The 54,641-nt window shown below is 34.8% G+C and carries 78 protein-coding genes, 1 tRNA gene, 1 pseudogene and 1 other annotated feature (2 of these 81 only partly in view); of the genes and pseudogenes, 21 read left to right on the forward strand and 59 right to left on the reverse strand.

Translation table 11 applies throughout. The annotated features are described in order from the left end of the window. From P3T75_RS10670 to P3T75_RS10685, 4 genes are all read left to right on the forward strand, one after another. The gene (locus P3T75_RS10670) for an IS3 family transposase (protein WP_113624675.1) occupies window positions 1-851 on the forward strand; it begins 276 nt to the left of the window's first position. Within the gene, window positions 1-851 belong to an annotated coding region that runs on past the window's edge; the region does not span the whole gene. A 129-nt stretch (window positions 852-980) separates the two neighbouring features. Further along, a complete protein-coding gene (locus P3T75_RS10675) occupies window positions 981-2,021 on the forward strand; it encodes a PHP domain-containing protein (protein ID WP_282461565.1) in 1,041 nt (346 codons plus the stop codon). Between the two features lie 98 nt (window positions 2,022-2,119). Then, the gene (locus tag P3T75_RS10680) at window positions 2,120-3,136 is read left to right on the forward strand and encodes a hypothetical protein (RefSeq protein WP_282461566.1); all 1,017 of its coding nucleotides are present in this window, start codon (window positions 2,120-2,122) and stop codon (window positions 3,134-3,136) included. After that, window positions 3,124-3,441 (forward strand): hypothetical protein, encoded by a 318-nt coding sequence (locus tag P3T75_RS10685; RefSeq protein WP_282461567.1) that lies wholly within the window; start codon window positions 3,124-3,126, stop codon window positions 3,439-3,441. The genes P3T75_RS10680 and P3T75_RS10685 overlap by 13 nt, the downstream gene beginning before the upstream one ends. A gap of 547 nt (window positions 3,442-3,988) precedes the next feature. Here P3T75_RS10685 and tnpA read toward each other — a convergent pair. The 11 genes from tnpA to P3T75_RS10740 form a co-directional block, all read right to left on the reverse strand. Continuing rightward, entirely contained in the window at window positions 3,989-4,306 is a 318-nt protein-coding gene (gene tnpA / locus P3T75_RS10690; protein ID WP_282462602.1) for an IS200/IS605 family transposase, read from the reverse strand. Window positions 4,307-5,583: 1,277 nt separating this feature from the next. Further along, window positions 5,584-6,297 carry an ATP-binding cassette domain-containing protein gene (locus P3T75_RS10695; protein WP_071860831.1) on the reverse strand — a complete coding sequence of 238 codons (714 nt, stop codon included), beginning with the start codon at window positions 6,295-6,297 and terminating at the stop codon, window positions 5,584-5,586. Continuing rightward, entirely contained in the window at window positions 6,290-6,439 is a 150-nt protein-coding gene (locus tag P3T75_RS10700; RefSeq protein ID WP_071860830.1) for a YrhK family protein, read from the reverse strand. Before P3T75_RS10700 ends, P3T75_RS10695 begins: the two co-directional genes overlap by 8 nt. Beyond that, the gene (locus P3T75_RS10705; protein ID WP_282461568.1) at window positions 6,432-6,752 is read right to left on the reverse strand and encodes a hypothetical protein; all 321 of its coding nucleotides are present in this window, start codon (window positions 6,750-6,752) and stop codon (window positions 6,432-6,434) included. Before P3T75_RS10705 ends, P3T75_RS10700 begins: the two co-directional genes overlap by 8 nt. A 352-nt stretch (window positions 6,753-7,104) precedes the next feature. Continuing rightward, on the reverse strand, window positions 7,105-7,962 hold the full coding sequence (locus P3T75_RS10710; protein ID WP_071860828.1) for a peptidase M16 family protein: 858 nt from the start codon (window positions 7,960-7,962) through the stop codon (window positions 7,105-7,107). After that, a complete protein-coding gene (locus P3T75_RS10715; RefSeq protein ID WP_282461569.1) occupies window positions 7,955-8,599 on the reverse strand; it encodes a hypothetical protein in 645 nt (214 codons plus the stop codon). The genes P3T75_RS10710 and P3T75_RS10715 overlap by 8 nt, the downstream gene beginning before the upstream one ends. 28 nt (window positions 8,600-8,627) lie before the next feature. Beyond that, on the reverse strand, window positions 8,628-8,822 hold the full coding sequence (locus tag P3T75_RS10720) for a hypothetical protein (protein WP_282461570.1): 195 nt from the start codon (window positions 8,820-8,822) through the stop codon (window positions 8,628-8,630). A 66-nt stretch (window positions 8,823-8,888) separates the two neighbouring features. Continuing rightward, window positions 8,889-10,001, reverse strand: a complete 1,113-nt coding sequence (locus P3T75_RS10725) for a radical SAM/SPASM domain-containing protein (protein ID WP_282461571.1) — start codon at window positions 9,999-10,001, stop codon at window positions 8,889-8,891. Then, the gene (locus P3T75_RS10730) at window positions 10,001-10,243 is read right to left on the reverse strand and encodes a hypothetical protein (protein ID WP_282461572.1); all 243 of its coding nucleotides are present in this window, start codon (window positions 10,241-10,243) and stop codon (window positions 10,001-10,003) included. The genes P3T75_RS10725 and P3T75_RS10730 overlap by 1 nt, the downstream gene beginning before the upstream one ends. A gap of 135 nt (window positions 10,244-10,378) precedes the next feature. Beyond that, window positions 10,379-10,510 carry a subtilosin A family bacteriocin gene (locus P3T75_RS10735; protein ID WP_002336257.1) on the reverse strand — a complete coding sequence of 44 codons (132 nt, stop codon included), beginning with the start codon at window positions 10,508-10,510 and terminating at the stop codon, window positions 10,379-10,381. 34 nt (window positions 10,511-10,544) lie between these two features. Next, on the reverse strand, window positions 10,545-10,676 hold the full coding sequence (locus tag P3T75_RS10740; protein WP_002336256.1) for a subtilosin A family bacteriocin: 132 nt from the start codon (window positions 10,674-10,676) through the stop codon (window positions 10,545-10,547). 452 nt (window positions 10,677-11,128) lie between these two features. Here P3T75_RS10740 and P3T75_RS10745 point away from each other — a divergent pair, with 452 nt between their 5' ends. The 9 genes from P3T75_RS10745 (at window position 11,129) to P3T75_RS10780 (ending at window position 17,640) form a co-directional block, all read left to right on the forward strand. Then, window positions 11,129-11,860 (forward strand): LytR/AlgR family response regulator transcription factor, encoded by a 732-nt coding sequence (locus P3T75_RS10745; protein WP_282461573.1) that lies wholly within the window; start codon window positions 11,129-11,131, stop codon window positions 11,858-11,860. 61 nt (window positions 11,861-11,921) lie between these two features. Beyond that, window positions 11,922-12,329, forward strand: a complete 408-nt coding sequence (locus P3T75_RS10750) for a hypothetical protein (protein WP_282461574.1) — start codon at window positions 11,922-11,924, stop codon at window positions 12,327-12,329. A 157-nt stretch (window positions 12,330-12,486) separates the two neighbouring features. Further along, window positions 12,487-13,110, forward strand: coding sequence for a GHKL domain-containing protein (locus P3T75_RS10755; RefSeq protein WP_282461575.1), 624 nt, complete (start codon window positions 12,487-12,489; stop codon window positions 13,108-13,110). A 264-nt stretch (window positions 13,111-13,374) separates the two neighbouring features. Continuing rightward, the gene (locus tag P3T75_RS13570) at window positions 13,375-13,959 is read left to right on the forward strand and encodes an accessory gene regulator ArgB-like protein (RefSeq protein ID WP_071869086.1); all 585 of its coding nucleotides are present in this window, start codon (window positions 13,375-13,377) and stop codon (window positions 13,957-13,959) included. Between the two features lie 456 nt (window positions 13,960-14,415). After that, the gene (locus tag P3T75_RS10760; protein WP_071869087.1) at window positions 14,416-14,874 is read left to right on the forward strand and encodes a hypothetical protein; all 459 of its coding nucleotides are present in this window, start codon (window positions 14,416-14,418) and stop codon (window positions 14,872-14,874) included. 18 nt (window positions 14,875-14,892) lie between these two features. Continuing rightward, window positions 14,893-15,264 carry a hypothetical protein gene (locus tag P3T75_RS10765; RefSeq protein ID WP_282461576.1) on the forward strand — a complete coding sequence of 124 codons (372 nt, stop codon included), beginning with the start codon at window positions 14,893-14,895 and terminating at the stop codon, window positions 15,262-15,264. Between the two features lie 99 nt (window positions 15,265-15,363). Further along, entirely contained in the window at window positions 15,364-15,552 is a 189-nt protein-coding gene (locus tag P3T75_RS10770; protein WP_071869089.1) for a helix-turn-helix domain-containing protein, read from the forward strand. Between the two features lie 677 nt (window positions 15,553-16,229). Further along, window positions 16,230-16,376, forward strand: a complete 147-nt coding sequence (locus tag P3T75_RS10775) for a hypothetical protein (RefSeq protein ID WP_428839264.1) — start codon at window positions 16,230-16,232, stop codon at window positions 16,374-16,376. Between the two features lie 73 nt (window positions 16,377-16,449). After that, window positions 16,450-17,640, forward strand: coding sequence for a site-specific integrase (locus P3T75_RS10780; RefSeq protein ID WP_071869091.1), 1,191 nt, complete (start codon window positions 16,450-16,452; stop codon window positions 17,638-17,640). Between the two features lie 97 nt (window positions 17,641-17,737). Here the strand turns inward: P3T75_RS10780 and sufB are convergent, their stop codons facing one another. From sufB to P3T75_RS10850, 14 genes are all read right to left on the reverse strand, one after another. Further along, window positions 17,738-19,129 (reverse strand): Fe-S cluster assembly protein SufB, encoded by a 1,392-nt coding sequence (sufB, locus tag P3T75_RS10785; protein WP_206902413.1) that lies wholly within the window; start codon window positions 19,127-19,129, stop codon window positions 17,738-17,740. 62 nt (window positions 19,130-19,191) lie between these two features. Further along, window positions 19,192-19,689, reverse strand: a complete 498-nt coding sequence (gene sufU, locus P3T75_RS10790) for a Fe-S cluster assembly sulfur transfer protein SufU (protein ID WP_282461577.1) — start codon at window positions 19,687-19,689, stop codon at window positions 19,192-19,194. Beyond that, window positions 19,676-20,911, reverse strand: coding sequence for a cysteine desulfurase (locus P3T75_RS10795; protein WP_206902328.1), 1,236 nt, complete (start codon window positions 20,909-20,911; stop codon window positions 19,676-19,678). The genes sufU and P3T75_RS10795 overlap by 14 nt, the downstream gene beginning before the upstream one ends. Beyond that, window positions 20,908-22,188 carry a Fe-S cluster assembly protein SufD gene (sufD, locus tag P3T75_RS10800; protein WP_206902327.1) on the reverse strand — a complete coding sequence of 427 codons (1,281 nt, stop codon included), beginning with the start codon at window positions 22,186-22,188 and terminating at the stop codon, window positions 20,908-20,910. The genes P3T75_RS10795 and sufD overlap by 4 nt, the downstream gene beginning before the upstream one ends. Window positions 22,189-22,204: 16 nt before the next feature. Further along, on the reverse strand, window positions 22,205-22,975 hold the full coding sequence (gene sufC / locus P3T75_RS10805) for a Fe-S cluster assembly ATPase SufC (RefSeq protein ID WP_230710486.1): 771 nt from the start codon (window positions 22,973-22,975) through the stop codon (window positions 22,205-22,207). 186 nt (window positions 22,976-23,161) lie between these two features. Next, the gene (gene hemC / locus P3T75_RS10810; protein WP_282461578.1) at window positions 23,162-24,067 is read right to left on the reverse strand and encodes a hydroxymethylbilane synthase; all 906 of its coding nucleotides are present in this window, start codon (window positions 24,065-24,067) and stop codon (window positions 23,162-23,164) included. Further along, on the reverse strand, window positions 24,057-25,055 hold the full coding sequence (gene cobA / locus P3T75_RS10815) for a uroporphyrinogen-III C-methyltransferase (protein WP_282461579.1): 999 nt from the start codon (window positions 25,053-25,055) through the stop codon (window positions 24,057-24,059). The genes hemC and cobA overlap by 11 nt, the downstream gene beginning before the upstream one ends. Window positions 25,056-25,175: 120 nt before the next feature. Beyond that, window positions 25,176-26,024, reverse strand: coding sequence for a MetQ/NlpA family ABC transporter substrate-binding protein (locus P3T75_RS10820; protein WP_206902324.1), 849 nt, complete (start codon window positions 26,022-26,024; stop codon window positions 25,176-25,178). 51 nt (window positions 26,025-26,075) lie between these two features. Then, a complete protein-coding gene (locus P3T75_RS10825) occupies window positions 26,076-26,762 on the reverse strand; it encodes a methionine ABC transporter permease (protein ID WP_206902323.1) in 687 nt (228 codons plus the stop codon). Beyond that, entirely contained in the window at window positions 26,755-27,789 is a 1,035-nt protein-coding gene (locus P3T75_RS10830; protein WP_282461580.1) for a methionine ABC transporter ATP-binding protein, read from the reverse strand. The genes P3T75_RS10825 and P3T75_RS10830 overlap by 8 nt, the downstream gene beginning before the upstream one ends. A gap of 76 nt (window positions 27,790-27,865) precedes the next feature. Then, window positions 27,866-28,121 (reverse strand) — a binding site (T-box leader). Window positions 28,122-28,179: 58 nt separating this feature from the next. After that, a complete protein-coding gene (locus tag P3T75_RS10835) occupies window positions 28,180-28,518 on the reverse strand; it encodes a glycine cleavage system protein H (RefSeq protein WP_282461581.1) in 339 nt (112 codons plus the stop codon). A 1-nt stretch (window position 28,519) separates the two neighbouring features. Continuing rightward, complete coding sequence (locus P3T75_RS10840; protein WP_206902320.1) at window positions 28,520-28,876, reverse strand: arsenate reductase family protein; 357 nt, start codon at window positions 28,874-28,876, stop codon at window positions 28,520-28,522. A gap of 44 nt (window positions 28,877-28,920) precedes the next feature. Next, window positions 28,921-30,114, reverse strand: coding sequence for an FtsW/RodA/SpoVE family cell cycle protein (locus tag P3T75_RS10845; protein ID WP_282461582.1), 1,194 nt, complete (start codon window positions 30,112-30,114; stop codon window positions 28,921-28,923). A 415-nt stretch (window positions 30,115-30,529) separates the two neighbouring features. Continuing rightward, a complete protein-coding gene (locus P3T75_RS10850) occupies window positions 30,530-30,769 on the reverse strand; it encodes a hypothetical protein (protein ID WP_173102292.1) in 240 nt (79 codons plus the stop codon). Between the two features lie 125 nt (window positions 30,770-30,894). On the opposite strand from P3T75_RS10850, the gene P3T75_RS10855 reads away from it, so the two are divergent. Both P3T75_RS10855 and P3T75_RS10860 read left to right on the forward strand, forming a co-directional pair. Next, window positions 30,895-30,967 (forward strand) — tRNA-Thr (locus P3T75_RS10855). Between the two features lie 464 nt (window positions 30,968-31,431). Further along, window positions 31,432-32,646 (forward strand): LysM peptidoglycan-binding domain-containing protein, encoded by a 1,215-nt coding sequence (locus tag P3T75_RS10860; RefSeq protein ID WP_282461583.1) that lies wholly within the window; start codon window positions 31,432-31,434, stop codon window positions 32,644-32,646. A 42-nt stretch (window positions 32,647-32,688) separates the two neighbouring features. Here the strand turns inward: P3T75_RS10860 and P3T75_RS10865 are convergent, their stop codons facing one another. From P3T75_RS10865 to P3T75_RS11000, 28 genes and pseudogenes are all read right to left on the reverse strand, one after another. Further along, entirely contained in the window at window positions 32,689-33,432 is a 744-nt protein-coding gene (locus P3T75_RS10865; protein ID WP_282461584.1) for a peptidoglycan recognition protein family protein, read from the reverse strand. After that, window positions 33,433-33,741 carry a hypothetical protein gene (locus tag P3T75_RS10870; protein WP_282461585.1) on the reverse strand — a complete coding sequence of 103 codons (309 nt, stop codon included), beginning with the start codon at window positions 33,739-33,741 and terminating at the stop codon, window positions 33,433-33,435. Beyond that, window positions 33,734-34,138, reverse strand: a complete 405-nt coding sequence (locus P3T75_RS10875; RefSeq protein WP_282462603.1) for a phage holin family protein — start codon at window positions 34,136-34,138, stop codon at window positions 33,734-33,736. Before P3T75_RS10875 ends, P3T75_RS10870 begins: the two co-directional genes overlap by 8 nt. A 43-nt stretch (window positions 34,139-34,181) precedes the next feature. After that, window positions 34,182-34,325 (reverse strand): XkdX family protein, encoded by a 144-nt coding sequence (locus tag P3T75_RS10880; RefSeq protein WP_282461586.1) that lies wholly within the window; start codon window positions 34,323-34,325, stop codon window positions 34,182-34,184. 1 nt (window position 34,326) lies between these two features. Then, window positions 34,327-34,674 carry a hypothetical protein gene (locus tag P3T75_RS10885; protein ID WP_282461587.1) on the reverse strand — a complete coding sequence of 116 codons (348 nt, stop codon included), beginning with the start codon at window positions 34,672-34,674 and terminating at the stop codon, window positions 34,327-34,329. After that, window positions 34,668-35,123 (reverse strand): hypothetical protein, encoded by a 456-nt coding sequence (locus P3T75_RS10890; protein ID WP_282461588.1) that lies wholly within the window; start codon window positions 35,121-35,123, stop codon window positions 34,668-34,670. Before P3T75_RS10890 ends, P3T75_RS10885 begins: the two co-directional genes overlap by 7 nt. Before the next feature lies 1 nt (window position 35,124). Continuing rightward, window positions 35,125-35,410 (reverse strand): annotated as a pseudogene (locus tag P3T75_RS10895) (hypothetical protein). Continuing rightward, window positions 35,407-36,132 (reverse strand): hypothetical protein, encoded by a 726-nt coding sequence (locus P3T75_RS10900; protein WP_282461589.1) that lies wholly within the window; start codon window positions 36,130-36,132, stop codon window positions 35,407-35,409. Before P3T75_RS10900 ends, P3T75_RS10895 begins: the two are co-directional and overlap by 4 nt. Next, window positions 36,125-36,952, reverse strand: a complete 828-nt coding sequence (locus P3T75_RS10905) for a phage baseplate upper protein (RefSeq protein ID WP_282461590.1) — start codon at window positions 36,950-36,952, stop codon at window positions 36,125-36,127. The genes P3T75_RS10900 and P3T75_RS10905 overlap by 8 nt, the downstream gene beginning before the upstream one ends. After that, complete coding sequence (locus P3T75_RS10910) at window positions 36,945-37,430, reverse strand: CHAP domain-containing protein (protein ID WP_282461591.1); 486 nt, start codon at window positions 37,428-37,430, stop codon at window positions 36,945-36,947. The genes P3T75_RS10905 and P3T75_RS10910 overlap by 8 nt, the downstream gene beginning before the upstream one ends. A 12-nt stretch (window positions 37,431-37,442) precedes the next feature. After that, complete coding sequence (locus P3T75_RS10915) at window positions 37,443-40,223, reverse strand: phage tail spike protein (protein WP_282461592.1); 2,781 nt, start codon at window positions 40,221-40,223, stop codon at window positions 37,443-37,445. Then, complete coding sequence (locus P3T75_RS10920) at window positions 40,220-40,960, reverse strand: phage tail protein (RefSeq protein ID WP_282461593.1); 741 nt, start codon at window positions 40,958-40,960, stop codon at window positions 40,220-40,222. The genes P3T75_RS10915 and P3T75_RS10920 overlap by 4 nt, the downstream gene beginning before the upstream one ends. Continuing rightward, window positions 40,960-43,527, reverse strand: coding sequence for a tape measure protein (locus P3T75_RS10925; RefSeq protein WP_282461594.1), 2,568 nt, complete (start codon window positions 43,525-43,527; stop codon window positions 40,960-40,962). The genes P3T75_RS10920 and P3T75_RS10925 overlap by 1 nt, the downstream gene beginning before the upstream one ends. Before the next feature lie 405 nt (window positions 43,528-43,932). Then, window positions 43,933-44,340 (reverse strand): transcriptional regulator, encoded by a 408-nt coding sequence (locus P3T75_RS10930; RefSeq protein ID WP_282461595.1) that lies wholly within the window; start codon window positions 44,338-44,340, stop codon window positions 43,933-43,935. Further along, a complete protein-coding gene (locus P3T75_RS10935) occupies window positions 44,341-44,508 on the reverse strand; it encodes a hypothetical protein (protein WP_282461596.1) in 168 nt (55 codons plus the stop codon). It abuts the gene before it with no gap. Then, entirely contained in the window at window positions 44,505-44,630 is a 126-nt protein-coding gene (locus P3T75_RS10940) for a hypothetical protein (protein ID WP_282461597.1), read from the reverse strand. The genes P3T75_RS10935 and P3T75_RS10940 overlap by 4 nt, the downstream gene beginning before the upstream one ends. Next, window positions 44,627-44,809, reverse strand: a complete 183-nt coding sequence (locus P3T75_RS10945; RefSeq protein WP_282461598.1) for a hypothetical protein — start codon at window positions 44,807-44,809, stop codon at window positions 44,627-44,629. Before P3T75_RS10945 ends, P3T75_RS10940 begins: the two co-directional genes overlap by 4 nt. Before the next feature lie 199 nt (window positions 44,810-45,008). After that, window positions 45,009-45,218, reverse strand: a complete 210-nt coding sequence (locus tag P3T75_RS10950) for a hypothetical protein (protein WP_282461599.1) — start codon at window positions 45,216-45,218, stop codon at window positions 45,009-45,011. Beyond that, entirely contained in the window at window positions 45,215-45,433 is a 219-nt protein-coding gene (locus tag P3T75_RS10955; RefSeq protein ID WP_282461600.1) for a hypothetical protein, read from the reverse strand. Before P3T75_RS10955 ends, P3T75_RS10950 begins: the two co-directional genes overlap by 4 nt. Next, window positions 45,430-45,777, reverse strand: coding sequence for an NUMOD4 domain-containing protein (locus tag P3T75_RS10960; protein WP_282461601.1), 348 nt, complete (start codon window positions 45,775-45,777; stop codon window positions 45,430-45,432). The genes P3T75_RS10955 and P3T75_RS10960 overlap by 4 nt, the downstream gene beginning before the upstream one ends. Before the next feature lie 11 nt (window positions 45,778-45,788). Next, window positions 45,789-46,274, reverse strand: a complete 486-nt coding sequence (gene ssb / locus P3T75_RS10965) for a single-stranded DNA-binding protein (protein ID WP_282461602.1) — start codon at window positions 46,272-46,274, stop codon at window positions 45,789-45,791. Continuing rightward, window positions 46,271-47,182, reverse strand: a complete 912-nt coding sequence (locus P3T75_RS10970) for a conserved phage C-terminal domain-containing protein (protein WP_282461603.1) — start codon at window positions 47,180-47,182, stop codon at window positions 46,271-46,273. Before P3T75_RS10970 ends, ssb begins: the two co-directional genes overlap by 4 nt. 27 nt (window positions 47,183-47,209) lie before the next feature. Further along, window positions 47,210-47,851, reverse strand: coding sequence for a putative HNHc nuclease (locus P3T75_RS10975; protein WP_282461604.1), 642 nt, complete (start codon window positions 47,849-47,851; stop codon window positions 47,210-47,212). Then, entirely contained in the window at window positions 47,848-48,831 is a 984-nt protein-coding gene (locus P3T75_RS10980; protein ID WP_282461605.1) for a DUF1351 domain-containing protein, read from the reverse strand. Before P3T75_RS10980 ends, P3T75_RS10975 begins: the two co-directional genes overlap by 4 nt. Further along, on the reverse strand, window positions 48,828-49,544 hold the full coding sequence (locus P3T75_RS10985) for an ERF family protein (RefSeq protein WP_282461606.1): 717 nt from the start codon (window positions 49,542-49,544) through the stop codon (window positions 48,828-48,830). Before P3T75_RS10985 ends, P3T75_RS10980 begins: the two co-directional genes overlap by 4 nt. A 73-nt stretch (window positions 49,545-49,617) precedes the next feature. After that, window positions 49,618-50,136 carry an NUMOD4 domain-containing protein gene (locus P3T75_RS10990; RefSeq protein ID WP_282461607.1) on the reverse strand — a complete coding sequence of 173 codons (519 nt, stop codon included), beginning with the start codon at window positions 50,134-50,136 and terminating at the stop codon, window positions 49,618-49,620. After that, the gene (locus tag P3T75_RS10995; protein ID WP_282462619.1) at window positions 50,120-50,266 is read right to left on the reverse strand and encodes a hypothetical protein; all 147 of its coding nucleotides are present in this window, start codon (window positions 50,264-50,266) and stop codon (window positions 50,120-50,122) included. The genes P3T75_RS10990 and P3T75_RS10995 overlap by 17 nt, the downstream gene beginning before the upstream one ends. Continuing rightward, on the reverse strand, window positions 50,256-50,963 hold the full coding sequence (locus P3T75_RS11000; protein ID WP_282461608.1) for a Rha family transcriptional regulator: 708 nt from the start codon (window positions 50,961-50,963) through the stop codon (window positions 50,256-50,258). The genes P3T75_RS10995 and P3T75_RS11000 overlap by 11 nt, the downstream gene beginning before the upstream one ends. Before the next feature lie 105 nt (window positions 50,964-51,068). Between P3T75_RS11000 and P3T75_RS11005 the strand changes: the two genes are divergently transcribed. Next, the gene (locus P3T75_RS11005) at window positions 51,069-51,257 is read left to right on the forward strand and encodes a zinc ribbon domain-containing protein (RefSeq protein ID WP_282461609.1); all 189 of its coding nucleotides are present in this window, start codon (window positions 51,069-51,071) and stop codon (window positions 51,255-51,257) included. Here the strand turns inward: P3T75_RS11005 and P3T75_RS11010 are convergent. Genes P3T75_RS11010 through P3T75_RS11020 form a run of 3 tightly spaced genes read right to left on the reverse strand, consistent with a single transcriptional unit; the run spans window position 51,254 to window position 51,854 of the window. Next, a complete protein-coding gene (locus P3T75_RS11010; protein ID WP_282461610.1) occupies window positions 51,254-51,409 on the reverse strand; it encodes a hypothetical protein in 156 nt (51 codons plus the stop codon). The two genes, P3T75_RS11005 and P3T75_RS11010, sit on opposite strands and share 4 nt — an antisense overlap. 28 nt (window positions 51,410-51,437) lie before the next feature. Next, complete coding sequence (locus P3T75_RS11015; protein ID WP_282461611.1) at window positions 51,438-51,587, reverse strand: hypothetical protein; 150 nt, start codon at window positions 51,585-51,587, stop codon at window positions 51,438-51,440. 30 nt (window positions 51,588-51,617) lie between these two features. After that, complete coding sequence (locus tag P3T75_RS11020; protein WP_282461612.1) at window positions 51,618-51,854, reverse strand: helix-turn-helix domain-containing protein; 237 nt, start codon at window positions 51,852-51,854, stop codon at window positions 51,618-51,620. Between the two features lie 157 nt (window positions 51,855-52,011). Between P3T75_RS11020 and P3T75_RS11025 the strand changes: the two genes are divergently transcribed. Then, window positions 52,012-52,197: a hypothetical protein gene (locus tag P3T75_RS11025; protein WP_282461613.1), complete on the forward strand. Its 186-nt coding sequence runs from the start codon at window positions 52,012-52,014 to the stop codon at window positions 52,195-52,197. Here the strand turns inward: P3T75_RS11025 and P3T75_RS11030 are convergent. From P3T75_RS11030 to P3T75_RS11040, 3 genes are all read right to left on the reverse strand, one after another. Beyond that, window positions 52,151-52,321, reverse strand: a complete 171-nt coding sequence (locus P3T75_RS11030; protein ID WP_282461614.1) for a hypothetical protein — start codon at window positions 52,319-52,321, stop codon at window positions 52,151-52,153. The two genes, P3T75_RS11025 and P3T75_RS11030, sit on opposite strands and share 47 nt — an antisense overlap. Beyond that, on the reverse strand, window positions 52,318-52,515 hold the full coding sequence (locus tag P3T75_RS11035; protein WP_282461615.1) for a helix-turn-helix domain-containing protein: 198 nt from the start codon (window positions 52,513-52,515) through the stop codon (window positions 52,318-52,320). Before P3T75_RS11035 ends, P3T75_RS11030 begins: the two co-directional genes overlap by 4 nt. Before the next feature lie 384 nt (window positions 52,516-52,899). Further along, window positions 52,900-53,088, reverse strand: coding sequence for a helix-turn-helix domain-containing protein (locus P3T75_RS11040; RefSeq protein ID WP_230711352.1), 189 nt, complete (start codon window positions 53,086-53,088; stop codon window positions 52,900-52,902). Window positions 53,089-53,363: 275 nt separating this feature from the next. On the opposite strand from P3T75_RS11040, the gene P3T75_RS11045 reads away from it, so the two are divergent. From P3T75_RS11045 to P3T75_RS11060, 4 genes are all read left to right on the forward strand, one after another. Continuing rightward, on the forward strand, window positions 53,364-53,702 hold the full coding sequence (locus P3T75_RS11045; protein ID WP_230711353.1) for a helix-turn-helix domain-containing protein: 339 nt from the start codon (window positions 53,364-53,366) through the stop codon (window positions 53,700-53,702). A gap of 3 nt (window positions 53,703-53,705) precedes the next feature. Continuing rightward, window positions 53,706-54,143, forward strand: coding sequence for an ImmA/IrrE family metallo-endopeptidase (locus P3T75_RS11050; protein WP_282461616.1), 438 nt, complete (start codon window positions 53,706-53,708; stop codon window positions 54,141-54,143). 40 nt (window positions 54,144-54,183) lie between these two features. Beyond that, a complete protein-coding gene (locus P3T75_RS11055) occupies window positions 54,184-54,498 on the forward strand; it encodes a hypothetical protein (RefSeq protein WP_282461617.1) in 315 nt (104 codons plus the stop codon). A gap of 132 nt (window positions 54,499-54,630) precedes the next feature. Then, a protein-coding gene (locus P3T75_RS11060; RefSeq protein ID WP_282461618.1) for a tyrosine-type recombinase/integrase crosses the window boundary here: on the forward strand, window positions 54,631-54,641 show its 5' end (the start). The gene runs 1,270 nt beyond the window's last position; only the first 11 of its 1,281 coding nucleotides appear in the window; it begins with the start codon at window positions 54,631-54,633; its stop codon lies beyond the right edge, outside the window.

The raw sequence follows: 54,641 nt of genomic DNA on the forward strand, positions 1-54,641 counted from the left end.
AAAAATGGTGTAAGGACTACACTGTTTCTTTGTTATGTCGGTTATTAGAAATCCCTAGAAGTGTCTACTATTTTTATAAAAACAAGCCATTGACAGCTACAGAAATCAGAAATAATACGTTGAAAGAGACTATTTCGACAGTTTTTTTTACGAATAAACAGCGCTATGGTGCCACTAAAATTCATCAAGTTTTATTAAAAGATGGCATTTCAGTATCTCTTAAACATGTCCAAAAGCTAATGAAGCAATTAAATTTAAGATCGATTGTAGTAAAAAAATTTAGACCTCAAAGGTTAAATAAAGCGATTATTTCAAAAGAGAACATATTAAATCAGGACTTTTCTACTAAAACTATTTGTGAGAAATGGGCGGCTGACATTACATACATTCCTACTAAGAAAAATGGCTGGTGTTACTTGTCTTCCATCATGGATCTACACACGAAAAAAATTATTAGTTATACATTTTCAAAAAGAATGACGGTGGATTGTGTCATTCAAACGTTGAATAAAGCAAAACTAAAGTATCACATTCCGGAAGGAATGATTCTACACACTGACTTGGGCAGTCAATATACAGCAACAGAAGTAGAAAAATGGCTTGAAACCAACAAAATAAGGCATTCCTATAGTAGAAAGGGAACACCTTATGATAACGCAGGAATCGAATCTTTCCACGCCTCATTGAAAAAGGAAGAAGTTTACACGACTAGCTACTCAAATTTTGAAGAAGCAAATCGTGCACTATTTAGCTATATTGAGGGATTTTATAACCGGAATCGACTTCATAGTTCGATTCACTATCTAACCCCTCAGGAGTTTGAAGATTTGGCAAAAGAAAAAATGACATAACCGTCTCTACTAAAATGTGTCCAAGATATTGACTCAAATCCAGTTTCTTTGTTATTAAGTACACATGATATACTTATAATTATTCACTGTAGTATCTAATTTATTTGACTGACTAAGGATGTGATAAATTTGTTAAAAATCGACCTTCATATACACACTCAAAGATGTAAAAAAGGAGATGGGTCTAAAAGAAATATCTCTCCTGAAAACTTTATTAAAAAAATGCATGAAAATGAGGTTTGTATGTGTGCCATTACGAACCATAATAAATTTGACTTACACGAATTTGATAAAATACAAAAGTTAGATGAAGAACTTGTAATTTTCCCTGGAATAGAACTTGATGTAATAAGTGAAAAGAACCAAAGCCATATTGTTCTGATTTGCGATCCATCATGCAAGGAAGCATTTTATAAAACATTCGACAATGATTCAAATAGAAACTATGATACGTTTACTTTATCAGAAAATGACTTCTTTGATAAAGTAAAGCAGTTTAATTCAGATGACATTATCGTTATCCCCCATTTTCTAGATAAAGATAAAGAACGCTCCATTGATTTTAGTTTTAAAAATCGATTAGAAGAAAAACTAAGTGATTACGTCGTAATTTTAGAACCTGGAAAATTGGCAACAATGGGAATTATTAATGCTCATAAAGAATTAGCTATAATTGGAAGTGACGTTAAAGACTGGTCTACTTACTCTTCCAGTAATTTACCTGAAATAAAATTCAAAATCGAAACATTTAAAAAATTTGTAGAATTAGCTAAAGATGGAACTCTTTTAATTAAAAGTTTACTAGACAATGCTCATAGTGAAATTATTTATTTTGATGGAGGAGAAATCTCAATTTTTAATGATATTAATATTATTTTTGGAGAAAAAGGTTCGGGGAAAACGAAACTAATAGAGCAAGAACTAATTCCTTACTACGAAGAATCCGGGAAAAAATTTATTTTTCATAAGGGGTCTGAATACAAAGAAAAATATACAGACATTCTAAACAATAAAATTGAGCGTACGATCATTGATGAAGAAACTTCTGAAGATATTGCTATTCTATTTGACAAAATATCGCATTACAAAGAACGAAATATATCCAATTTTATTAAAACATATATTGAATGTAGCAAAAAAAATTTAATGGTAAAAATAAGAACTTATTAAGAAAAACTGCTAGCACATTCTCTTCATCTGGAGTTGAATTTTCAGAAATCAAAAGACAATTAAATTCAAAATTATCAAAAATCAATAAAGTAGAACAATTGAATAAGTCAGAAAAACGCGACCATGCTGCCAAAGACCGTCTCTCAACGGAACTAATCAATTTAAAACAGCATATCTATTCAGAATCTGAAAAAGACTTTAAAAATAGTTTTGTTAATGCTAGTATTTCAGATTTTTTAACGACAATTAAGGGCAGCGTAGATAAAAAAACTGGCACTAAATCTAAACCTAATAATATTGGATTTTCCAATTTAGTAGCAAAACGTCTAGAAAGATATAAATGGAACATAGAAATTAACCAGCTGTTAGATAGTATACAAAGTGATGAAAAATACAAATTAGGCTATTTGCCTGGTAAAGGGATAGTATATTTAACAACTAAAGTGATGGTATTATCAGATGAAGTTTTTTTAGACTCTCCGTTTAATAAAAGTACTATTGTTCAAAACAGAGAACTAATGAAGAAATTACGGAATTTCTCACTTTCTGATTCTTTTACTGGTATAAATAATTATTTTAAATCCAACGAAAAATATACTGGTGAACAATTTGTAAATCAAGTTATCAGGGTTTATCCTGTGCCTTCTAAACAATATCCAGATCATAAACCTTATCCAGGGATGACATTAGAAACAAAAGATTCTTCAACACCCTATAATCCTTCAGAAGGTGAAAAATCTATTCTTTCTATTGTAGCAATACTAGAAAATACAGAATATGATTGTTATTTATTTGATGAGATGGAGCGAGGGCTTGGTAACAAATATATTGCCAGTTACGTTATTCCTGCGCTAAAAAGACTTAGAGATATCGGAAAAACTTTAATAGTCTCAACACATAATGCGAATATTGCAATTTCAACATTACCTAGTCAAAGTATTTACTGTAGATACCCTGATCAAAAGGGATATTATATGACTGGAAATATGTATTCTAATCAATTAATAAATTTTAAAAATGCTAGTGAGATTGTATTATGGGAACCTCTAGCAATTGAACACCTCGAGGGAAATGAGACTATGTTTTTAAGGAGAAAAAATATATGGAATTACTAACTATTAAAACAATCATCAATAGAAATACCACTGCTGATCCCAAAGAAATATCATTATCATTTGAACAATGTTCTGAACTACCAAAGATAATACTATCAGAAACAGAAACAACTGACTTACAAGCTTTTTTTAATGCAATTTTTGACTATATACTAACATATGAAAAATTATTACAATTCCAACTATCTGATACTACAAAAGATCTATTTAATGAAGTGGCTGAAGATATCATTATGCAATTAAATTCAGAGTTATCTCAATCTGAACAAAATTTTGAGGAGTTTATCCAATTAAAGAAAAAATAAATCTTGATTTCTTTCTCTATTTGTAAAAAAAGAAGCTTGCTATGAATTTTTAGCAAGCCTTTTATTTTGATGGAAAAGGTTAAGACTATTAGCGTATACTTTTTATATTTATCATATACAGTATTATGCACCAAAATATTCATCTTTTTTGATATACTCTTTCAGAAAATTTTACAAAAAGACTATACAATCCTTGAGTTATTTAAGCTAATTCAGTCTCACTCAAACAATCATTGCTGCTCCTAAAAAAGACCTTGCCGGTTAATGATGCAACTGGTGTATCAAGATATTGCCTGGATCTGTAGCTATTCTTTATTACGTGTCCCTCTACCAACCCATATAACTTGTTGAAAACTCTTTCCTCCAATTGTTTCCATCAATTCTTGAGAATATTTTAAAGAGAAAGTAATTCTTTCTACTGTCGCCCTAACAAATTTTTAAATGAATGGTAACTATCCAGCTGAAAAAATTGGCTTTTTAATAGCCCTAGAAGGGCTCACTACTTGCTGCTCCCTACAAGGGAGATTTTTTAAGAGACCGCCAACCGCTATCTCTCTATTTTTTTGTCTTTATTTGCTAAGTGGATCGCTATACTCACGTAATATCCTTTGGCCCAAAACGATCGATTCCCATTCCCATGACGCTCGTGGATAATTACAGCACTTCTCCCTTTTAAATAGCCCATAAAACCTGATACACTCAGTTTAGGTGGGGTTCTTACTAACATATGAATATGATCTGGCATTGCATGGGCTTCGATAATCTCTACCTCTTTCATTTCACACAGTTTTATCAATATTTTCCCAATATCTTGTCTCAACTTTCCATAAATGACTTTTCGTCTGTATTTTGGTGTAAACACAATATGATACTTACAATTCCATCGAGTATGTGCTAAACTTTTATCGCTAAAGCTACTTCTTCCACGCGCAGTACGCGTGTTTTTTTTGTTCCAATCACTTTAGCGATTGAAACCGACTAAAGTCATTAATAAAATAGCTCCTATCCTCTATCTCTGCAAAGAGATTAGAGAATCGGAGCTAAAATAAAAAGCTAAAGAGAAACGTAAATAAATAAACTATAGCAGCTAAAATATATTTTCTTGGATTTTTCCATATATCTTTTTTTAAATGCCATTTTTTTATAGGAAAACGTATCTCCAATATGGTTGAAAATATTGATTCAAATAGTATTAATACTGCTATAAAAAAGCGGTAAACAAATTTGCAGTTATAATATTCAAATAAATTAGTATAAGAAAAATGAAACCATTCATTGAAGAAAAATAGACAAGCAGTAGTCTGAAATACATCATATAAATATATCTAGAATTTGGCAATGACTTAATCTGTTTTAACATTCCTCTATCTGACGATATTAATGTTGCAATGGGTGAATTAATAGAAATTATAGTAAAAATTAATGGTACAATAACATGAACATTAGTATTTTGCATTAATAGATATGCAATGAAAACCATCCCAAAAATCAAGTTGATAAAAAAAGCACCATCCATAACTAAAGAATTGGTAAAATAATTATTTTTAACAAGGCTTGATCTGCTTCTTAATTGTTCAGAAATATAGACTAAATGTTTTATTTTTACTAATTTAACCACGGCAACTAGTAGTAATAAGAATAGTAGTATGAGACTATCTATCAAAATCGGAATAGTCATAGCAATTAGATATGTTATCATTTTAGAAGCTTTTTATAAAAAATTAGACTATCTTTCTGCATAAGATCAAATGTAAAGAAGCTAATCAATATAACATACATTGAATAAACCAAACAGTATATAAATGCTGGAAAATTACTAATAAATTGACTATAAAATATGACTCCCAATATTAACAATCTTTCAAGTAAATTTACAAAGAAAACACTTGTTAGAAAAATTACATAAAAATGATTTATTGGTATTGGTAGTTGATAATAGTCAATGATCCTTCCTTTGATAAAGTATGAAAAATATGTCTGCATAGATGAGAGAAATGTAACAATAAAAACACTAAAAAAAATAATGGGCAGATTAAAATGAATAGTAAAATTATAAGAAAAATACCAAGCGGCTAATAAAGAAATTAAGGTGAATGTTAGCTTCTTTAAATTAAGCAAATCTCTAAAAGTAATAGTTATCATTTAAAGTTCTCCCATTATTTTTTTAAGTAATTGATCAGAAACTAAGTCCTGTTGCAATTTGAAACTATTTATCTTTCCGTTTTTCAGTACCATAATTTCATTACATACTCTTGTTATACTTTCAATAATATGCGAACTCATAAAAATTGAGCCATATTTTTTATATTCCATGAGTTCTTTATAAAGAAATTCTGTAGAATCAAAATCAAGACCATCCAGAGGCTCATCCAAAATTAATAGAGGCCGCCTAAGAAATAGTCCTGAAATAAGAAATACCTTTTTTTTATTACCTGTGGATAAATCTTTAATCAGAACATTTCTATATGAGGTAAAATGAAAGCCCTCAGTTAAATACAATAATTTTTCATTATCAAATACTACGTTATATAACTTACATAGCAACCGAATGTATTGATCAAAATTCCAATTCATAAATCCATTATTTTCTGTAAAAACAGTAAATCGATTTTTCTTGAATTCTAATTTTTCAAAAGATATTGGTTTGTTCAACCATTTAATTTTAGTTACACTATATTGATCAGTTACACTACTCAACGTATTAATAAGTGTAGTTTTCCCTGCACCATTTCTCCCAACTAATCCAACTATACTGTGCTTAAAAATTGTTAGTTCCTCAATATCTATTATAAATTTTTCTTTCTCATACCAAGATTTGAGATTGCTTATAAACAATAGTGGTTCATTCTCACTCATTTCGTTTGCCTCTGTTCAATAAATATACAACTGCCACCACAAAAAATACTATGGCGTAAATGTATTCTTGCTTAACCAAAAATACAATACCACCTACTAAAAAACAAATAGCAATAAGTATTCTTAATAACTTTCTATCCATAAATAGCTCCTCCTAACTTTCTAATTGTAATAGATACTATCATCAACATTCCAACTATAAACCAAACGACAATATTTTGAGACTTTAAGGCTACTAATAATAATGTAATCATAGGAATAACTAACAAATACAACGTGATTGTTCGATAATTAGCATTCAGATTAAATCTATCTATTATGCTTGTAGTAAAAAAAATCACTAAAATAGAAAAGACGTCTAAAACAGTAAGCTGAAAGATGAATAATCCCATTCCTATAAAAATAAATAACACTTTCTTCTTATCTTTTAAATTTATGATTTGCTTTTTTATCACTAATAATATACTAACTAAGAATAGAGAAATATTCAATAACCAAACTTTACTATCTAAAATCCCTATAAAAGAATTGTTGAATAAACGATTGCATAAAAGGAGCAGAGTCATGAGAAAGATTCCAATATTTATAGTACTAATTAAATTACTAAGAAAATTAGGTGTGGAAAACGATTGCTCTTTAAAAAAATCAGCATATTACTGAACTCTAACTCTAACATCAAAATAATGAAATAAACCAAACAAACTAGATAGTTTGATACATTAGGTGGCTTTATTCCATAAATTCTTAATCCCCATACAATAAGCAACATAACTAGGTTAACTATAAAAAGAAAGACAGCTTTCTTTTTTAATATAGAAGCTTTTCCCAAGTCAATTCCTCCCAGTACTTTTCAAATTCAATTACGCATTCAAAATTTTCTATTAGATAAATCATTTCTTGATTATGAAACCTAAACTCATTTAGAAATATTTTATAACGTTTTAATATCTGAGATTTTTGGGTTAGTAGTTTGGGTAAATCTGTATTTTCGTAATATGATATTTCTATTCTTTTATTTTCCTTGTTAACATTAAACTTAAGCCCAATAACAGTGAATTCTAATATTCTTAAAAAATAGATAATTAACTTTGCAACAAAGGATTCTTTTAAAATAATATATCCTTTGCTTTTAGAAATTACAGAATTAAAAATCGAATTCATAGAAATAGGTACGTACTCTTTTCTCTTCTCATTTATTTTTTGATTATGAGAGGCATAATTAAAGTGTATAAAAGAAAATTCATTGTTTATTAAAATGTTCTGTAAAATTCTCAACTTAAATTCTTCAATTTGATCTTCTGTTCCCAAAATCTTATCGACAGATGGATAATTATCAGGATATAACTTTCTTTCCTCTATAATAATCTTTTTTTCTGTATTAAAATCTTCTTCTTGAAAAAAGGTATCTGCTGAAAAACTAATAGGAATTTCTTCAAAATCACTGTGAATAAATACAAAGTTCATCTTCTTTTTATCAGTTAATGCGTTATAAATATTATTTTTAAGTTCATACTTTTCTAACTCCACTTTACTATTTCGTATAATCATGTGTTCAAGCAAATGTAAATAACCTGGTAACATTTCAAATTTTGGATATATATATATATGATCTACTGAAACATTGATAGGAAAACTAAATTCCATATAGATATATTCTTTATTCATTATTTACCCCAATCTTTGTACATACAAATTCACTAGATAAAAATTTACATTGTAGATCATCCACATTTAATTTATCAATAACGTTGATTATATCTTCTATAACTACTTCTTTATTGAAAATCCAGAAAGGAAACAGAGTGTAGCAAGATTGATTTATACTAGAAGAAATTAGAAGGTTTTTTTTCAATCTCTGTTTTGCTTTCCTCAAACTATCGCTTGAAAACTTCGCGCTTTGGATACTTTTTCTAACGAATTCGCTTTTTTCAATACTATACTCCGCCACTGATCCTATTATAAAAATACTTAATCTTTCATGAAATTTCGCTACTGTCGAATAACAGTACCCCTTCTCTCTGATATTAAGTAACCCTCTGTTGCTTTCCCATAATTGTTCATATAATTTCAATTTTGCAAGCTCTTCATATGAATTTAGAGATTCAATATTAAAATAATTACCAATAAATGATACATTCGTATTTCGTGGTTCACCATTCAATTCAAATTTACCTAACAAAATTTCTTTGTTTGGGATGAACTTATAGTCATTCCAATTCTTAAATTGATTATTTAAAATTATAAAAGTTTTGTCAGTATTATTTTTAATTTTTCTTTTTAAACCAATATCCTCAATTTCCAAACTGGAGATATCAATTGAACCTAATGAGTTAAATTTTTTTTTCTAATACTCCTATTTTTGTAATGATTTCTCTATACTGAGTTTCTGTTAACTCATCAACTGATTGAATACTAACCAGTTCAACGAATGAGCTGGAAATTGATCCTACTACAAACATTTTAACCACTATACCTAATTCAAGTTCAATATGATTAATTTTCGATATAATTTCTTTCTGTACCAAAAGAATTGTTCTTTTAGTAGCTTCATTGGGAAGATGCCTAAAAAAATACTTAGATATACATTTCATTTAGACAGCACGACCTTCCTTATATACTTCCATAAATTCAGCAAGATCATTGTGTTTTATCCAAGTACAAAATTCATTAGGTTGTTTATCAAAATTATTTTCTAATCCTTTCATGTAGCAACCTAAGCATGATAAATATTTTGGACAATCTACTGAACATCCATTCTCTGTACTAGGTGGTTTTATTTTACTTAACTGGCTGTAAATGTCTTTGCTAAAAATATTTGAGAATTCTTCTTGAAAAATATTTCCAAAAATCTTGTTTTTAGGGAATATTGCACAAGGACGGATATCCCCATTAGAACCAATAAGAAAAGAATTGATCCCAGCACCACAGTTTGATGATGCTTTTAAAAAGAATTCTGATTCAATTATAGGAATAATATCCTTAAATTTATGAACTGTATCATTTAAATATTTACGATACTTCTCTGTAGATGCAATAGCATTAGACTCGTTGAACTCTATTCCTCGACCAAAATCTTCAATAAAATTATAAACAAAGATTTCTGCACCTAATCTCTTTGATAATTCTGCTAGTTTATCAATTTCCCACATATTTTTATCGAAAATCGAGGATGCAACTCTTACATGAATACCTTCATCACTCAATTTTTTTATAGTTCTACATGTACTCTTAAAAGCTCCTTTGAATCCTCTAAAAGAATCGTGTGTTTCCTCCGAAACACTATCTAAAGAAATACTAACCACTAACTTATCTTTATTTCTTTTTAGAATTTCTAGACTTGATTTTTTTAAAATTGTTCCATTGGTCAAAACTGCAACTTGAGCAAACTCTGCAAACGCTAGTTCCAAAATTGCATCAGCATCTTTATTCATGAAAACTTCTCCACCTGTTAACTCGATAGATAAAACGTTATTTTCTTTTAATTCTTTTACTAAAGGCTCAAAACTTTCATAGTCTATTGAAGTAGTTTTATTGCATGATGCGTTTAAGTAGCAATGATCACAATAAAGATTGCATTTTTCAGTAATTTCGATAGTTACATGCATTGGAGATATTAAATTAGTCTCTCCAAATATCACTAGAACGTGAGGCGTTTTGCTTGGCTTTTTTTCAACAAGTATAATTTCTTTACGAATCATATCCATTATGAATTCAGTAATCCATTGACGATCATCTTCAATAAGATTATGTTTTTTATAAATATATCTATGATCGTATCGAATTTTTCTACTCCATTTATACTTTCAAGAATAAGTTTTCCTGTTTTGTTAACAGAAAAATAATCATATATTTTCCTTTTGTTGGAATCTTCTTTTTCGATGATTATATTGTATGCATCTTTTGTCAAAAACATTGATACCTTAGGATTAATTGCTAAATAGTTCATTTGAGACACCTCCTCTTATTAAATTACAAGTTAAATCCAACTATTACATAATACGGAGCTTATCATACTATTACTCCGTATTATGATGACACTATTATTTATAGTTAAGTAGTAATGTATTTGCTTAATTATTTTCTAACCAAATGCTGTGAAAATAGCAGATACCCCTGCAATTTCAAAATCTGGAACTGGTCCATCCGCTAAACAAGCTGCTCCAATAGCACATACTGAACAGCTTTTGTTATTTACAATCATGGCTTTTTCCATATCATTTTCACCTCCTTTTAATACTTTAAATACTTTAACCAAATGCTGTGAAAATAGCAGATACCCCTGCAATTTCAAAATCTGGAACTGGTCCATCCGCTAAGCAAGCTGCTCCAATAGCACATACTGAACAGCTTTTGTTATTTACAACCATTGCTTTTTCCATTATTCTCCCCTCCTATACTATATAATTTGATACCCATAAAATAACTTTTTGTGGATAAAACATAAATTTAACTTCAAGAAAAGTCATTAAACAGGTAATTCTTAAGAGCTAGTAAAATACATTACTACTTGTTACCAATGTAACAAATTCTTCAAAAAAAAAATTGACATGTAACAATCGACAATCAAGCTGTCTTAAATAACATAAGAAAATTTTAAAACAATTAATACATAGAATCTGTTCGCATTGTAATCTATATTTCCAAAATGAAAACTAGCATGTTAAAATTATTTAAAGTGATCAACGGTATTTTCAAATTTTGTTTATCGTTACATTTACTTTGCTGATCATGACAAATCAGACGATTTTACTATTGAAGGAGTTAAAATTGATTGTACAATATTTGATTTCTTTATGCCGTTCATAACTAATTAAAGATTGGAGCCTCAAATATGAAGACCTTAAAAATTGCAATATGTGATGACATTCCAATAGTTACTACCTCTATTGAAAATTATCTATTAGAATATACAAGCGATAGTTTTACAATAGATTGTGATATTTTTAATCAATCAGAGCGACTCATTAACAATCTTAACAATAGTCACTATGATATTTACATTTTAGACGTCGAGATACCAACTATTAATGGTTTACAATTAGCAAAGCTTATAAGATCAACTGATGTACATGCTTTTATTATTTTTTGTACTTATTACACACAATATATGAAAGATGTTTTTGAGGTAAATACTTTTGATTATTTAATAAAACCTGTAACCAAAGAAAAGCTATTTAAAACAATTGATAGAATAACAGATTTACTTGATTCAGAAGAAGAAGAATTTTATTATAAAAAAAGAAATGAAGTAGTTTTGGTGCCTTTTAAAAACATTATTTATTTTGAAAAAAAGGGGAGATACGTTTTAATTCATACTGAAAATGGTGCAGATGAATTTATCATGTCAACAAACGATTTATTAAAAAAACTGAATGACTCTTTTGTTCAAATTCATACGTCATTTATCATTAATCTGAAATCTTTAATACGTTTATCTGGTGAAAATGTTATATTGAAATTTAGTAATCACGAATTACAAAATCATCAAATTCTTCCAATAAGTAGAAAATTCAGATCGTATGCAAGAACTGAAATACTTAGATATATGGAAAGGAAATTTTAATATGACGATATTCTTGTTAATGACTTCGACACTCATTGATATATTCTTATTTTATTTTTTTATGAAAAGATTTGCAGAATGTAAAAAGAATAAATTAATAATAGGCTTCTTCGGAGTTTTCATACCAAATTTAGGAATAAATATAAGTCATTTCATTCCCTTGAGTGAATCAACTTTAACACTACTTAATTTAATATCATATATACTTTTTATAGCTTTTTTAACTCATAACATTAAATTACCAATGATTGATAAATTCTATTTTGGGGGTATTTATGTCTTAATTACTTTATTAAGTGAGAGCATTACAGCTCTGGAACTAACTCAATTACTTAATTATGATTTAGATAAAATTCCCTTAGTTATAGATGGAACAATTCCAACATTTGCTACTAAGACAGTTTTAATTATCTGTGCAATAATTCTATTAAAAAAGATTTTTTTAGAACAAGAAAAGCTTCAAAGTTAATTGTTTGTCTTGTTCCATTAACCTCATTATTTGTATTGTCTTGTTATATGTTTTTATATTTTATAATAGAAATACCTATCGAAAATACGATTCTTACTTTATTGCTGATATTTGAGATTTCTTTTCTCAATTTAGGTTTTTTATTCTGTATAATCGTATGAAGAAAGAAAACAGAACTGATTTAGAGTATCAAAAACTAGAATTTAACTTAATTAAGCAGAAAAAGGAACTTACTAATGCTATTGCTTCACAGGAGCAACTTCAATCTATGAGGCACGATTTCAAAAACACGGTACTTATCTTAGCAAGTCACATTGAAAATAAAAAATATACAGATGCGATGAATTTCATATTAACTATTCAATCGCAAATTTCAGAATTAGATAATAACTCGCTTGAAGTCTACACTCCAAATAAAGAATTGAATTATTTACTTTCTCATAAAATATATTTTGCAAAAAATCATGGTATAGTTACTCAAGTAAATTGTCTCATTCCTGAAGAATTAAATTTAGAAAATGACATCATTATTGTACTTTTTGGTAATTTACTTGATAATGCTATTAATGCTTGTTTAGAAATTGATAAATCTTGTTTCAAAAAAATTGATCTAAAGATTAAATATTTTGATCAAAGTTTGTTTATTAACATAAAAAATACCATTGATACTAATCACAGTGAAATTCCCAATGAAGGAATAGGAATAAAAAACATAAAAAAACTGTCCGTGAAAATAGTGGTATTTACGAGCAATTTATCGAAAATGATTATTATTGCGTAAAAATAATTTTATGGGACTTTAATTGAAAGTTCTTAACTTTTTTCAAACAAATTATACAGTAGTAAGAAAGTAACTCTATATTTCTAACTACTTATAAATAAAATAAAAATAAAGGAGATATGGAATTATGAAGAAACAAATTCTCAATTTAACAAAAAAATAAGTTTTGCTAGTGCAGGACTGTCGGTAAACTTTACTTGTGCATTTATCTTTGGGCAAAAAAAAATTCCTAAAAATGTAAAAAAATTAAGAAAATTTTAGAATATGCAAAAATTTACTAGAATCATAGCGAACACTTTAGTCAAAGAAAAAATTATAGACTTGGATGAAGTAGATATATACATTTATGGATTAGAAACGCTTTTTCAATATCTCTTTATCGCATTTCTTATTTTAACTTTAGGTACAATTAATCATTTCCTTTTAGAAACAATATTTTTTACTATCTGTTTCCTTACCCTGAGACGATATGCTGGAGGACTACATTTAAAAAATGATCACTTTTGTATTCTCTTCTCTCTATTGCTAATTCAATTGATGATAATATTAGTCAAATCAGATACTGTATCAATTAATATTTTAGAATTTTTAGCTTGTGTATCTTACATCTATATTTATTTATCCAATCCTATTGATAATAAAAATAAACCACTTGATAATGAAGAGTTAGTTTACTTTAAAAACAAACTGAAATTATCACTTTACAAATACTTATTTGTTTTTCTTTTTTGTGTGATTTTTCAATTCAAATTGTTAATTATTATGCTAAGCTGGAGCATTGTTATTAATGCACTCTCACTTTCTCTTGGCAAATTTTTTCGAAATAGAAAATCTAAACTATTTTTGTGAACTAAAAATATGAGATAGAGATCATAGTGGGCCATGCTGCTAATAAGTATTTTCGAACTGGCGTCTCTTCTCTGCTTTTAAATTGTTATTCAATAAGTAAATTTACATTCCTTACCTTATTAAATAAAAATTGATAAGCCAGTGATAGTAATTGCTAAAACGGCAGTTATTATCGTAATAACTGCCACTTTTACCTGCACAAAAATATCTATCAATAGAGAAATAATTTCGAATAAAAATTTTGTAGATTCACCAATTTGGGCTAATTTTTTCTATTTTCCCTCATAAATTACTTTTTTGTATTCAGAAAACAGTCTGTTGGCATAAATAATCTTTATTACCCACTTTTAATTTAATAAAGCAACAAAAACCGACTATCAATTTATTAGATTGATGGTCGGTTTTTGTTGTAATTTTGTAACTTTAAAACCTCTTATTAATAAAGAGGTGATTATTTTGAATCTGTTAGAAGAAAAAAGAACCCTGATGAAGCTGCTGATTGAATTAATGCATGAAAGAAAAGCCGTAGCCAGTCTATATGAAGCCGTTGAAAAACGATTAAATCGAATAGAAGAAATAGAAAATACTATTTCTGAAGGACATGCACTTTCTCAAACTACTATTATCCCAAAGAAAGAGATTGATTACACAAAATTTAAGGATCAAAAAATAAAGCTTTCTTCTATTCCCTATGACATTATTTCTAAAGATATCTGCTACATTTTGAAATCTTCTGGCATACCAATGAATGCTTCACAAATTTATTCTGTAGTCACAAAAAATCTACATTTCAATTTAGGTTATAAAAATCTAGTAAGTAATATTTTACCAAGAATGGTAGAAGATAATAACTTGCCTGTTGAAAAAGTTTATAGAGGTTTTTGGCAGTATCGACATACGGAAAAAGTCACATAGATATAGGAGGTAGTTCACATGGCAAATACTCCAAGTGATAACAAACTAAAAAAATACATTCATATAGGAATACACTATCATGCAAACAACTATTATAGAAAAAAGAGAAACTACTCTGCTAAATTACTCCTTACCGATTTTCAAGATATCACACTCGATTCTTCTTACACAGATAACTATTTTAATATTATCAATATGCCATTACTTGACTTGATAAACATTGAAACGTATTTTGAAGATGAAATGCTTATAAAAGCAATCAAACAGCTTAATACTAAAGAAAAGAGATTTCTCTTAGAAAAATATGTTGTAAAAAAAGTGATACTGAACTTGCACAAGAAAAGGAAATATCACAGCAGGCAATTTCTATTTACAAGAAAAGGTTGCTAGAAAAGTTAAAGAAGTTAATGAAAAGATAATCTCAGATTTATTTATATACGAGCTCCTCCTTTAAAAAATTTATAAAACTTTTTAAGGGAGGAATAGAATATGGAAACTCTTACTTCTTTAGCTATTAAAGCTCAGAAAGGTGATCATGAATCAATGGTAAATTTGTACCAACAGTTTCAACCTTTATTACTAAAAGAGGCTACACGTGATGGCAGGATTGATTTAGACTGCTATCAAGAGTTATCAGAGCGCTTTATCAGGTTGATAATGGATTTTGAAGTTCAATAATAAGAATATCAAATATTTATTTACAACCCAAATTTGAATTAAACCAAAAAAATGGCTGAGAGTACAACCTCGGCCATTTTTCCATATTTAACAAATTAAATGTTGTGTTTTCTTATCCAATAAACCTCTTATTAGTATATAACCAAAACTGCTCTTTGAAAATTGAATAACTTATTCAAATACATTTTGATTACAATAAGCTAGGTAAACAAATCCGCAATGACTTTGAAAAAACGAGCGATTATTATTTGATTTACACTCTTCATTTAGGAACTTGAAGAAGCCATGATTTGTATTCACTATAATGATACTCCTACCTTGAACGCTTCACGGCATTGGGTAGCTTCTCCAAGTTTGAGTTGAGGTGAAATTCCTGTGGACTTTCCTAAGTCGTTTGAATAAGTGATAACATTCCTTAAAACAATTATCCTTTTCCCACTTAGTATAGGAAAAAGATGCTAAGCGTATTATAATTAAAGTATAGTATTTAATTCTAGCTCGCAGCATCTTGAGGCAAATACACTCTTAATGAAGAAAGGATGATTGCTATTTTTTTCAACGAAAATATGCAAATAAATATCGTAACCAGTCTATTGTGTAAAGAAAGGTAAGATCATATGACTAAGCTTGATAGGACATCACTAATTCTTGGAAGATATATTAATCAACAAACTTTGATGACGGAATTGCATATTGGTTATGACACCTTAAAAACACTTCATCTAAATGGATTAGAAGTAATTATGATTGGTCGGCAACATTTGTATGATCTTGAAGATGTTAAAAATATTTTCAATCAATTAAAAAATGATTCATCTGATTAAAGCCTCAATTATTAAAATCTTACTAAAAACAAAATATCCTAATCCAAATAATGAATTAGGAAGGAAGATTTTAATGTCTGTTTCTTTTAAGCAATACACAAAATACAATAAAAAACTCTGGAAATTCCAATGCTATCTTGGAAAGGCTGAGTTTGGTGAAGAAGTCCGCACTACAAGAAGTGGCTTTCAAACAAAAAAAGATGCCCAACAAGTCTACAGACAACTACAATTAGATTTTGACAGAAATCTAATTAAAATGAATGGCAATATCACTTTTAAAGAGTTGTATGAAGAATTCATCGAGCAATATCGATTGAAAGTAAAGCCGTCTACTATCATGATCACTAGAAGAGCAATTGAAGATCATGCACTTGAATATTTTGGAGACAAAAAAATAAATGATATTTCTGTTCGATTTTGTACTCAAGTTAATCGTCGCTGGATAAGAGATGGATATAAACAGGCTTACTATTTTCGGAGAGCGGTTGCTCAAATTTTTCAATATGGTATCCAACAAGAACTCATTACTGAAAATCCTATGCGGAAAACTGAGCCAATTAAACGTCAAGAAATTGATGAACATTTAGTCGCTACTGAAACAATGACAGTTTATACACCAAAAGAATTAGCGCTTTTTCTAGATTCATGCAAAAAACATGGAAATAAGAAAATCGAAACCTATTTTCGTGTCCTGTCCTATACAGGCGCTAGAAAATCAGAAATACTTGCTCTTGAATGGAATGATATTAATTTTGAAACGAATAAATTAATCATCAGTAAAACACTAGCTGAAGTCGAAAGTGATCCTACTACTAAAATAACTAAAGTAGCTAGCCAAAGTGCTAAAACAAATGCTGGAAAAAGAACCATTTCAATTGATTCAGAAACTATGACTATGTTACAGGAATGGAAAACTAGACAGCAGTTAGAGTTAACTATTTTAGGATTTAAATCTACAAGTAAGCACCAGCTTGTGTTTCCAAATAGAGAAAATATGTTTTGTCGTCCTGGTCAAGCAAACGATTGGTATGATGTCATTGCAACCAAGTACAACCTAAAACGGATTACTCTTCATGAATTCAGGAAGACGCACGTTTCTCTTTGTGCAATGGCAGATATGAATCTAGAGGATATTATGTATCGAGTTGGCCATAAAGATTCTAAGATGACTCGTCAGGTTTATAACTACTTCTATCCTGAACGCGAGGAACGCAGTGCGGATCAATTTGCTAAATTTATTGAAAAAGAGAAATATCTCTTTTAACCTCCGTTGTAGTTAGTTTTGTAGTTAGTTTACTTTTTCGAAAAAAAGAAGCACCAGAAACATTGATAAATCAACATTTCTAGCGCTTAAGTTAAAATTAACCTACACTGCCTTCCATCTCATAACTAATCAAACGATTTAGTTCGACGGCGTATTCCATTGGGAGCTCTTTGGTGAATGGTTCGACAAAGCCCATGACAATCATCTCGGTGGCTTCGGATTCTGATAGGCCGCGGCTCATCAAATAATACAGTTGTTCTTCAGAGATTTTTGAAACTTTGGCTTCGTGTTCAAGTGATACTTGGCTGTTGTGAATTTCATTAAATGGAATGGTATCAGATTTTGATAGTTCATCCATAATAATCGTGTCACATTCAATATGAGAAGCTGAACCGGTACTTTTCTTACCAAAGGTTACTTGTCCGCGATAGTTCACTTCGCCGCCATCTTTTGAAATAGATTTTGAAACGATTGAGCTTGAAGTGTTAGGTGCGTTGTGAATCATTTTAGCACCGGTATCTTGAATTTGGTTGGCCCCTGCAAAGGCGATTGAAAGCATGGTTCCGCGCGCACCTTCGCCGTCTAGGTAAACACTTGGATATTTCATTGTGGTTTTTGCACCGAGGTTACCGTCAATCCACTCTACTGTAGCCCCTTCGTATGCTTTCGCACGTTTTGTTACCAAGTTGTAGACATTGTCAGACCAGTTTTGAATTGTGGTATAACGGCAGTAAGCATCTTTTCTGGTAAAAATTTCAACAATCGCTGCATGTAAACTGTTGCTTGAATACGTCGGAGCGGTACACCCTTCAACATAGTGAACGCTAGCGCCTTCATCAACGATAATTAATGTTCGTTCAAATTGTCCCGTATTTTCGGCATTAATCCGGAAATATGTTTGCAATGGTGTATCCACCCGAACGCCTTTTGGTACATAAATAAATGTCCCCCCTGACCAAACAGCTGAGTTTAGGGCAGCTAATTTGTTATCAGTTGGTGGTACTAATTGGGCAAAATATTCTTTGAATAATTCAGGATATTCTTTTAAGGCTGAGTCTGTATCCGTAAAGATAATCCCTAATTTTTCAAATTCTTCTTTCATGTTGTGGTAAACCACTTCAGATTCATATTGAGCAGAAGCGCCCGCCAAGTATGCCCGTTCGGCTTCAGGAATTCCGATTTTTTCAAAGGTATCTTTGATTTTATCGGGAACATCATCCCAATCACGAGCTGGTTTATCACTTGCTTTTTGGTAGTATTTAATTTTGCCAAAATCAATATCTGAAAGGTCTGGACCCCATTTTTGCATCGGCATTTTGTTAAATGCTGCCAGTGATTTCAAGCGAAAATCTAACATCCATTCTGGTTCGCCTTTAACTGCTGAAATCTCCCGAACAACTTCTTCGGTTAAACCTTCGCCGGTACTAAAGACGGGTTTGACGTCATCATGGAAGCCAAATTTGTATTCTTCTAATTCAGGAACACCCATGCGATCACTACTCCTTACTTTATTTAGGTATTGATTTTCTCTGAAATCAATGCCACATCTTCTTATTTATTTTCCCCTAAAATATCTTCTTCATGGGAATGTATGGAACTTGTTTCGGCAATGCCACTGTTTGTTTCAACGACCGCTTTTTCCAATGCTTTCCAAGCTAAAGTCGCACATTTAATTCGCGTTGGAAATTTTGCGACGCCACTTAACATTGCGGCATCTCCTAATTTCTCAGCATCAGCTACGTCTTTTCCTTGCACCAAGTCAGAAAACATCTGCTCTAAATTGCCGACTTCTGATAATGGTTTGCCAATAACTGCGTCAGTCATCATAGAAGCACTGGCGGTACTGATCGAACAGCCGCTGCCATCAAAGGCAATATCCGAAATAATTCCATTGTTTACTTCAACTTCCAAATGAATGACGTCGCCACAAGTTGGGTTATTCATTTCAATTGTCACATTAGATTTTCCCAACGTCCCTCTATGATGAGGATGGCTAGAATGATCTAAGATGACTTGGCGATACAAATTGTCTAGTTTAGATAGTGCCATGTTGGAAAAACTCCTTTGTTTTATGAATCGCATCAATTAAGCGATCCGCATCTTTTTTTGTATTATAAAAATAGAAACTTGCCCGAGCTGTGGCAGGTACATTCAAGTACTTCAACAATGGTTGAGCACAGTGATGTCCTGCTCTAACTGCCACGCCTTCCATATCTAGCGCGGTTGCCACATCATGGGGATGAAGACCGTCAATGTTAAAGGCAATAACACCGGTATGATCTTGTGGATCTTGCGGGCCATAAACTGTGACACCGTCAATTGCTTGTAATTTAGGCATGACATAGTCTACTAAGCTTTGTTCATAAGCGTGGATTTCATCCATCCCAATGGCAGACAAATAATCAACTGCTGCTCCTAGACCGATTCCTCCGGCAATGTTAGGTGTACCCGCTTCAAATTTCCAAGGCAATTCTTTCCATGTACTGTCGTATAAATTAACAAAATCAATCATCTCGCCACCAAATTCCACAGGCTCCATTTGATCCAACCATCGACGTTTGCCATATAAAACACCAATACCAGTTGGGCCACACATCTTATGACCACTAAAGGCATAAAAATCAGCATCCAATTGTTGAACATCCACTTTCATATGGGGAACAGATTGTGCGCCGTCTACGACCATAACAGCATCATTTGCGTGGGCTAGAGCAATCAATTCTTCAATTGGATTAATCCCACCTAAAACATTTGAAACATGGGCAATCGAAACAATTTTAGTTTTTGGCCCGATTTTACGCTTGGCATCAGCTAAATCAAGATAACCTTCTGGCGTAATATCGATATAAACTAATTTAGCCTTTTTTTGTTGCGCCAATTGCTGCCAGGGAATGATATTGGAATGATGTTCCATATAAGAGATGACAATTTCATCACCAGCTTCAACAAATTTAGCGCCAAAACTTTTGGCAACCCAGTTTAAGCTAGTCGTTGTGCCTCGCGTAAACAAAACCTCTGCTGTTTCTTTGGCATTAATAAAAGTACGTACTTTTTCTCTGGCACCTTCATAAGCTTGTGTTGCTCGTTCTGCTAAGGTATGAACACCACGGTGAACATTCGCATTATCTTGATGATAATAGGCAGTCAATTTATCTAACACAGCTTCAGGCTTTTGTGTTGTCGCGGCATTGTCTAAATAAACGAGTGGTTCATCGTTGACCAATTGATGTAAGATTGGAAAATCTTGTCTTAATTTTTGGGCATCAATCATCGATTCAACTTCCCTTCAATCACTTCAATAAATTCTTGTTGGGCCTCTTTCACTGGAATTGCTGTAATAACAGAACCTAAGAAACCACGAATAACTAAGCGTTCTGCTTCTGTTTTAGGCAAACCACGACTCATTAAATAGTACATTTCTTCTGGATCGACGCGACCAACACTGGCTGCGTGTCCGGCAGTGACTTCATTTTCATCAATCAAAAGAATTGGATTAGCATCGCCACGAGCTTTATCAGAAAGCATTAATACGCGACTTTCTTGCTGCGCGTCTGCACCTTTGGCTCCTTTTAAAATATGACCAATACCGTTAAAGGTTAACGTACCTTTTTCACGGATTACACCGTGTTGCAAGATATGACCGATAGAATGTGGTGCTTTATTGGTAACCCGGGTATCAATCCCTTGAATTTGTTTGCCTGCTGAAATGGCAACAACTTTAATTTCAGAATGGGCCCCATTGCCAACTAAATCTGTATCAAAGTCTGCTACGACATCCCCGTCATTCATGACACCAATTGCCCAATCTACCATTGCATCTTGCATTACGTAACCACGACGATTCAAATACGTCGTCAAGTCTACACCTAAGCGGTCAATTGCAGAGTATTTCACTTTGGCCCCAGCTTTGGCGATAACTTCTACAATAATATTAGCGGCTTGTTTTTGTGCTACTTCTTTTTCAGAATTAAAACGCTCCAAGTAAGTAAACTCACTATGCTCATCTGCCACTATTAAAATATGTTTAAAGAAATGCTCTGTACCAGATTGATTTAAAATCGCTTCGATTGGTTCTTTAATCACTACATTTTTAGGAACATATAAAAACACGCCACTATTCATAAAAGCGGTATGGGCAGCAGTTAATTTATCTTCAAAAGGTGTCACTGCTTTTTTCATATAGTACTCGTGAACTAATTCGGGATATTCTTGCATGGCAGTAAAAATATCCGTGAAGATAACACCTTGATCCACTAAATTTTGGGGTAACTGTTCAAAAACAGTAGTGTCGTCTGCTTGTACTAATAATGGATTGTCCTGCATGACATCAAAAGAGGGGACACTTGTTTCTTTTGGTTCTCCACTTAAATGGTCACTGGTTATATTTAATAGTGGCCAGCGGTGAAAACGAACCCGTTCAATTTGTGGCAAAGCTAATTCGTCCACTTGTTCTAAAGCCTGCAAACGCATTTCCAACATCCAAGCTGGTTCTTCTTTATAAGCAGAAAAGGTGGTCACATCAGCCAGTAGCTTTTTCAATTCTGTCATCTAATTGACCTCCTTTTTAAACTTCTTCCTTGTAATCAATACCTAATTCTTTGCTGATTCCAGCATAACCTTCTGCCTCTAAGCGTTTGGCAAGGTCAGCGTTACCTGTTAAAACAACGCGACCGTCCATCATGATATGAACGACATCAGGCGTAATATAGTTTAACAAACGTTGGTAATGGGTAATGATTAAAGCACCAAAATCATCGCCGCGCATTTCGTTGACCCCTTTTGCCACTACCTTTAACGCATCGATATCAAGACCTGAGTCAATTTCATCTAAAATAGCAAAAGTTGGTTCCAACATTAATAGTTGTAAAATTTCGTTACGCTTTTTCTCCCCACCGGAAAATCCTTCATTCAAGTAACGTTCTGCCATTTCTTCTGGCATATTTAATAATTCCATTTTTTTATCTAGCTTTTTTAAAAATTCCATGACTGAAATTTTATTGTCTTCATCTCGTTTTGCATTAATTGCTGCCCGCATGAATTCTGCGTTGGTGATGCCTGGAATTTCACTTGGATATTGCATTGCTAAAAATAGCCCTGCCCGTGCTCGTTCATCAACTTCCATCTCCAATAAATTTTCACCATCTAACAGAATTTCACCTTGGGTTACTTCATAATTAGGGTTTCCCATAATCGCAGCAGATAAAGTAGACTTCCCTGTTCCGTTTGGTCCCATAATGGCATGAATTTCGCCAGTTTTCAGCGTCAAATTAACACCTTTTAGAATTTCTTTATCTTCGATTGCTACATGTAAATCTTTAATTTCTAACGTTGCCATCGTCTCGCCTCCATCATTTTCATTCTCACTCATTTTACGCTAATTGAGAATGATAAGCAAACTTCCCTCAATAAATTTGCTTATTCTTTTACTATTATAAAATCAATAATTTTCAATTTAGAATGATTATAAATTAAAAGACCCAAAACGAAAACTTCCTCGTCTTGGATCTTAGTTATTTCTCATTTATTCTAGTGGCCAATTAGCCAGTTTTTGTAATGCTCGTGCACTATTCTGCCCTAAAATCACCGGATTAGCGCCAACTTGAACAAGAGAATAAGATGCACCTGTCTTACTGCCTAACATTGTGCTCAGTTCAATTTTCTCCCCAATCACTTTGGCATGAGCGGCTAGTGGAACGTTACAACCAACCCCAAAGACAGATAAAAACGCACGCTCACAAGTAATTGCGCTTCGCACATTTTTGTCATCAATAGCTGCGGCGATTTTTGCTGCAGGTGAATTTTTCACAGCTTCAACTGCAATCACCCCTTGGCCGACAGCTGGCAAAAATTCATCTAACGTTAAGGAAACTTGATGCAGTTTAAAATCACCTAAAGCTTTGGGATGGCGTAGTAGTGCAGCTTGAGCCATCATGATACCGTCGTATTCTTTTTGGGCTAATTTTTTTAAACGCGTATCGATATTTCCCCGCAAAGACTTAATCATAAAATCCGGACGTAGCGACAATAGTTGAAATTGGCGGCGTAAACTGCCAGTACCGATCACAGCGCCTTCAGGCAAATCTGTTAATGTAGTAAACTCATTGCGTAAAATTAAAGCATCCCCTGCCGGTGCACGTTCGGGAAATGCCGCTAAAGTTAACCCTTCTGGCTCTGTGGAAGGTAAATCTTTCGCACTATGAACGGCCAAGTCAATTTCGCCAGTCAATAGCTTTTGCTGAATAGTTTTAACAAAAACACCCTGTCCTGCCATTTGGCTTAAAGCGGTTGTTTGATCCTTATCACCGGTAGTTGTAAGTAACACTTTTAAAAAGCGATGTTCCGGAAATAAGTTTTGTAAACGCGCAATCACATTGTCCGTTTGAATTTGAGCTAAGGGACTTTTTCTGGTACCAATTTTAACGTCCATTTTGGCCTCCTTTAATTTCTTTTAGGAAGTCTTGAAATAATGCCGGAGCATTTTTGCCTTGGTAGATGATTTCGTACTCTTCTTTTAAAAGGGGTAACAATAAACGTTGATGTAAAGAAATAAACCGTTCATCAAATGCTGCCCCCACAAAAACGGGATACAAGTCTGCACCTTGATCGGTATAAGTTAACAGTTCATCAAAAGTAAGTTTTTTTTCACTGACTAAAATCGTTTTTTGACCAAAACGGGGTAATTCTTCAAACCAGGATTTTGTCGCCGCTTTTGCTGCTACTGGTCCAATAAAAATCAATGCAGGATTATGCAAACCAGCTTTTTCCACTGTTTCATGAATTGTTGCAAGTGTTGCCACAACCTTTTTTTGTCGCCCCCAACTTCCCCATTCCACAACTGTAACAGGCAGATTTTCACTGGCACCTTGGGTTAACATAATTTTAACGACAGCTGCTAATTTTTCCATTCCCATGTATAAAATGATTGTTCCACCAGCAGAAAGTTTAGCTAAAGGCTCTTGGGCAAATTCTTGCAACTGGGCTGTCGGTGTAGCTAGAAACACTTTTTCACTGACATGGCGCTCTGTAATCGCAAATCCGGCATAGACAGATACACCAGAAGCACTGGTTATACCTGGATATACTGCATATTCTATCCCGTGTTTTGCTAAAGCCTGCACCTCTTCTTCAACGCGGCCAAAAATACCGGGATCGCCGCCTTTTAATCGGACAACATTATCATATTTTTTAGTAGCACTAATTAACTTTTCTTGAATTTCACTTTGGGTATAGGCATGGTGTTCAGGTGCTTTTCCTACATAAACAAGTTTGGCATCCTCAGGGGCTAAATATAATAAAATTGGATTTAATAAGCGGTCATAAAAAATAATATCGGCATTTTGCAAGGCTCGCAATCCGTGGTAAGTGATTAAAGCAGGATCGCCTGGGCCTGCACCAATTAAAGCAACTTTTCCCATTTTTTTGCTCCTTTTAAGCTAATTTTTTAGTCATTACTTCTAGGCTATTATCCCTTATCTTAAACAAAAAAACAAAGGCGCAACTCACGACTTCGTAAGTGCACCTTTACTTATTTTTTATTATTTTGCGTCAACGATTTTAACAGAGCCTTTCCATTTATCGTCAACAAATTTTTTCACTTCATCGCTGTGTAATACTTCCAACAATTTTTTAATTGCGGGTTTCGTTTCATCACCTTTGCGTACTGCGATAATGTTAGCATAGGGTGAATTATCATCATCGTGCATCAAGGCATCTTTTTCTGGGTTTAAACCAGCAGTTAAAGCAAAGTTCGCATTAATTGCAACCAAGGCATCTTTTTCATTTTCATAGGTTGGAACCAATAAACCTGGGTCGATATCGTGTTTAAATTTTAAGTCTTTTTTGTTTTCAGCAATATCATCGAAGGTCGCAGTTGTTTTTTCAACACCGTCTTTTAATTTGATTAGGCCCGCATTTTCAAGAATTGTTAAGATACGACCCCAGTCAGTATTGGAGTTTGAAGTAATGACAGTCGTACCCTCTTTAATGTCATCTACACTTTTAATACCTTTTGAATAAATGCCCATCGGTTCAATATGAACGGCACCTGCATCGACAAAGTCATAACCATTTTCTTTGACTTGGTCATTGAAATACGGTTTGTGTTGGAAATAGTTGGCATCAATTTCTTTTTCTGCCAATAACTTATTTAACAATGTGTAATCGGTAAAAGATTTCACTTCCAAGTCCACGCCTTCTTTTTTCAATAAAGGTTTGGCTTCGTTTAAGATTTCCGCATGAGGACTTGTTGTCGCCCCAACGATTAATTTTGTTTCTTTGGCATCTGATGAAGAACTAGCTTTCTCATCTTTTGATCCGCCATTGCCACAAGCGGCTAAAGTAATTGTTGCAAGCAATACTGTTGCTAAACCAAATAATTTTTTCATTTTCATTTCTCCTCTACAATTTAATAATTTAATTGTGAAACTTCGCCGCAATTAGCGCTTGTCTAATTTTTGCGTGAAGTAATCTCCCAAGCCTTGAACAACAAAAACGATTAGTAACATAATCACCGTTGCAACTAAAGTGACCGTTTGATTGCCTAATTGGAACCCTTCTGACCAAGCAAGAGAACCTAAGCCACCAGCGCCGATTGCACCAGCCATAGCGGTAAAACCAATCATAGAAACAGATGTCACGGTAAAGCCAGAAACCAAAGCCGGCATACTTTCAGGCACTAAAATTTTATAAATAATCTGCCAGTAGTTAGCCCCCATCGCATTGGCGGCTTCAATCACCCCTGAAGAAACTTCGCGAAAAGCAATTTCCACTAGGCGAGCATAAAATGGTACCGCCGATAAAATCAAAGCTGGTAAGGCTGCACTAGCACCGATCATACTCCCCACCAACGTTTTGGTAAATGGAATAATTAATACCATTAAAATCATAAAAGGTGTAGAACGAAAGATGTTACTGATGATGGACACCACATTATATAAAATTTGGTAACCGGCACTTTTTTTTCGTCCTAAGCTATATAGTAATAAGCCTAACAAAATTCCTAAAACAAAAACCACAACCATGGAAACAATTGACATATAAAGCGTATCAACGGTGGATGTTTGCATCTTTGCCCAATCGACTTTGTCAAAGTTTAAATATGTTTCAGCAAAACTCTTATCCACGATGCAACACCTCCACTCCTACTTGTTGGGCAGAAAAGAATGCCATGGTTCCATTAACCGCGTCGTCAGCTCCGGTAATCAAGACCGTCAAAGAGCCAAAAGAGTTGTCTTTTGATTGCCGAATATTCCCATAGACGACGTTAATATCAACATCAAATTTGCGAATTGCTTGTGAGATTACCGGTTCATTGGCATTATCGTCTTTAAAAATTAACGTCGCTAACACACCATTAGGATTTTCAGCGATAAATTCTTGTAAAACTTCTTTTGGTTCTTCACTTGGCTGTAAGTCTTGTTGAACAAAACGTTTGGTAACAGCCTGTTTAGGATTACGAAAGACCTCAGAAACTTGACCTTCTTCCACAATCTTACCCAATTCCATCACCGCTACTTTATTACAAATTTTGCGGATGACGTTCATTTCATGGGTAATTAATACAATTGTTAAGTTTAATTTCTGGTTGATATCTAATAATAAGTCCAGTACTTCATCGGTCGTTTGCGGATCTAGCGCACTCGTCGCTTCATCACAAAGTAAAATCTTAGGATCATTGGCTAGCGCTCGAGCAATTCCTACCCGTTGCTTTTGCCCACCGGATAATTGTGCCGGATAAGCATCTCCTCGACCTTCTAAATTTACTAATGCAAGAAGTTCTTTGGCTTTTTGCTGCCGCTTCTCTTTTTTAATCCCTGCTAATTCCATCGGTAATTCAATATTTTCTAGAACTGTTCTGGACCATAAGAGATTGAAATGTTGAAAAATCATTCCCACGTTTTTACGAAACTCACGTAATTCTTTGCTCTTCAATTTGCCGATATCTTGTCCATCAACGACAACACTGCCGTCAGTTGCTAATTCTAGCCCATTTAACAGGCGAACCAATGTCGATTTACCTGCACCAGAGTAGCCGACAATACCATAGATGTCACCTTTATCAACAGTCAGAGAAACACCGTCTACAGCCTGGATTGTCTGTTTTTTGACATTAAAACTCTTTTTGACATCCGTTAATTGGATTAAAGCCATTTTTTCAGCCTCTTTCTTTTTTTCATACTTCAAGCCATAAAAAAACAGCTTGCCATCCTTGTAATTCTTTCAATTACAAAAGGACGAAAAGCTGTCGCAATTTCGTGTTACCACCTTAATTTGTTATAGTCTCACAACTATAACCTTATCCAGTACTTACCTCTTGGTGCATACTGTCGTGCTATAACGGGCACCCCCGTAATAAGCTTGCCAGCGGCTCACTTATTCTGCTCAAAGACCATCTTCCATCTTACCTTCATTACCTGTTTGCAGCATCTCCAGGCTCTCTGTGAAATGTCGGTGACATGTACTCTTCTTTTCAAAGCTTTCAAGTTATTGGTGAAATTATAACAAGCTAAAAATCGCCTGTCAATTATTTTCAGAAAAATTTTACAGTTCGTTGAATTCTGTGGCATCGACATCTTTAAATGCCACCAACCACGCATTCATTTCATCTTCATCATTTAAAACGTTAATATTTTCTAGCGCTTTTTCATTCACAGAAGAAATCGTACCTGTTAGAGGTGCGGGAAATTCTTGCACGGCTTTTTCAGCTTCCACTTCGACTAGCGGTGTGCCTTGTTTAAACGTTTGACCGGCTTTTGGCAATGAGGCAAAGGTTACTTTACCTAAATCAGATTGCGCAGCTTCCGTTAAACCAACGACATACTCATTTCCATTGTACAATACCCACAAATTATCTTTTGTTTTCAAACATTTTTGTTGCATCTTATTTCGCGACCCCTTCATATTCAGTTTCTTTAAAGCCAATCGACAAAAGTTTGTCGTCACGCACTAAAATTGGACGTTTGATTAACATCCCATCACTTGCCAATAATTCGCTAGCTTCTTGTATCGATAAATTAGGCACTTGATCTTTTAAACCCATTTCACGATACTTCATACCACTTGTGTTAAAGAAGCGGCGTACTGGCAAATCACTTTCTTCCATCCACTGCATTAATCTTGCAGCAGTCGGTGGATTTTGAACCATATCAATGGTTTGAACCGCAATTTCTTGTGAATCCAACCAAGCTTTTGCTTTTTTGCACGTACTACATTTTGGATACCAATATAAAGTCAGCATAGCATTGCTCCTTTACTTTTATTTCCGCTTTCACTTTACCACGTTTAAGCTAAAGTAGCATCTTTTTCCTCTTTTTTCGTCTCTGCTTGGTAACGCATCGATAAAATGAGGCCGATGCCGATCATATTGCTTAAAATAGCCGAGCCACCTTGACTAATAAAGGGCAATGGAATCCCTGTTAATGGCAAAAGACCAATATTGGCGCCAATATTTTCAAAAACGTGAAATAAGATCATCATAATAATACCAGTAGCAATGTAAGCATAAAACTCATTATTTGTATCAAAGCACACGCGAATCATATGATAAATTAAAATAAAATACAAGAGGATGACAAACGCACTTCCAATAAAGCCAAAATTTTCGCCAATAATCGTAAAAATCATATCAGATTCTCTGACTGGTACATAAACATCGCTAACATTAAAGCCTTTTCCTGTCATCCCACCAGAACCAATAGCAAGTAAGCCATATGCTAGTTGATAAGAATTTCCTTGCATATCATGGAAAGGATTTAACCATGAGTCGATGCGGGCAAATTGATAGGATTTAAAGCCGACGTGATACAAAAGATCTCGTCCTACCTCAGTTGTCACTAAGAAAATCGTGCCCCCACCCACAATCGCAAAAATCGCAATTAGCGGAATTAAAATGCGCCAGGATATTCCAGACATCAAAAAGACGCCCCCGATAATCGCTACAAACACCAACATGGTCCCAAAGTCTTTTTGCAACATCACTAAAACCAAGACTGGCAGTGAAACAGCTAAAATCTTTAATATCAAAAGACCATCTGTAGGTAAATTACGATTACGGTATTTCACATTGTGCGTCGTTACGACTAATGCCAACATCAAAATTAACGCAATTTTCATAAGTTCGGCGGGTTGGAAATTTACCGGCCCAAAAGTAAACCAGTTTTTAGAACCCGTGACACTTTCTAAATTTCGGTCGTAAAACTTCAATAATAAGGTCATAATCACTAGACCGGCACCATAAATGTAGGGTGTCAACTTCCAAATCCACTTTGATTTCATATGCATAATCACCACAACCGCTACTGTGCCGACCCCATACCAAACAGCTTGTTTGGCAACACCGGCCAATACATTAGGACTGTTACGATCATGGGTCAAGGCGACATACAAGGCTGCCAACCCGATTAAACACAACAGAAAGACTGGCAATATCACGCCATAATCAATCCGATTATCATTTCTTGCTCGTCTATTTTCCATGCTTCCTCTTCTTTCCAAAAAGACTTTGCAAACTTCTAAAAATTAGATACGACAGTAAAAGCTCGCTAAATTCCTACATTCATTTACGTTTACGTAAAATTTCGCCTTCGCATCTAAAAGATTCGTTTGTAAAGCTAGACACTGCTGGCTGATTGCAACAGCGTTTTTCCTACGTTAGATAATATAAACTAAAAATCGAGTAAAAAAGTACACTTCCCCATTATAGTTGTTAATGAAAAGAAAGAAAAGAAGGGAATTAGACCCTAGGAAAAATTTAAAAACTTTACTTATACGGCCTAAAAAAAGACCTGAAAAATTGTATAAAAAAGGATCGTCATAAACCTAGTTCCGTAAATTTTGCGGATAAAAAAAAGACTTAAGCCAACAAATGCTGCCAGCTTAAGCCGTAAGAAAACTATTTTAGTTTTTCCAGTTCTTTATAATTGATAATCATCACACCATTACTTTGTGTCATTAATTGTTGATTATCACCCGTTTCGTCAATTTCAACGACTGCAGAATTTTTTAACTGTTTCGTGACGGTACCGGTCTGCGGTTTTCCGTAAATTGTAAATTTCACATGGGTATCGACCTGAAATCCTTTACCTGCATCTGACGGAATGATTGTTGTTTCAAACTTACCAAAACTTGCCACTATAGAAAACCTCCCTTTAATTAATACTAGTATACCACACTTTGTGAAAATTTTCTAAGTCCTCGTTTCATAGAAGGGTTTTGCCTTTACAAATATTTTATTTTTGCTATAATTTCTAACGTACTGCCAGCTTAGCTCAGTAGGTAGAGCAACGCACTCGTAACGCGTAGGTCACAGGTTCGATCCCTGCAGCTGGCATATATAGAAGCCTTGATAATTCAAGGTTTCTTTTTTTGTACACTTGACCTAAATCTTACTTTGGGGCAGGTTTTGGGGCAGAGATTTATAATTACTTCTATTAAATAACAACTACTTACCATATTAAAATGACAACTCTCAGCTTAAATGATATCCTTTAAACGGGAATATTCTCCCAAATTAAAAGAGTAGCACCTCACCTAGAAATCTTCCCCAAGCTGACTAAGTGTGCTACTCTTTTTATGGAGTATATTGTTGCTAACAGCATTATAGTATATTGTTGTTTCAAATATTGCAAAAGATATACTGATTAATGGCAAAAACAATGTTAAACTAAGTATGTGGTCAATTCCTTAGTGACTCCTTTTTTCTAACCTTGGCCACGCACCTACTCCTTTTTGGGGTAGGTTTTTTATTTGTGTCTGATATAATATAGTTATGTAAAAATGAAGGTGGGGATTTAAGTGAAAAAAGTGTTAGGGGCATTTTTTATATTTGTAAGTTTAACAATCGCAGGGTGCTCATCAAACGTTACTACCGACGATTTAAAAGCAAATGATTGGATTATTGAAGCGGCTAATAAAGACGACAAAGAAGCTTTTGACGTAATAGCTACTTTTTCAGATCATGTTATGACTTTGAAAGCTGATACTTCTAGCATGAAGTCTAGCGCTAAAAACGATTGGGAGAGCTTTGGCGAAGAACTTGGAAAACAAATTGCTGGTCAAATGAATATTACTTACGAATATGAATTGAAAAAGGATGAAATTAAACTCCAACTCACAGAAGATACTGATAAAGAGGCTTATTACAAAGTAACTAAAGAAGATAAAAACATTATTTTCACACCAGATAAAGAAAAAAATGACGATCCTGACCAAGGAAAGAAAATGATTTTCAAGCCTTATAAGAAATCAAAAACAGAGTCGCCCAGTACGACTTCCACATCAACTAAAGAAAAAGAAGTTGCGTCTATTAACGAATACATTAAAAAGTTTAAAAATAAGTCTTTAGTAGTTCATAACGAGAAAAAAATGTCGAAAGATGATTTTGGCGTGGCTCCAATGACAGCAAAAGATGCCGCCATGTTCTCGCTTATTGATACAGACAATGAAGACGATCAAAAAAATGCTCGCATTTTCGTATTTGATAATTTAAAGGACCTTAGAGAAACAAAGAAATATTATGACGATTTAGGAAAAGGCTCAGCCATGCTTTTTTCATATACCGCAACCGATGAAGACAATTTAGTGCTAATGCAATTTAATGGTGATTTTGATCAAAAACTCGTCGAAAAATATACTGATGCTGCTTCATTAAAACTAACTGAACCTCCGTTTGATACTACTAAGAAAAATGAATCAAGTTCTTCCGAAGATGTTCAAAGTAATGAACCTGCTTACTCAGAAGAAAGCTATCAAACTCCCGAAGTCGAAAATCAAACAGAACCTAGTCAATCCACCCAACAGCAAAATCAAGAAGTAGCTGAAAATGAACCAACGCGTCAAACACAATCTCCGGAACCCGCCGAAGAGCAATATACTACCGTTCAAAATGGTGAAGGGCCTCCTCAAGTGGCAGCACGAGCCGGGATTTCAGTCGATCAATTGTATCAACTTAATGGTATCGATCCTAATAATTTCTTATTATATCCTGGTCAACAATTACGAGTAAAATAAAAAAAAGCCCTGACCTCAACTAAGAGACCAGGGCTTTATTATTTATTTTGATTCAGTTGTAACAATATAATTATAATTTTTGTCACCAAGCCATTTCTCCATATCGAACTTATTAGTCGAATTTTGGGCAAAATTTCCAATTACAATTTTAACACTCTTCTTGTCCTTGCTGTAATACTCCTTATAGCTCCACTTATATTTTTTACAATACTCCACTACTGCTTTGTGACCACTACTATTTTTTGTATACCAGAAAGTATGGATATAGTGTCTTGCTCGTGTATTTTTCACTGTACTACCTCCGTTATAGTATTTTTTAACTTGCTCAACATAATAAGCTTTAACTGCTGCATTTGCTTTACCATGTAGCGCAAATGAACGATGCGGGCAATCAGTAGAACTTAACTCCCGATGCAGTGGAAAAATAGCAGTTGATGGATTTAATCCCCACTGCTTACATAACTGTGCCGCACGCTTAAATGCTTTTTGTTCATTATCTTTAAAAGTTGTTTCACTGCCTAGTGATTGGCAAATTTCAATGCCGTAATAATCACGATTACCAATTGCATTCGCACAATGCCAAGCGCAATTGCCTGCATTCTCCGCTTGATAAGTATCGTCAGAAGCGATATATTCGTGTGCAAAACCTAGTTCAGGATTATGATTTTCTAGCCAAGACTTGTAAAAAGCGGCGGTAGCACCTTGGCTACCACCGTCATTATGAAGTACAATTCGCGTTGGATTCTTTCCACGTCTTCCTGCAATGCCTGAATAACTAACAACCATTTAGTCCACCTCCATAATTTTGTTAATCGGAACGGACACCATTTGGTTTCCAACCATCAATTTGCAAAAGATTTCATTTGATCGGACTACGTTAAATGTTCCGTCTAAAGCAAAGAAGTCGCCAACTGTGAATCCGTCAAAATTTTTGACTTCACCACTTTCGGCAACTTCTGTAAAACCTTGCTTTTCAAATTTTTCTACTGCTGGAATGCCGCCTTGGAGATATGGATCCAGTTCCACAAATTCATCACCTATAGTTTTGACAACAAATTTCCCGTGAACTTTAACCTTCTGTCCTTCTTTAAACATTTTTTTCATCCTCCTTGTTTGATTCACTATCTGATGTATCTTTTAATTTAGTTAATCGTTCCTTCACCCATTTTGGGATTGGAACACCTAATTGACCAAGATTTTCTACAATTGAAATACCGTACACAGCTATATAAAAGAAAACAAATGCTGTTGCGATATTTTCTAACCCCATAATTTTCAAGTAAGGGTAAGCTACAATAACCAAACAAACAACTAACATATGTTTAACGATCCCCAGTAACCCCTTTGTACTATTACTATCTTTAATAAAAAAACCTTTACAAATCCCAGTTGCGATATCACCAAGAACCATCCATAAAAAAAGCTGCATATAACCATTTGAAATCAAATTTTTGAACTCTATTAATAATTTTCCATTGTCAATAATCACCATTTCTACCACCTTTTGCTTTCTTATAAAAAAAGACTAGCAGCAATTAAGCTACATAGTCTTTTCCAGTAATTTCTTTAAATTGATCAGTCGTGATAGCCTCACAAACTACCGCTTCTTTTACCATATCATTGGACCAATAGCCAAACTCATACCACATTTTAATTTCGTTAAATCCCGGAAAGTTCATATCATTTACCCTCACTTTCAGCATTTTGATTTTGCTCTAATTGCATGATTTTAAATCCCATTGCCGCGTTTTGCTTAGTCAATTCTTCAATTTGTTTAGTTGACTGCATAACCTGAAAACTTGCTTGCGCTAATCCTGCTTGTAATTGTTCAATAGCTGTTTTTGGTTCTTCGACAATCGGTTTATTTTCTGGATCAAAAATTAATCTATCTCCATCCCATCGCCAATCATCAAAAAGAAATTCATCTGATTGAAGCGTAACTTCTACTGCAATCAAATCGGGCTGTTCAACTTCGGAATAGCCCCCTAAATATCCGACTTTATCCGCAATCCAAATCACTTTTACCATGACCACACCTCCGAAAATACAATTTTGCCATTATCTTCTGTACTGTTACTTGCATTCCCTTTAAAATTTGTATCGGTGACATAAATTTGTTTGTACACAGGAGTGCCGGCGGAAGTAAATGTCATTAACTTATGATTTTGTCCTGTATGTGTTGCAATTGGTGCTTTAGGAATGAAATGATAGTCAATATCTCCACCGCCAGCTCCAGAATCGCGATATACCTCCGTAACGATAACCCAACCGTTCTCACATTGTGACAAGGGTTTAGTTGGCGTTATCGTTTGGTCTGCTGATAGCCAAAATGCACCCGACCATAGTTTTGTTCCTCGATTCAAAAGAGCATTTCTAATAGCAGTCTGTATTGTTGCGTCTAAATTTTCTACTGCCTTTGCGTGCGTTTTTAAATATTTTAAAACGCCATTTTCTTTTAACTGTACGATATCAGACATATTAAACTGTCCCCACTTTCTCAAATGTAATAGCGCTCAATCCATCTAATTTTGTTTTATCCGCTGCGGACATTAATCCTGCGGTGCTTGCTGTAGCGTTACCCGGATTTTTTTGAGCCCCTGCTGCAATACCATCTAATTTCGATTTATCGGTTGATGCCATCAAACCATTAGCACTGGTAGTTGCTACAGCAGTTGTAACTGTCAGGTTTATCTAAAATGGCCGTCCAATGTGTTTGAACATACACTTGCACACCATCTTGTTTTACTTTTACAATATCCGTCATTCTAAAACCTCCCCTACTTTTTCAAAACTGAAACTTGGTATTTTCGAATCTGTATAAGCTTGTGCTGCCTGATATGTGTCAGTTGCTTTTTGGTCAACATACTCTTGGCTAACACCTCCACCAGTTCCGCTGCCTGTCGCACTAATTACCCCAGTATTAGAAATTGAAATATTAGCACCAGCGGAATAGTTCATTTGGATATCGGCGGTTAGAACATCTGCTTCCATGGTTAATCCACGGCCAATTTTTACGCCGCCCTTTAAATCATTGGATGCAGTAGGTAGTTCATAATTTTTTAAACCTTCCAACTTAGTTTTTAGCGATTCTGTAAAATTAAAATCAGTTTGCTTAGTCGCTGAAAGTTTTCCAGTTGCATCAACAGATAATAGTTCACCTATCTTAATACCACCCAATTTAGAATCAGTGGCAATTGGTAATATATAGTCACCACCGCCACTGTTTAAAATTTTCAAGTACATTTCAGCGGTGATAATACCGTCGCTTTCTTCACTGGCAAAAGGAAGTTCAGTGATTGCATTTTCCAAACCAAAATCTTCTTTTGTAATCACAACGACCCCTATTTTACCGTTTACAGATAAAACATTGCTTTCTCCAGCCATTAAGTCATTCAAACCAATAATCGCTTCGGGAACTGTTTCTGGAAAGATTTGACGATCAATACCATTGGCATCTTTTTCCATGACTTTTTTAACTTCAGGCATTCAGCTCACCTACCTTTTCTAACTCGAAAATTGAGTTATCAATATTGGCAATCACCAATGCACCACGAGCAATTTCTTCTTCAATGGTGTTGACTATTTCAGTTTCATGATTTTTTGAAAAATTGTCATCTTGTAAAATGGTCAAAGTCGAAACATCAAAGGCATGTAATGTGTAATGCGCTTGTTTCATATTTTCGATTTGATCAGTAAGTTGTTCTTGTAAATATAGAAAATCGGCTTTTAATCTTTCTGAAATCGAGTTGTGTTTGACTCCCTGTAAATCAACCCGGGCTTCCATCAGTTCCAAAAGCAATTTTCCGCCAGGATCAATACCAGCTAGAATTTCTTTAATGGATTCAAACCATGCATCAAAATCATCTTGTCCGGAATTAATGTAATCACGCATATCCTCGATTAAATCCTCAACAGATTGCCAGTAAGATCCCATTTCACCCTCAGTTTTAGAGACAGCATTAATGACAAAATAGGTAAAATCTTGTGTCGTCGCAACAATATCTTCACCTTTGTAGATAATAAAATCTGCAGTTTGGCGGTGCAGACACTGCATAGAGTATTCATCAAAGGTGTACTGAATTTTTCCTTGCTTCGCGTCTATGGTTTTAGATGCTAACTGTACTGGATATTTCCCACCTACAATTGACTCAAAGTAGACTTTACAACCAGACAAATCAAAAGGAAGCCCATTTTCTACAATTTGAGCTTCCAAAATTTCACTATTCTTATTTCCTTGACGTACTTTCACAATTCCGATGTAATTGTGTGGTTCTGTCGTGCTAAGAACGACGTTCCATTTACTCAATATTAATCACCCCTTTCTCAAAATCTGGTGGGATACAGATTGAAGAAATTTGACTAGAATCAAAGAAATTCCGATTGTATTCCACAACAATTTCACCAAGTTCTGCATTTTGTTCATAAGTTTGAAATTGATGATTCAGCAAACTTTTTATGACTCCTGTATGCCCAAATGTTCGAGGTGCTAACATGTCTTCACTAACTCGTGCCCCAAGTTTCCAATTAATGATTGCACCTGTAACAAGTTGCTCATACGTCGGTTCAACGATTACATGCCAACCATACAGTGTCCAATCGTAAGCTGAACCAATTTCAGCCGCTGACCAAACATTGCCGATTTGATGGTTAATATCGTATTTGGTCATTGCACCCATGCCTGGACCGTCCATAATACCAGCGTACTCTGCAGACAATGCATAACATTGGTGATTACCAATAGGCTGACCGATCAAACTTTGTAAATGATTTAAGCCTTTATTCATCTTGAGTCTCCTTTATTTCTTAATTGGTCGTGCAAGACAAAAGTCACCGCCATTCAGGAGATAACCAAATGACAAATCGATTCTCCCGTAGCCAACACCATTACTATTCATGCCGCCCATTTCGATAATTTTAGTTTGATGGCCATGATAGTCTTCTGTAAGAATTGCAGTATGTCCGTTATTTCCTGCCCCGCTGCCTTGATTGACAATAACAATATCACCTGCTTTTGCTTCACTTGACGAAATCTCACGCAACCAACGTTTCGAACCTCTAGCGTCTGCTGTCATTGACCCGGTATACCATTGCATATTCGACGGTACAGCATAACCCGCTTTGTTTAAAACTAACCAGACAAAACCTGAACAATCTGTACCACCTGACTTGTTGGGATTCAAAAAATCACCCAAATCAGAAGATGGGTGAAGTTGAATATAGTAGAAATAACCAAGCCAGCTTTTAGCAACATCTAATATGGCTCCACCGCCTTTACTAATCGTCAAATCTTTAAAACGATTAAACCATTCCGTTGCCCAGCCTTGACGTTCTGGATGTGCTACCGCTGGTCGTTCAAAGTTTTCTTCGAACACATAAGCAGCTTGTGCTGGATCTGTAATTTTTTTAAACTCAGCTACAGAAGTAGGTTGAACGCGGCCAAGCCATTGTCCGTTATAGCAACACCAATCAATTAGAGCTGATTGTGCTTTAGTTCCCGTATAATCATCTGTTATCCCTGCTTTGGCCATTAAGCGTTGAACATATTCGCGTCCATCCCACGTAGGCGCACCGACTAACGGATAAGATGATCCATCCCACTGAACACCACCGAAACCAGGGCCACCTACTTGCGATGTATTTGGATTCATTCCGGGACCAACTTCACCTCGAATATTACCAAGGATTCCTGCAGTGGCTGCTTTACTGAAACCACGGGCAATTAAATATACCCACCATTGCCATGCAAATTTATCAGCAGAACTCGTGATACCAGCCGGATACGTTCCATCCCATTCTCCAGAGCCACCTTCTCCGCCGCCCCCACCTTGACCAGGAAAGACCTCTCGACCATTAATAGTCAACTTACCTTGGATATCTAAATCGCCAAAATGGTATGTTTTGCCATTTCCAAGCATTATAAAGCCTTTTTCTTGCACGGCTGAAATCAAAATATACTTACCAGAACCGTTAGCGCGAATAACCAGAGCATTTTCTTCTATAGGTGTTGGAGTTACAGCTTTTGGAAATGGATTACCTGCTGAGTCTGTTGTACCGATCGTACCAATCTCACCAGATTTACTCAAAAATTGCATGCCTTTTTTGGTTAACTCCATTACTTTTTTCTTATTATTTATAATTTGTAAAGCACCCGAAACGATTCTAAGCTGGTCGCCTAATTTGTTAAATGATGTTTCCAAAACATCCGCTATTATCGTCCCAGTTCTAATAAAGTCCGCATTAAAGATGCTATCAATCGTCCATGCTGAATTAAAGGGGCCATTCCAACCATTTTTGGAAAATGCAATGCCATTCTTGTTTAAACGGATCACATGTTTTGCTGTATTGATATCAGCGGTATCCATAATCAAAATATTAGAAGGTTGTGTTTTTGGCCACAACACAACATGTCCTCCTGCTTGCCCTCCACCAGTAATCATGGACGATACATAGTCTGTAAAACCACTCATATAACTGTTAGTAGCATACTCTTTTAATTTCTCTTGAAATTGATTCGTTTGTTGTTGATAAAACGCAACTTGCGTATCGCCAGCTACTAACGTTTTGGTCTTTTCATTTAATGTATCATAAACAATACCTGTAACTTTTGATTCTAAATAGATATCATATTTTTTGTGATAAACGTGGAAAGTATCAAAAAGTCCATAGTTTCTGATTCGTGCAAATTCCTTTGCTTCTTCACTATCTATCAACTTATCAAATTCAATTGTGATTGAAATCTTTGGCTTATCACAACCAGGGTTAATAGATTTAAAATAATTTGCAGCTACTTTATTCAATGAATTTAAGTCTTTTGCTCCTTGCTCTTCTGTGAATTGAATATGTTCCGTGCGTACATCCGAATAATTTTCAACTAATGGACTATCTACAACGTTCCCATAAATACGATTTGCCGTTCCTTCTGCTCCTTGTGCATCAACATAGGGGATAATACGAGTTTTCATCCCTGACCAATCAAGTTTTATTTTTAATCCCATTAAATCTTTGCCATAGCGAATTGTACCAACGTTATCACGTCCACGCCGTTTCAGGAGTGATAATTTAAATGGCTCCCTTTTCATCTCCCCACCCCAATACTGCAGCAAAGAACCTTGTTCACCGGCTATACAATTTAAAACATTTCGCGCCTCAAATGTAGTGCTAGAAGTCGTTGAAATATCCGAATACAACCGAATATCTGATGCCTTATCCATGCCGTTCTCAATGAGTTTCATAGCGTTTTGAGCTGTTTGTGAATCAACTTCCACTTTTGTTACAGCACGTCTACCAAGACGATATGTGCGTGACTTGGCATAGACTGTGACAGTATCCATAAATGTATCGACATCTTTATCATCTATATAAAAAATGTGATATTCTTCTTGGTCATTTGGTTTTGCTTTGATTTGATAATCATCTTCAAAATATTCATCAAATCGTGTTCCAAGCGGATATTCTAACTCTAATTCATATTTCCCGTTTGCCTCTTCTATGATTTCAACGTAAGAGCAATCTCTTAAAATTCCAAGTCCGTTGGTAGAAAAATCTGTTTCACTTGGCTCATAAATTCTTGGTTTCATACTTTTCTACACCACCTTGGAGTAATTTCAAAAGTTTTAATATTACTAGTCCAGCGGAAATCATTTCTGCCAGACACTAATTCAGGAAAATCTAAAAATGCTGTAACAAGATCTTGATGTTCCAATGCTCCATCTAAACCTCGATAAGATTCTTCAATTTTTGAATCAATAATTAATTCACGATCAAGTTGTTTAAGTTTGAATTCTTTATCGTTAATAAAAAAAGAAGCATCGCCCGAACCAGTCAATTTAATAAGTGGTTTAGAGGGATACTTCTCTGTATTAAATAATGAAAAGTTTGAAGTTCGAAAAAGTGATTTTCTACCTGACCGATTTTCTTTAAAGGGTCGTACACTGACAGTAAACTCAAAAGGAACAATATTTCCTGTTTTACGTGTTCCTTTGAATGTCGGTGCATCAATCACGATTGCTTGATAAATGTACTGTAGATCAAAATAGGCAATGAAGTCACTATAACTTCCCATATCAAGCCAAGCTGTGATTCTATCTTCATATTCTTGCACATCTTCTAAAGTAGGTGCTTTGTAATAACACTCAATTTTTTTATTGGTATTTTTGTAATAAGCTTTATCAATAACAATAGAGTCGTTTCCTTCGCGTTCCCTAAGCTCAATTACACGTCCTGAAGAAGTGGAGATGGGACGATTTCGCATAAAGACATTGAATTCTTCAGAATGTTTCCCGTTAAGTACAAACTGACCTCTCTTAAATTGCATTAAATCACCCCTCCCACTGCATCAGCATCATTCTGCATTAAACGAGCTAATTCTATTTTCATTTTCTTCGCCATTTGACGAATAACCGAATCAGGCATATCTCCATAAACTGTTAAATGTAAATGGATTTCTTGATTTTCATTAGTTCCCACATTAGAACCACTAGCTTTCGTTTCATTGGCTAAATTGTTGTTTTCCACTTTTGATTTTAAGTTAACCGTTGGCAACTCAGTATTTTCAAATGGTAAGTTATCTAAAGAATTTTTTAACCTGGGACTAGTTTGGTCAATCCCTTCAATAATACCTAAGACGACATTTTTACCAATTAAATCCCGCATCAATCTAGAAGGTGAATGGATATTAAGTAAATTTTTAAGTCCACTAGTGATTGTTCCGGCTATATCACTGACTTTTTTCTTTAAATCTCCAAACTTTTCTTGGATTCCGTTAATCAATCCGTCAATAATATTTTTTCCAGTTTCAAATAAATTGATTTTTTTCAAATCATCAAAAATATTTTTGACACGATTAACAGTATTTGATACCCCTCTTTTTAATTTCTCCCATGCGTTTTCAGCACCTAAAACGAGGTTATTTGCGGTATTAATTACATTAGTTTTTAATGTTTGCCAGGTATTAATTGCGCCATTTTTTAAATCAGTAGCTTTTTGCTTAATGCTATTCTTTAAGTTCTCCCACGCATTCACCGCACCGTTTTTTAAATCCGTAGCTCGTTGAATAGCACCAACTTTCATATTTTGAAAAGCCTGAATAGCGAAATTCTTTAAATCTGTAGCAAACGTTTTAACGCTTGTTACTAAATTAGTCCACCAACTTTTAACACCTATAACCATTTCGGAGATTTTTAAGATTCCCCAATCCTTAATACCATTGAAAATATTAACCAAAGTTTGATACCATCCTGTAGCTATTCCAACTACAGAATCGACCAACATTGTTGTATATGTTGTAATAATTGTCTTGATAGAAAGCCAGATACTTCCTGCTGCTTCTACTATATTATTCCAAATACCAACCATATTGTTTTTGGTCTCTTCCCAGCCCCCCGAAATCATAGAAGTAATGAAAAGAACTGGAGCGAGAATAATATTTTTAAGAATTTCAAAGGCATTTCCAGCAATTTCACTAATTTCTGAAAATATTGTAGTTAAACTTTCTTTAACGTTTGAAAAAGCATTGGCTATACCGTCAACAAGTGGTCTAATATATGGCATAATCGTCTCAGAAAAAGAAGACCACAATTTGCTTGCAGTTTCTTTAATTCCTTCCCACAAATCACTGAACCATTGCTTTGTATCAGACCAAGCATCCTTAACTCCTTGAACTGCTAATTTTGCAGAATCAATAGTTCCTTGCCATAAATTACTAGCGGTACCTTTAATCCCTTGCCATAAGTCACCAAACCATTGTTTTGTATTAGACCAAGCATTTTTAACACCTTCGACTGCGGCAGAGGCTTTTTCCTTCGCGCCTTCCCAGAGACCTGAAAACCATCCTTTGATGTTATTAAAAGTGACTTTAAAAAAGTCTGCAATTCCACCCCATATTTTCTTAGCCTCAGCGCTGATAGTATCCCAATTTTTATAAAGCATCACACCTGCAGCAACCAACATTCCTATACCGATGATAATCAGACCTGTCGGACTCATTAAAAATGAAAAAGCAGTAGATAAAGATCCCACTGCTTTGGTAATATTTGTGATTGTATTTGTTGCTGAGTTAATTGCAGCCACTGCGGTTAATGCGCCCACGACTCCGGAAATAATTGGAATTAACCATTCCGCATTATCGGATAAAAAATTAAACGCATTCGAAATCCCTTCGATAATTGGTGGGATTTCTTTTGCGACAACTTTTAATCCATTTTCGAAAGCACTCCCGACTTTTGACAAAATATCAGAAATACTTGTTCCACTTTTTGCTAATCCTTCGTTGATTTTATTGATAGATTCAGCAACTCCACGGGTAATAGCAGTTTTCATATTAGCGATACCTGTTTTTATACCCGAAGTTGAATCTTTAGCAATTTTTTCTAGTGACTTGAGACCTCCACCACCATTTTTATTAAGATCTATCAACTTTTTAGTAAAATCTTCAACTGTTAATTCACCCTTACCAAAGGCTTCTTTCATGGCACTCATGCTCATTCCCGATTCTTTAGCCATTGCATTTAAAACAGGAGTTAGACCAGAATTACGTAATGAGTTCCAAGTCTGTGCATCGAGCGGTCCATCCATTGGTAATTGCGATAACTGCATGATAGCGTTGTTAACCATATCAGTTGAACCTCCGAAACCTAGAATGGCATTATTTAGTCCAGAAAATACTTTTTGTCCTAAATCAATATCATCATACGTTGCGGTTAGTGCCGTCATTCCCTGAACAGCAGAGTCCAGCGGCGTCGGTAATCCACTAATTGATTTTTCAAGGTTTTTCATAGCCTTCTTTGTTTCCCCAGCTCTAAAACCCATATTTTCGAAAACACGATTTGAATTATTTAATGTATCAACACGATTAATAGCCCCATCAACACTACTAGAAATCATTCCTAATCCCTTAGAAATAATTCTAGTTGCACCACTTGCAAGGAAGTTTCCAACAAAAGATGTCCAGATGCCTCCGAGAGAGCGGCTACCTTTATCCCCGGTACGACTATCAGTCCGATCATATTACGCCCGACTTAACTAGTATGCGGAATCAGCCTAACGTTTCTAATGCGTTACGTCACTGGAGTGGCACTGCCCCACTCACGGTTGCCTAAGCATTAACCTAGCACGCATGCAACACGTCTTCTACTTCCGCCACAGTGACAAACCAGCAAGCCAGACACGCTTGTTTAATTTTCAGAAGGAGAAATCTGTCATGTCATGGTTGGTTGTCTGCTTGCTGGTTTCTTGATACTACTATTTTAGGCTATTGACTACCCGAAAAATTCCCAATTTATTCCCACACTACATTCCTAGTTCGTCAGCAACTAACTGAAAGAAACTATTTCTCAAACGATATGCAGTATTCTTGCTGATATACAACTGCTGTGCCACACCTAGCAACGTCAACGTCGGTCTGCGTTTGAGATACAGCTCTTCGATGATCGTCTTCGTCTGTTCGTCCGACCGTTCCAGACACGCACGGATCACATCTCGATTGCGTTCTAAGTTGCAAAGCCTACAATCTGTGGCAATGGTGATTGCCAGTCGCTCTGTCACTGCGCTATTCACGCCCACACTTCTGATATCCGAGTTAAGATCTTTCTCCTTAAACGGATATCGCAGCTCTTCTTCTCGTTGCTTGATGTATTCGTCTGTGCGGTAGTAGTCCGCTAAAATGTCTTTGATATAATTAAATGTTGATACTCTCAATCACTTGCCCTCCCACTTCCTGCGAATACGACCCATTAATTCATTGATTTGTTTCATAGCCTTCTCAAATGGTTCGGACATCGATTTATAGGCTACAATTAACTTCCGCCGTTTTCGATGGATATATTGCGCTTTTAGCCGTGCTACTCGTCTGTGCCGATCATTCATGGTTTATCTCCTCCCAGCAACTTAATCACTTCCCGAATCTGCTCTTTCTGCCATTCCGTTAGATTAACGGACGTGAGGATTAAATCTTTCAGGCGGTCGATTGCTATGTCGTTGTTGATCATTGTTGTGCCTCCAACCATTTTTCTAAGTCTTTTATGAGTTCTTTTACTTTTGGTTTGCTAAGTGGTGCAGCTAGCAGTTCTCCTCTGACAGAAAAGGTAATAGTTTTGAACCTTTCCCCTTGGAATCGATCATCTATAACCAAAGGGTTTCTACCTCGAACCTCATAACTTTTTCTCATTCCGCTACCTCCGCCCAGCCAAGCTCACATCTCAGTCCGTTCTTTAAGTTCAGCAATTCATCTTTACATGCAATCCGAATGCTTTGTTTTATCAAAACGTTCGGATCAGAGATACGTCCAAAACTTTCATACCACGCTATGTCTTTTTCAAGTACAGCTATTCGTTTGTTTATTATGTTTAAGCATTTTGATGATTCCCTCATTCCGCTACCTCCAATTTCCGTCCACACCAAGGGCAATAGTTAACTTCTAGCTTTCTAAAATCCTCACTAACAGGCGCTCCGGCGTATCCTTGATAGCGTTGAGTAATTTCTATTGATTTATTGCCAATCTTCCACTGTCCACCCAAATCATCAGTTCGGTAAAATCCGTGTGGGTAATTGCACATTGCGCATCCTTCTTTAGTCATTCTGCTTCCTCCTCGACTGGGTAATCTTTGATAATCACAATTTCTCTACGGTTAACAGCCTCAATTTCGCCATTTTTAAGCCAAGCTATATTAATTGGAAAATCTGGGTCATTAGTTAACTCTTCGATAGTCCCTACATCACCAATATCAGCGCTCAATCCTCCGTCAAGCTTTCTTACTAATTCCACGGTTTGACCTACTTTAAAGTCTGTCATACTTCCTCCACACTCCCCTCAACCAACGTAGCGACTGCCTCGGCTTTGGATTTGTCGGTGAACGTCATCCATAGCGGTTCTTCTGTCGTCCAAACAGGGATGATCGTATTGGTAACGAACGATTCTAAGCCGATATGGTCTTTGCTTTTAACCACCCACCGCTTCGGCTTGACGGTGTAGCCGTTAGCCCAAGCTCGTTCATAAATTAGCGTTCTTTGTTTCCAAGTTCTTTTCCCATGCATTTCAGAATAAGTTGTTTTATCTTTTGCTGTTCTCACACGTCCTAAGTTACTGATTTCATATAACCCTTCATATCCGGTTATTTCTTTCCATACTTCATTCATACTTAACCACCTCAAAACGGAAGTGAATCATCATTGATGTCGATTGTCGTAGCTCCAAATTCATTCATCGGATTTACTCCTAAATTCATCTGGGAGGCGTTTTGGTTGTTTCGAGTGTAATTATTCGTTTGATTATTCGAAACGTCTGTATCGCGTGTATTTTGGCTAGAATTACTATTCTTGCTTTCTAGCAACTGAAAATTCTCCGCAACAACTTCTGTCACGTATACGCGCTGACCTTGCTGATTTTCATAATTCCGCGTTTGAATACGGCCGGTAACACCTAGCAGCGTTCCTTTGCGGGCATAATTTGCTAAAGTTTCAGCTGGTTTACGCCAGATTACGCAATTGATAAAATCTGCTTCACGCTCACCGCTTTGGTTCGTGAAATTACGATTTACTGCTAAAGTAAAGGTCGCGACTGCTTGACCGTTTCCTGTATATTTGAGGTCAGGGTCTTTAGTTAGACGCCCGACTAGAACTACGTTGTTAATCATTTATCTTCCTCCTCGTTATCTGTGAAGAATTCATTCATCATTTTTTCTATTTCAGCTTTTCTTGATGGATCACTTCCTGTTGATCGTAAATTCCAATTTGGCATTTCCTCATGCTTGACTGGCGATTTAACCCAATTGTTTTGAGCGTTAACTCTTTTTACAGCCTGTTTTTGATTTAAATAACTTTCAAATTTCGTACCAAACAACGTCTCTGGCCGAAGATACTGTGACATATTAGCGTCGTCGAGCCATTCAGCAGTTTTGATGTCAATAACTTTTTTGAAATCATCTACGTTGAACCCCTCGGCTAATCTAGCCCGAATCTTGGTCTGTGTTGCTTTTGTGGTAGCTTTAAAATTTGACTTAGCTTTTTGATTTAAGTAGTCAACAACTTCGTTACATAATTTTGTAAAAATGGATGCACTGTCGGATTTATCCGACTTAGTATTCTTTATCTCTTTCTCTATCTCTATCTCTAACTCTAACTCTGGTGGACGTTTTCCAGACAATGTCTGGACATTGTCCTCCTTCGAACGTTGAAGCCTTTTCTGCCGAGCTGCTTCTGTCTCTGTCCCAACCATTTCATTTAGTTGGTTCATGTATATTTCGCCACTGTCTAACATTTGGATTAGTCCGATTTTTTGAAATAAATCCATTGCTACCTTAACTGTATCTGCTTTAGAATTTGTTAACTTAGCTAATGATTCAGGATCATAAGGAATCATCATATTCCCAACATTACGAACGAGCAGGCCTTCTGTTTTTAATGATTTAAGACAAAGTTTTAGATAGAACAAGCAATATTCTTTGCCATTAGGTTGCTCTTCAAGCCACTCGATTGTATCTTCTTCGAAAAAATCTTCTTTCAACTTGAGCCAGTAATATCGTTTCTTTTGCTTATCTGACAAATGTGAGACCACCCTTTCTCGACTATTTCATCCACCTATTCTTAATTTTTTTCTTTCTTCATCATTCAATTTCACGAGAATAATGCGATACTTTTTAAAGAAGTCAGTTAATCCTATTGTGTGCTGCTCTGTATGGTGGCACCGACATAATGCCATAAATCTAAAATCAGAATGGTTAATTTTTCTCCTGTTTCTACCCATACCTACAGCATCCACATGTGCTATATCTGCTTGCTCCATACAAATGCAGCAACGGCGATATTTTAAACATTGATAAAACCATGAATTTTCATCTAGCAAATAGTTATAAACTTTAGGAAGTGGAACGTTATTTGAAATAACAAACTCTATTAAAAAATCAATCCATTTTTTTGCGTCAGATTTAGTCGCTTTATGATGTTCAAACCAGACGCCGCTTAATGCCTCATAGTAGTATTTCAAATCTATCTTTGACCAATAAGGATACTCACCTTGCCAACGCGCCACATCAGCGATTAAGGCGTGTGATAGCGCATTTTGTTTAGCGGAGATTCCTCGATTATCTAATGCAGCTACTTCCAAATAGTTATCCTCTCCGTTGGCTAGTAGATGTAAGTATTCTTGATTGAATGCTTCTTCAAGTTCAATTGTTATTTTTCTGCCATCCGCGGATAGCAATTTCCCCATCATTGCACCGGCACCACACTAATACCATTTTCTACGAGGTACTCATTTAAGTTTGCCAATTTTTGGCGACTTGCGGTTAATCGAAGGGTTACTGTCATCGTTTGATTGTCATATGTTTCTATCTCCGGCGCTAGCGGCTCATTGTTTGCTGTTTGGATTAATTCACCGGTTTCAGGATCAACCAAGGACCCTTGATCCGTTTCAACTGCTTTTTTTCGTTCCATTTCGGCAATGGCCGCACCATATTCAGCTTGTTTCCGCTGGCGTTCTGCCTCTGCTTCTTTTTCCTCTTGTTCTCGACGGCGTTTATCTTCCACTGCGTGTTTAATTTTTTCTCGGATATCGGCCACTGACCAGCCTTGGTCAATTAAATCTGACCATGCATAGGGATCTAGCCCAGCAATTTCAGCGTAATCCGTGATAGTTGCCTTATCAGCGGCTATTTGACTTCTTTGCATTGCTACAATCTTCATCTTGTCGTGAATTTCATCAAGGATCTTACCTTTCACTTCGCCTTTTGATGTGAACGCTGCTTTAGTTAACCAAGTCGTACTAATTTCAATAGATTCGGGTTCGACGTTAAGCGGTTCAGCAATTTTTAACATCTCTTCTTTTATTTTTTCAAAGCGCACTGCTTTTTCTGATTCTTCAAATTGAGTAATTCCCGAGCCGATTTCGTCAGATACATCTTTGATTCGTCCAACGTAGCCTTTCATCTTCTCTTCAAACGCTAACAATGGTTGGGTGTAATCTGCTTTAATCACCTTTCGGCGGTCTTCTAGTGTTTTTGCCATCTTATTAAGATCAGCACGCGCTTTTTTTGCCTCTGGAATATTTTCATCAGTAAACACTTGGGTCCCATAGTGATCCGTAACTTTAGAAATTAATTCGTCCAACATTTCCTCATTTTGGATGGTAATTTTAGATGGTGTGTAATTAACTTCAAATTGCATATCTTGGGTAATTAGTGCGTTTTCTGTCATTGTCGTTGCCCCCATTGAATATTATTTGTAGGATTTTGGTTTGTCTGCTGTTCATTTTGAAGTCGTTTAGCATAAGCTTTTTTCCATTTTTGTAAGATCAGCAAGGCATTGCCAAAATCAACTTCCGTCATTTTATTAATTTCCTTAGTAAATCCAGATTCAGCCTTCAATTGCCCTAAAACTTGTGCTGGATTAGAGTTAGACATTGACGCTACAGTGTGAATTAAATCCTCTACTGTTTTTACTTGTTCTTCATCAATATTTTTAGGCGGTTGTAACGGTTTTTTTCCTTCACTTTCCGGGTCATCCCCCGTGGGAATTAAGAAAAGTGTGGTCAAAGCATATTTAAGAGCTCCTGTTTTAGCTTTATAAACCGCTTTATCACCGAAATCCTGACCATCGCCAAATCCTGTAAATTGTATTGACTCCCCAGACTCAGCATCAAAAATAGTAAATTGTACTTCTAAAGTCACTAATTGCTGAACACCATTTCTCCCCTGCAATTCGGATTTATTTCTACTTAGTTCGCTAGAAATTAAAACTAAATCTCTATCTGACATTTCTTTTCTAACGACGTCTTTAATATCGCTTTCCAAAGCATAGTCGTAATTTTGCTTATCGTTGTGTCCATTCTTCGGAATACGCTCAACTACAGCGGTAATTTCTACTAATTTAGTTAAAAGACTTTTTTGTTCCCGAGCTATTTCTGCCATAATTAACCCTCCTATGCTATAATTAGGTAAATAGTTTTTCTTGTGCGACTTTCTACTTGCCGGTGGAAGTCCATTAGCTGCCATTGTGCAGCTTTTTTCGTTTCAACAAATATTGTTTGTAAACACCTCCAAAGGAATTAATTCTTTTGGATGCCCAATCTGCTGATTTATAAAAATATCTTGAACATTCTCTACAAGATATAAATTCCTTTTTTTCTCCGGTTTCTTGATTAATGCATAAAACTGGTATCTCATTTTTTATCAATCCACTAGTATTTATTTTTATTAGTCCATTTTTAATGGCATGTAGATTATTTTCTCTCGTTGTGCACCATTCCAAATTACCTACAGTATTATTTGTTTTAATTCCATCGATGTGGTTTACAAATTGTCTTTTTGAATCATTAGGTAAAAAAGCAATCGCAACTAACCGATGTATGAAGATATGTTTCATTGATCCTTCTTTATAAAGATTCACATAGGCGTATCCGTTTTTATTGATTATTGGTTTAAGCTGCCTTCCGTGTTTGTTTATCACATTTCCGCTATTACTAATTTGATAACTTTCGTATCCTTCAATCGGTTTCCACATAAATTTCTCGACACCTCGCTTTTTTCATGCGTTCGATATTTTGGCGGGTTTTGATAGTTAAATAATTTGCTCGCCACCAACGATCAGCGATTATTTTGCCAATTTTTAAAGCTTCGGCTCTATTCATCATCTTCACCTAGTTCTAAACTCATTTGACGTACAACGGTTTTAGTGGCTGTTGATGGTTCCCAGTCGGTGATATAGTCTAATACTGTTTGAAAATGTTTTTGTCTTAGTTGTGTTCGAGTACTAACCCCAGTAATCTTTTTGACGCCACTATTAATGTCTCTGTGAAGCTCCCCACGTTGTTTGTTAGTTAATTTTCCAAAACTACGTCCAACTTCTGCGACACGTTGATTAATTCGCCGGGTAACATATCCGTAGTCTCCTGCACTCAACACAATATTTTCTTCAAGATCCGTCACTCGTTCTTCGACTTTTTCAACTTTCTCACTAGTGTTTTCTTGGTATTGGAACATTAATCGCAATGCTTCTTGGGGTGACTGTGGAATTTTTAACGATTGCTTTTTAATAACTGTCTCCATTTCGTTAAATCGTTCGATATAGGCCAAGGCGAATTGAGTACCCTTTGCGCCAGTCATTCGTGTTGAGTATAATTCGCAACCTTTTTTTGTTAAAAGATAACAAAGCAATTCTCGTCCAGAAGCATCTTCATATGTTGACTCTATAAATAATTCACTCGCCACACTTTTGTGGTCAGTAAGATGGTTCTTAATTTTTGTGATATCTCGTAAAACTTGGTCGTGCCGTCTTCCGACCATTTCAGCAACTTCTAAACTTGTAATTGTTTTTTCTAATACATTCATAAAAATCCTCCTTCGTAAAAATGTAATATCTGTACTAGCTTCTTACTTGGCTTTCGTTAAGTCACACTTGTTGTATAATTTCATTTATGAAAGCGAGGTGATACTATGAGTAGAAAGTCTAGTATTAATTTCAGCGGCGACCTTGAAAAAATCATAAAATCTAAAGCAAACAAGATTTTGAAAAATGGCGTCGATTATACTTGTCCTTCCTGTGGAAAGAAAATCAAGATATCAGATGGGAAAAACAAGTGTAAGTATTGTGGAACTGTAATTGATTTTAAAGGTAGGGTTTAGTCCTCTTTAATTCCAATTTCAAACTCCATTGAAGCCAATTCGTCTGCCAACGTTTTGGCTTCTTTCAATAGTTCGACATATCTTTCTGCTTTTGACACTGCTTCTTCTACGCCGATTACATCAACTTTCACTTTTAGTCTTTCTTCATTCATTCTGAAACCTCCTCTACTAATAAATCCATTATTTATTCAACCAACTTTCAATCGCATACACTGCCGCAGTCCCTGCAATAAACAGCAACGCAACTTTTAGGTTGTAATACCCAAGAACTGCAATCATTCCCAAAACTAATAATGTGTCTAGGTCGTTGATAAATTTTTGTGTTTTCATTTTGTGTCCTCCTTTGATGTCATAAATGGATTAAGCTCCTTTCGTTTTTTTCGCAACATATTCATAAAGAGCAATACTAGAAAATTTCCAATCATTCCCAATTTGAATTCCAGGTATTTTCCCTATTTTTGCTTGTGCGAACAACGTTGGCTTGCTAATGTCTAAATAATCAGCCGCTTTTGCTGAGTCCCAAACTTCATTTTTAATCGTATTCTCAGCCATTAATATCTTTAAATCATTTAAATCAAGCAGCGCTAAAGTTTGCATAGAAATTACCTCCTATCGAATTTTGTATTTTTCTATGATATTTGTTATTTGTTTCCAATGATTATTCATAATTTTCCTAAGGTACTGTTCCGTGATGTTGTATAATTTTCTTATCAGCAAGTGGTCTGCTGAAATAACTGATAAGGAGGTGAAACGTATGAGTAAAACTGATAAAGAATTAGCGGTTGATGTTGCTAAAGCAGTTATTGAAGCAAACTCAGTAAAATTAGCAATTGCTTCTAACAACGTCAAACATCAAACGAATCCGGTAAATCTAGATTCAATCAATGCGATTATTAAATCTGTTCATAAAACGCTTCAAGCTTTACCTGACGACAAATAGTAATAGTCGCATTAACTTCATATTTTTCATTTAGAACTTCTAGATCAGCTAGGAGTTCTTTTGCTTTTTCAAAAGTGTCAACCTGTGTTGTTACCACCATCAACTGTTTTTCCGTTTCATTCATTTAGATACCTCCTGTTTTTCATCAAACTTAATATCAAGAAGCTTTTCAATTTGCTTCAATCGTTCTTTCGGTTTTCTATTTTCCTTCAAAATATCAGCTAGATAACTCATTGTGATATTCATTTGACGGGCCAGTTCACGTTGACTCCAGCCTTTTTTAATAAGGGCGATTTTCACTTCGTCTTTTAAAGACACATTTTTCACCTACTTTCTATTCCTTGATAGAGAATGTTTTGGTATAATCTACCCGTAGTTCAAACTACTGAAAGGGGCTGATGTTTTTGGAAGCCTTTTTGAACTCAGCTGCGTCTCGATAATTTGGTTATCTCCATTGGTCATTACTTTCGTGACCCGCAGATGTCTAGCATCTATAAAATAGTTATGTGACTGATGGGTTAAATGATGGGTGTTCTCGCAAATATCAGATAAAATGTCAGATCACTAGATTGTAGAGATTGGAAATTATTTCAACAGCAGTGCTGGACGTGATACCAGTGAAGTGTTGAAGACAGGTCGACAACTGTCTGTAGACTTTAAAAATTTCACAACCTGTTACGGTGTCGAACGTAGCAGGTTTTTTTATTTGAATAACTGGTTCATATCCAACTCGCTAAATTCTTCCTTAATCCGTTTCAGCAGTTCAAAACTAGGTTTAACAAAACCATTCTCAAGCTTCACATAATGCGAATATGAGACTTGAAGCTTCTCAGCCATTTCTGACTGTCTAAGTTTTTTTGATTTTCTGAACTCTTTCAGTGCAGAGTTCATTGTCATCACCTCCAATAGATTATTTACGCATATTATTTACATTTTTTCATTGACTATTACTGTATATATGCTATTATGTAAGCATAAGAAATACAGCACACAATAAACATAGCTTACTGAGTGTCTTGGCGGACTATTTAGTTAATGCTTGTGCTTTTTGTATGCCGTAAATAACTTGCTTACAAAAAGAGTATAACTGAATATAATCTATTTGTAAATAGATTAATTGAAGTTTTTTCTATTTTGTATGCATCTTTAGAAAGGATGCTATCTTTATGCTATTAGATCGTATAAAAATATTGCTGAATGAGCGCTCTATGACTCTAGCTGAATTAGAAAGAAAAATGAATTTCAGTAATGGTAGTATGTCGAGATGGAATAAAACTATTCCTTCGGTTGAAAAAGTACAAAAAGTCGCCGACTACTTCGACGTCTCTACCGATTATCTTTTAGGACGAACCGAAAATAAATATGCTGGTCTTTCAGACGAACAACGTAAAATGACTATTGAAGAAGCTTTAAAATCCGCTATGGGTAAAGATGGAAAAGAAATTGCTAAAGAAGATATTCCTGTGCTCGAAAGAATTATCGAGGCGTTTTTAGACGGAAAATAGTTGGTGGTGATTTATTTGGACAATTTAATAAAAAAGATTATTGAGATATTACAAGTAACAGTAGTTTATGATAACGAACTTACAAAAAATGCTTATTGTTTTCCAAATTTAAATTTAATAGTAATCAACTCATGCAATCCTGAATGGGAACAACAAAAAGATTTACTGCATGAGTTGGGGCATCTCGCCAAACAACGTAATAACTATAAATTATACAACCTTGCCTATTCTCTTCGTTCTCAAATGGAAAACGAAGCTGAAGAATTCATGATTGAAAAAATGCTAGAAGCAAAACTAAATGATCCAGACTTCGAACCTAGTTCTTTTAATTACATAAACTTTTTAGAGAGTTACGAAATTGAAACAAGGTACGAGCCTGTGGTAAAAGAGTTTATGACGAAATATCTCGTTGGCCTTAAAGCTGACAATATATTTTTTTAACACAAAAACGAACATACGTTTGTTAAAAGGAGGAAAAACAATGATTTATCAAGAATTTAAAGAGTGGTTAGAAAAAAATGCACGAGGATATGAGCTGTTTTATGACAAAGCCCTAGAATTGCAGCATGCCAGAAACAAAAAGCGTACCGGTAAAACAAAAAAATGGACTGATTTAAAAATGGAACGTGTTGTAGAAAATATGTGGGGCGACGTTGCGAAAAATGCCTATGAAAAAATCAAAGCTGAAAAAGGTGTCCCGAAATATAATGGGTACAAAATTTGGTTAGACTTTTTAAATGAAATTCAATTTTTAGAAAACTTCGATGATAGCATGGCAGAACTAGAATTTGAATAAGAGGACAAGTTTTTGATTAAACAATATAAGAAAAAACACATCCTTCCGCCGGCAAGCTAGTGGATGTGCTTCACAAAAAACCTATACGTAGGCTTATTTGCCTATTGTATCAGACCTGAAAGGATGGTTCAAATGGCAAGTGA

The sequence above is a fragment of the Enterococcus montenegrensis genome (assembly GCF_029983095.1).
In the GTDB taxonomy this organism is placed as follows: Bacteria; Bacillota; Bacilli; order Lactobacillales; family Enterococcaceae; genus Enterococcus_C; species Enterococcus_C montenegrensis.

Excerpts from the sequence above, each read along its gene's own strand:
- P3T75_RS10835 (WP_282461581.1), bottom strand. The coding sequence starts at position 28,518 with ATGCAACAAAAATGTTTGAAAACAAAAGATAATTTGTGGGTATTGTAC.
- P3T75_RS10910 (WP_282461591.1), bottom strand. The coding sequence starts at position 37,430 with ATGAATAAAGGCTTAAATCATTTACAAAGTTTGATCGGTCAGCCTATT.
- P3T75_RS11005 (WP_282461609.1), top strand. The coding sequence starts at position 51,069 with ATGAGTAGAAAGTCTAGTATTAATTTCAGCGGCGACCTTGAAAAAATC.
- P3T75_RS11040 (WP_230711352.1), bottom strand. The coding sequence starts at position 53,088 with ATGAACTCTGCACTGAAAGAGTTCAGAAAATCAAAAAAACTTAGACAG.
- hemC (WP_282461578.1), bottom strand. The coding sequence starts at position 24,067 with ATGGACGTTAAAATTGGTACCAGAAAAAGTCCCTTAGCTCAAATTCAA.
- P3T75_RS10845 (WP_282461582.1), bottom strand. The coding sequence starts at position 30,114 with ATGGAAAATAGACGAGCAAGAAATGATAATCGGATTGATTATGGCGTG.
- P3T75_RS10925 (WP_282461594.1), bottom strand. The coding sequence starts at position 43,527 with ATGATTTCTAGTAGTGTTGATGGGGCTATTAATCGTGTTGATACATTA.
- P3T75_RS10755 (WP_282461575.1), top strand. The coding sequence starts at position 12,487 with ATGAAGAAAGAAAACAGAACTGATTTAGAGTATCAAAAACTAGAATTT.
- P3T75_RS10750 (WP_282461574.1), top strand. The coding sequence starts at position 11,922 with ATGAAAAGATTTGCAGAATGTAAAAAGAATAAATTAATAATAGGCTTC.
- P3T75_RS10830 (WP_282461580.1), bottom strand. The coding sequence starts at position 27,789 with ATGGCTTTAATCCAATTAACGGATGTCAAAAAGAGTTTTAATGTCAAA.
- P3T75_RS11020 (WP_282461612.1), bottom strand. The coding sequence starts at position 51,854 with ATGCAAACTTTAGCGCTGCTTGATTTAAATGATTTAAAGATATTAATG.
- P3T75_RS10795 (WP_206902328.1), bottom strand. The coding sequence starts at position 20,911 with ATGATTGATGCCCAAAAATTAAGACAAGATTTTCCAATCTTACATCAA.
- P3T75_RS10955 (WP_282461600.1), bottom strand. The coding sequence starts at position 45,433 with ATGACAGACTTTAAAGTAGGTCAAACCGTGGAATTAGTAAGAAAGCTT.
- P3T75_RS11045 (WP_230711353.1), top strand. The coding sequence starts at position 53,364 with ATGCTATTAGATCGTATAAAAATATTGCTGAATGAGCGCTCTATGACT.
- P3T75_RS13570 (WP_071869086.1), top strand. The coding sequence starts at position 13,375 with ATGCAAAAATTTACTAGAATCATAGCGAACACTTTAGTCAAAGAAAAA.
- ssb (WP_282461602.1), bottom strand. The coding sequence starts at position 46,274 with ATGATTAACAACGTAGTTCTAGTCGGGCGTCTAACTAAAGACCCTGAC.
- P3T75_RS10975 (WP_282461604.1), bottom strand. The coding sequence starts at position 47,851 with ATGATGGGGAAATTGCTATCCGCGGATGGCAGAAAAATAACAATTGAA.
- P3T75_RS10765 (WP_282461576.1), top strand. The coding sequence starts at position 14,893 with ATGGCAAATACTCCAAGTGATAACAAACTAAAAAAATACATTCATATA.
- P3T75_RS10885 (WP_282461587.1), bottom strand. The coding sequence starts at position 34,674 with ATGGTAAAAGTGATTTGGATTGCGGATAAAGTCGGATATTTAGGGGGC.
- sufC (WP_230710486.1), bottom strand. The coding sequence starts at position 22,975 with ATGGCAACGTTAGAAATTAAAGATTTACATGTAGCAATCGAAGATAAA.
- P3T75_RS10730 (WP_282461572.1), bottom strand. The coding sequence starts at position 10,243 with ATGAACTATTTAGCAATTAATCCTAAGGTATCAATGTTTTTGACAAAA.
- P3T75_RS11055 (WP_282461617.1), top strand. The coding sequence starts at position 54,184 with ATGATTTATCAAGAATTTAAAGAGTGGTTAGAAAAAAATGCACGAGGA.
- P3T75_RS11015 (WP_282461611.1), bottom strand. The coding sequence starts at position 51,587 with ATGAAAACACAAAAATTTATCAACGACCTAGACACATTATTAGTTTTG.
- P3T75_RS10875 (WP_282462603.1), bottom strand. The coding sequence starts at position 34,138 with ATGGTGATTATTGACAATGGAAAATTATTAATAGAGTTCAAAAATTTG.
- sufB (WP_206902413.1), bottom strand. The coding sequence starts at position 19,129 with ATGGGTGTTCCTGAATTAGAAGAATACAAATTTGGCTTCCATGATGAC.
- P3T75_RS10915 (WP_282461592.1), bottom strand. The coding sequence starts at position 40,223 with ATGAAACCAAGAATTTATGAGCCAAGTGAAACAGATTTTTCTACCAAC.
- P3T75_RS10735 (WP_002336257.1), bottom strand. The coding sequence starts at position 10,510 with ATGGAAAAAGCCATGATTGTAAATAACAAAAGCTGTTCAGTATGTGCT.
- P3T75_RS10870 (WP_282461585.1), bottom strand. The coding sequence starts at position 33,741 with ATGTTTAAAGAAGGACAGAAGGTTAAAGTTCACGGGAAATTTGTTGTC.
- P3T75_RS10840 (WP_206902320.1), bottom strand. The coding sequence starts at position 28,876 with ATGCTGACTTTATATTGGTATCCAAAATGTAGTACGTGCAAAAAAGCA.
- P3T75_RS10980 (WP_282461605.1), bottom strand. The coding sequence starts at position 48,831 with ATGACAGAAAACGCACTAATTACCCAAGATATGCAATTTGAAGTTAAT.
- P3T75_RS10780 (WP_071869091.1), top strand. The coding sequence starts at position 16,450 with ATGTCTGTTTCTTTTAAGCAATACACAAAATACAATAAAAAACTCTGG.
- P3T75_RS10740 (WP_002336256.1), bottom strand. The coding sequence starts at position 10,676 with ATGGAAAAAGCAATGGTTGTAAATAACAAAAGCTGTTCAGTATGTGCT.
- P3T75_RS10710 (WP_071860828.1), bottom strand. The coding sequence starts at position 7,962 with ATGAATAAAGAATATATCTATATGGAATTTAGTTTTCCTATCAATGTT.
- P3T75_RS11025 (WP_282461613.1), top strand. The coding sequence starts at position 52,012 with ATGAGTAAAACTGATAAAGAATTAGCGGTTGATGTTGCTAAAGCAGTT.
- P3T75_RS10990 (WP_282461607.1), bottom strand. The coding sequence starts at position 50,136 with ATGTGGAAACCGATTGAAGGATACGAAAGTTATCAAATTAGTAATAGC.
- P3T75_RS10700 (WP_071860830.1), bottom strand. The coding sequence starts at position 6,439 with ATGGATAGAAAGTTATTAAGAATACTTATTGCTATTTGTTTTTTAGTA.
- P3T75_RS10950 (WP_282461599.1), bottom strand. The coding sequence starts at position 45,218 with ATGACTAAAGAAGGATGCGCAATGTGCAATTACCCACACGGATTTTAC.
- P3T75_RS11010 (WP_282461610.1), bottom strand. The coding sequence starts at position 51,409 with ATGAATGAAGAAAGACTAAAAGTGAAAGTTGATGTAATCGGCGTAGAA.
- P3T75_RS10865 (WP_282461584.1), bottom strand. The coding sequence starts at position 33,432 with ATGGTTGTTAGTTATTCAGGCATTGCAGGAAGACGTGGAAAGAATCCA.
- cobA (WP_282461579.1), bottom strand. The coding sequence starts at position 25,055 with ATGGGAAAAGTTGCTTTAATTGGTGCAGGCCCAGGCGATCCTGCTTTA.
- P3T75_RS10820 (WP_206902324.1), bottom strand. The coding sequence starts at position 26,024 with ATGAAAAAATTATTTGGTTTAGCAACAGTATTGCTTGCAACAATTACT.
- P3T75_RS10775 (WP_428839264.1), top strand. The coding sequence starts at position 16,230 with ATGACGGAATTGCATATTGGTTATGACACCTTAAAAACACTTCATCTA.
- P3T75_RS10900 (WP_282461589.1), bottom strand. The coding sequence starts at position 36,132 with ATGCCTGAAGTTAAAAAAGTCATGGAAAAAGATGCCAATGGTATTGAT.
- P3T75_RS11030 (WP_282461614.1), bottom strand. The coding sequence starts at position 52,321 with ATGAATGAAACGGAAAAACAGTTGATGGTGGTAACAACACAGGTTGAC.
- P3T75_RS11000 (WP_282461608.1), bottom strand. The coding sequence starts at position 50,963 with ATGAATGTATTAGAAAAAACAATTACAAGTTTAGAAGTTGCTGAAATG.
- P3T75_RS10745 (WP_282461573.1), top strand. The coding sequence starts at position 11,129 with ATGAAGACCTTAAAAATTGCAATATGTGATGACATTCCAATAGTTACT.
- P3T75_RS10995 (WP_282462619.1), bottom strand. The coding sequence starts at position 50,266 with ATGATGAATAGAGCCGAAGCTTTAAAAATTGGCAAAATAATCGCTGAT.
- P3T75_RS10920 (WP_282461593.1), bottom strand. The coding sequence starts at position 40,960 with ATGCAATTTAAGAGAGGTCAGTTTGTACTTAACGGGAAACATTCTGAA.
- sufU (WP_282461577.1), bottom strand. The coding sequence starts at position 19,689 with ATGGCACTATCTAAACTAGACAATTTGTATCGCCAAGTCATCTTAGAT.
- P3T75_RS10935 (WP_282461596.1), bottom strand. The coding sequence starts at position 44,508 with ATGAATGATCGGCACAGACGAGTAGCACGGCTAAAAGCGCAATATATC.
- P3T75_RS10695 (WP_071860831.1), bottom strand. The coding sequence starts at position 6,297 with ATGAGTGAGAATGAACCACTATTGTTTATAAGCAATCTCAAATCTTGG.
- P3T75_RS10960 (WP_282461601.1), bottom strand. The coding sequence starts at position 45,777 with ATGAATGAAGTATGGAAAGAAATAACCGGATATGAAGGGTTATATGAA.
- P3T75_RS10945 (WP_282461598.1), bottom strand. The coding sequence starts at position 44,809 with ATGAGAAAAAGTTATGAGGTTCGAGGTAGAAACCCTTTGGTTATAGAT.
- P3T75_RS10685 (WP_282461567.1), top strand. The coding sequence starts at position 3,124 with ATGGAATTACTAACTATTAAAACAATCATCAATAGAAATACCACTGCT.
- P3T75_RS10880 (WP_282461586.1), bottom strand. The coding sequence starts at position 34,325 with ATGAACTTTCCGGGATTTAACGAAATTAAAATGTGGTATGAGTTTGGC.
- P3T75_RS10770 (WP_071869089.1), top strand. The coding sequence starts at position 15,364 with ATGGAAACTCTTACTTCTTTAGCTATTAAAGCTCAGAAAGGTGATCAT.
- P3T75_RS10725 (WP_282461571.1), bottom strand. The coding sequence starts at position 10,001 with ATGGATATGATTCGTAAAGAAATTATACTTGTTGAAAAAAAGCCAAGC.
- P3T75_RS10890 (WP_282461588.1), bottom strand. The coding sequence starts at position 35,123 with ATGTCTGATATCGTACAGTTAAAAGAAAATGGCGTTTTAAAATATTTA.
- sufD (WP_206902327.1), bottom strand. The coding sequence starts at position 22,188 with ATGACAGAATTGAAAAAGCTACTGGCTGATGTGACCACCTTTTCTGCT.
- P3T75_RS10985 (WP_282461606.1), bottom strand. The coding sequence starts at position 49,544 with ATGGCAGAAATAGCTCGGGAACAAAAAAGTCTTTTAACTAAATTAGTA.
- P3T75_RS10940 (WP_282461597.1), bottom strand. The coding sequence starts at position 44,630 with ATGATCAACAACGACATAGCAATCGACCGCCTGAAAGATTTAATCCTC.